This is a genomic window from Nitrospirillum karajorum (genome assembly GCF_036348415.1).
Classification (GTDB): domain Bacteria; phylum Pseudomonadota; class Alphaproteobacteria; order Azospirillales; family Azospirillaceae; genus Nitrospirillum; species Nitrospirillum amazonense_B.
Window position 1 is genome coordinate 111,989 of record NZ_JAZBQB010000003.1, and the last position, 57,671, is coordinate 169,659.

At 66.2% G+C, this 57,671-nt stretch carries 45 protein-coding genes, 1 tRNA gene and 2 pseudogenes (2 of these 48 running past the window's edge); 15 read left to right on the forward strand and 33 right to left on the reverse strand.

The features are described from left to right. A protein-coding gene (folK, locus tag UCD39_RS14205) for a 2-amino-4-hydroxy-6-hydroxymethyldihydropteridine diphosphokinase (RefSeq protein ID WP_330496634.1) crosses the window boundary here: on the reverse strand, positions 1-427 show its 5' portion. The gene continues 65 nt to the left of window position 1, outside the view; only the first 427 of its 492 coding nucleotides appear in the window; it begins with the start codon at positions 425-427; its stop codon lies off the left edge, out of view. A 268-nt stretch (positions 428-695) separates the two neighbouring features. On the opposite strand from folK, the gene UCD39_RS14210 reads away from it, so the two are divergent. Both UCD39_RS14210 and UCD39_RS14215 read left to right on the forward strand, forming a co-directional pair. Next, positions 696-1,280: a LabA-like NYN domain-containing protein gene (locus UCD39_RS14210; RefSeq protein WP_145730372.1), complete on the forward strand. Its 585-nt coding sequence runs from the start codon at positions 696-698 to the stop codon at positions 1,278-1,280. Positions 1,281-1,341: 61 nt separating this feature from the next. After that, positions 1,342-1,986, forward strand: coding sequence for a uracil-DNA glycosylase (locus tag UCD39_RS14215; protein ID WP_330496635.1), 645 nt, complete (start codon positions 1,342-1,344; stop codon positions 1,984-1,986). A 72-nt stretch (positions 1,987-2,058) separates the two neighbouring features. Here the strand turns inward: UCD39_RS14215 and smpB are convergent, their stop codons facing one another. Further along, positions 2,059-2,529: an SsrA-binding protein SmpB gene (smpB, locus tag UCD39_RS14220; protein WP_004272619.1), complete on the reverse strand. Its 471-nt coding sequence runs from the start codon at positions 2,527-2,529 to the stop codon at positions 2,059-2,061. Between the two features lie 22 nt (positions 2,530-2,551). Further along, a complete protein-coding gene (gene dapA, locus UCD39_RS14225; protein WP_330496636.1) occupies positions 2,552-3,445 on the reverse strand; it encodes a 4-hydroxy-tetrahydrodipicolinate synthase in 894 nt (297 codons plus the stop codon). Positions 3,446-3,562: 117 nt separating this feature from the next. Between dapA and UCD39_RS14230 the strand changes: the two genes are divergently transcribed. From UCD39_RS14230 to UCD39_RS14245, 4 genes are all read left to right on the forward strand, one after another. Beyond that, positions 3,563-5,530, forward strand: coding sequence for a lytic transglycosylase domain-containing protein (locus UCD39_RS14230; protein ID WP_330496637.1), 1,968 nt, complete (start codon positions 3,563-3,565; stop codon positions 5,528-5,530). A 138-nt stretch (positions 5,531-5,668) separates the two neighbouring features. Then, positions 5,669-5,938 carry a hypothetical protein gene (locus UCD39_RS14235; RefSeq protein ID WP_330496638.1) on the forward strand — a complete coding sequence of 90 codons (270 nt, stop codon included), beginning with the start codon at positions 5,669-5,671 and terminating at the stop codon, positions 5,936-5,938. Positions 5,939-6,299: 361 nt separating this feature from the next. Then, the gene (locus tag UCD39_RS14240; RefSeq protein ID WP_330496639.1) at positions 6,300-6,947 is read left to right on the forward strand and encodes a helix-turn-helix domain-containing protein; all 648 of its coding nucleotides are present in this window, start codon (positions 6,300-6,302) and stop codon (positions 6,945-6,947) included. Positions 6,948-6,999: 52 nt separating this feature from the next. Then, positions 7,000-9,417, forward strand: a complete 2,418-nt coding sequence (locus UCD39_RS14245) for a hypothetical protein (RefSeq protein ID WP_330496640.1) — start codon at positions 7,000-7,002, stop codon at positions 9,415-9,417. Between the two features lie 36 nt (positions 9,418-9,453). On the opposite strand, the gene UCD39_RS14250 is transcribed toward UCD39_RS14245, so the two are convergent. From UCD39_RS14250 to gatB, 5 genes are all read right to left on the reverse strand, one after another. After that, positions 9,454-9,777: an alkylphosphonate utilization protein gene (locus UCD39_RS14250; protein ID WP_330496641.1), complete on the reverse strand. Its 324-nt coding sequence runs from the start codon at positions 9,775-9,777 to the stop codon at positions 9,454-9,456. A gap of 231 nt (positions 9,778-10,008) precedes the next feature. Next, positions 10,009-11,100 (reverse strand): hypothetical protein, encoded by a 1,092-nt coding sequence (locus UCD39_RS14255; protein WP_330496642.1) that lies wholly within the window; start codon positions 11,098-11,100, stop codon positions 10,009-10,011. Positions 11,101-11,156: 56 nt separating this feature from the next. Then, positions 11,157-11,432: a PadR family transcriptional regulator gene (locus UCD39_RS14260; RefSeq protein WP_330496643.1), complete on the reverse strand. Its 276-nt coding sequence runs from the start codon at positions 11,430-11,432 to the stop codon at positions 11,157-11,159. Between the two features lie 205 nt (positions 11,433-11,637). Further along, a tRNA-Ser gene (locus tag UCD39_RS14265) sits at positions 11,638-11,729 on the reverse strand. A gap of 211 nt (positions 11,730-11,940) precedes the next feature. Then, entirely contained in the window at positions 11,941-13,395 is a 1,455-nt protein-coding gene (gatB, locus tag UCD39_RS14270; RefSeq protein WP_330498467.1) for an Asp-tRNA(Asn)/Glu-tRNA(Gln) amidotransferase subunit GatB, read from the reverse strand. Between the two features lie 287 nt (positions 13,396-13,682). Between gatB and UCD39_RS14275 the strand changes: the two genes are divergently transcribed. Together UCD39_RS14275 and UCD39_RS14280 are read left to right on the forward strand one after the other, a co-directional pair. After that, on the forward strand, positions 13,683-15,929 hold the full coding sequence (locus UCD39_RS14275; RefSeq protein ID WP_330496644.1) for a methyl-accepting chemotaxis protein: 2,247 nt from the start codon (positions 13,683-13,685) through the stop codon (positions 15,927-15,929). A gap of 251 nt (positions 15,930-16,180) precedes the next feature. Continuing rightward, complete coding sequence (locus UCD39_RS14280; protein WP_330496645.1) at positions 16,181-19,921, forward strand: CHASE domain-containing protein; 3,741 nt, start codon at positions 16,181-16,183, stop codon at positions 19,919-19,921. Between the two features lie 13 nt (positions 19,922-19,934). Here UCD39_RS14280 and UCD39_RS14285 read toward each other — a convergent pair whose 3' ends face one another. Continuing rightward, a complete protein-coding gene (locus UCD39_RS14285; protein ID WP_330496646.1) occupies positions 19,935-20,981 on the reverse strand; it encodes a TIM44-like domain-containing protein in 1,047 nt (348 codons plus the stop codon). Between the two features lie 256 nt (positions 20,982-21,237). Between UCD39_RS14285 and UCD39_RS14290 the strand changes: the two genes are divergently transcribed. Further along, positions 21,238-22,833 carry a S10 family peptidase gene (locus UCD39_RS14290; protein WP_330496647.1) on the forward strand — a complete coding sequence of 532 codons (1,596 nt, stop codon included), beginning with the start codon at positions 21,238-21,240 and terminating at the stop codon, positions 22,831-22,833. 54 nt (positions 22,834-22,887) lie between these two features. On the opposite strand, the gene UCD39_RS14295 is transcribed toward UCD39_RS14290, so the two are convergent. After that, entirely contained in the window at positions 22,888-23,310 is a 423-nt protein-coding gene (locus UCD39_RS14295) for a type II toxin-antitoxin system VapC family toxin (protein ID WP_330496648.1), read from the reverse strand. Then, entirely contained in the window at positions 23,307-23,594 is a 288-nt protein-coding gene (locus tag UCD39_RS14300) for a type II toxin-antitoxin system Phd/YefM family antitoxin (protein ID WP_330496649.1), read from the reverse strand. Before UCD39_RS14300 ends, UCD39_RS14295 begins: the two co-directional genes overlap by 4 nt. Positions 23,595-24,010: 416 nt before the next feature. Between UCD39_RS14300 and UCD39_RS14305 the strand changes: the two genes are divergently transcribed. Next, positions 24,011-24,496, forward strand: a complete 486-nt coding sequence (locus tag UCD39_RS14305) for a hypothetical protein (protein ID WP_330496650.1) — start codon at positions 24,011-24,013, stop codon at positions 24,494-24,496. A 136-nt stretch (positions 24,497-24,632) separates the two neighbouring features. Here the strand turns inward: UCD39_RS14305 and UCD39_RS14310 are convergent, their stop codons facing one another. The 5 genes from UCD39_RS14310 to UCD39_RS14330 all read right to left on the reverse strand — a co-directional run bounded on the left by UCD39_RS14310 (position 24,633) and on the right by UCD39_RS14330 (position 30,437). After that, a complete protein-coding gene (locus UCD39_RS14310) occupies positions 24,633-24,830 on the reverse strand; it encodes a hypothetical protein (protein WP_330496651.1) in 198 nt (65 codons plus the stop codon). 220 nt (positions 24,831-25,050) lie between these two features. Beyond that, positions 25,051-27,726, reverse strand: a complete 2,676-nt coding sequence (locus tag UCD39_RS14315; protein WP_330496652.1) for a response regulator — start codon at positions 27,724-27,726, stop codon at positions 25,051-25,053. 35 nt (positions 27,727-27,761) lie between these two features. Next, complete coding sequence (locus UCD39_RS14320; protein WP_330496653.1) at positions 27,762-28,928, reverse strand: response regulator; 1,167 nt, start codon at positions 28,926-28,928, stop codon at positions 27,762-27,764. 283 nt (positions 28,929-29,211) lie between these two features. Beyond that, positions 29,212-30,222, reverse strand: coding sequence for an MFS transporter (locus UCD39_RS14325; protein ID WP_330496654.1), 1,011 nt, complete (start codon positions 30,220-30,222; stop codon positions 29,212-29,214). Further along, positions 30,150-30,437, reverse strand: coding sequence for a hypothetical protein (locus tag UCD39_RS14330; protein ID WP_330496655.1), 288 nt, complete (start codon positions 30,435-30,437; stop codon positions 30,150-30,152). The genes UCD39_RS14325 and UCD39_RS14330 overlap by 73 nt, the downstream gene beginning before the upstream one ends. Before the next feature lie 237 nt (positions 30,438-30,674). On the opposite strand from UCD39_RS14330, the gene UCD39_RS14335 reads away from it, so the two are divergent. Then, positions 30,675-31,562 (forward strand): SMP-30/gluconolactonase/LRE family protein, encoded by an 888-nt coding sequence (locus UCD39_RS14335; protein ID WP_330496656.1) that lies wholly within the window; start codon positions 30,675-30,677, stop codon positions 31,560-31,562. 26 nt (positions 31,563-31,588) lie between these two features. Here the strand turns inward: UCD39_RS14335 and UCD39_RS14340 are convergent, their stop codons facing one another. After that, complete coding sequence (locus UCD39_RS14340) at positions 31,589-32,395, reverse strand: oxidoreductase (RefSeq protein WP_330496657.1); 807 nt, start codon at positions 32,393-32,395, stop codon at positions 31,589-31,591. Positions 32,396-33,210: 815 nt separating this feature from the next. Further along, positions 33,211-34,626, reverse strand: a complete 1,416-nt coding sequence (locus UCD39_RS14345) for a DHA2 family efflux MFS transporter permease subunit (RefSeq protein WP_330496658.1) — start codon at positions 34,624-34,626, stop codon at positions 33,211-33,213. A gap of 290 nt (positions 34,627-34,916) precedes the next feature. Between UCD39_RS14345 and gstA the strand changes: the two genes are divergently transcribed. Continuing rightward, positions 34,917-35,549, forward strand: coding sequence for a glutathione transferase GstA (gstA, locus tag UCD39_RS14350; protein WP_330496659.1), 633 nt, complete (start codon positions 34,917-34,919; stop codon positions 35,547-35,549). 92 nt (positions 35,550-35,641) lie between these two features. Further along, positions 35,642-36,022: pseudogene (locus tag UCD39_RS14355) on the forward strand (DUF2267 domain-containing protein); the annotation flags it as partial. 36 nt (positions 36,023-36,058) lie between these two features. On the opposite strand, the gene UCD39_RS14360 reads toward UCD39_RS14355, so the two are convergent. The 12 genes and pseudogenes from UCD39_RS14360 to kdpF form a co-directional block, all read right to left on the reverse strand. Continuing rightward, the gene (locus UCD39_RS14360; protein ID WP_330496660.1) at positions 36,059-37,156 is read right to left on the reverse strand and encodes a glycoside hydrolase family 31 protein; all 1,098 of its coding nucleotides are present in this window, start codon (positions 37,154-37,156) and stop codon (positions 36,059-36,061) included. 77 nt (positions 37,157-37,233) lie between these two features. Further along, positions 37,234-38,511, reverse strand: a pseudogene (locus UCD39_RS14365) (TIM-barrel domain-containing protein); the annotation flags it as partial. Next, a complete protein-coding gene (locus UCD39_RS14370) occupies positions 38,396-40,825 on the reverse strand; it encodes a glycoside hydrolase family 2 TIM barrel-domain containing protein (protein WP_330496661.1) in 2,430 nt (809 codons plus the stop codon). The pseudogene UCD39_RS14365 and the gene UCD39_RS14370, both read right to left, overlap by 116 nt. A 235-nt stretch (positions 40,826-41,060) precedes the next feature. Continuing rightward, positions 41,061-41,618 (reverse strand): hypothetical protein, encoded by a 558-nt coding sequence (locus tag UCD39_RS14375; RefSeq protein WP_330496662.1) that lies wholly within the window; start codon positions 41,616-41,618, stop codon positions 41,061-41,063. Between the two features lie 161 nt (positions 41,619-41,779). After that, positions 41,780-42,568, reverse strand: coding sequence for a CBS domain-containing protein (locus UCD39_RS14380; protein ID WP_330496663.1), 789 nt, complete (start codon positions 42,566-42,568; stop codon positions 41,780-41,782). Positions 42,569-42,675: 107 nt separating this feature from the next. Then, a complete protein-coding gene (locus UCD39_RS14385; protein WP_330496664.1) occupies positions 42,676-43,239 on the reverse strand; it encodes a PTS sugar transporter subunit IIA in 564 nt (187 codons plus the stop codon). Between the two features lie 143 nt (positions 43,240-43,382). After that, the gene (locus UCD39_RS14390; protein ID WP_145733655.1) at positions 43,383-44,084 is read right to left on the reverse strand and encodes a response regulator; all 702 of its coding nucleotides are present in this window, start codon (positions 44,082-44,084) and stop codon (positions 43,383-43,385) included. 45 nt (positions 44,085-44,129) lie between these two features. Beyond that, complete coding sequence (locus tag UCD39_RS14395) at positions 44,130-46,844, reverse strand: DUF4118 domain-containing protein (RefSeq protein WP_330496665.1); 2,715 nt, start codon at positions 46,842-46,844, stop codon at positions 44,130-44,132. A gap of 108 nt (positions 46,845-46,952) precedes the next feature. Then, positions 46,953-47,564 carry a potassium-transporting ATPase subunit KdpC gene (gene kdpC / locus UCD39_RS14400; protein ID WP_330496666.1) on the reverse strand — a complete coding sequence of 204 codons (612 nt, stop codon included), beginning with the start codon at positions 47,562-47,564 and terminating at the stop codon, positions 46,953-46,955. 16 nt (positions 47,565-47,580) lie between these two features. Continuing rightward, a complete protein-coding gene (kdpB, locus tag UCD39_RS14405; protein WP_330498468.1) occupies positions 47,581-49,722 on the reverse strand; it encodes a potassium-transporting ATPase subunit KdpB in 2,142 nt (713 codons plus the stop codon). A gap of 67 nt (positions 49,723-49,789) precedes the next feature. Next, positions 49,790-51,517, reverse strand: a complete 1,728-nt coding sequence (kdpA, locus tag UCD39_RS14410; RefSeq protein ID WP_330496667.1) for a potassium-transporting ATPase subunit KdpA — start codon at positions 51,515-51,517, stop codon at positions 49,790-49,792. Between the two features lie 47 nt (positions 51,518-51,564). Beyond that, positions 51,565-51,678 (reverse strand): K(+)-transporting ATPase subunit F, encoded by a 114-nt coding sequence (kdpF, locus tag UCD39_RS14415; RefSeq protein ID WP_211102081.1) that lies wholly within the window; start codon positions 51,676-51,678, stop codon positions 51,565-51,567. 340 nt (positions 51,679-52,018) lie between these two features. Here kdpF and UCD39_RS14420 point away from each other — a divergent pair, with 340 nt between their 5' ends. Beyond that, the gene (locus tag UCD39_RS14420; protein ID WP_330496668.1) at positions 52,019-53,020 is read left to right on the forward strand and encodes a glycosyl hydrolase family 18 protein; all 1,002 of its coding nucleotides are present in this window, start codon (positions 52,019-52,021) and stop codon (positions 53,018-53,020) included. A gap of 390 nt (positions 53,021-53,410) precedes the next feature. Here the strand turns inward: UCD39_RS14420 and UCD39_RS14425 are convergent, their stop codons facing one another. Together UCD39_RS14425 and UCD39_RS14430 are read right to left on the reverse strand one after the other, a co-directional pair. Continuing rightward, complete coding sequence (locus tag UCD39_RS14425) at positions 53,411-54,169, reverse strand: hypothetical protein (RefSeq protein ID WP_330496669.1); 759 nt, start codon at positions 54,167-54,169, stop codon at positions 53,411-53,413. A 45-nt stretch (positions 54,170-54,214) separates the two neighbouring features. Beyond that, a complete protein-coding gene (locus tag UCD39_RS14430) occupies positions 54,215-55,303 on the reverse strand; it encodes a pesticin C-terminus-like muramidase (protein WP_330496670.1) in 1,089 nt (362 codons plus the stop codon). 308 nt (positions 55,304-55,611) lie between these two features. Here UCD39_RS14430 and UCD39_RS14435 point away from each other — a divergent pair, with 308 nt between their 5' ends. Then, on the forward strand, positions 55,612-57,216 hold the full coding sequence (locus UCD39_RS14435) for an ankyrin repeat domain-containing protein (protein ID WP_330496671.1): 1,605 nt from the start codon (positions 55,612-55,614) through the stop codon (positions 57,214-57,216). Between the two features lie 69 nt (positions 57,217-57,285). Here the strand turns inward: UCD39_RS14435 and UCD39_RS14440 are convergent, their stop codons facing one another. Next, positions 57,286-57,671, reverse strand: partial view of a septal ring lytic transglycosylase RlpA family protein gene (locus tag UCD39_RS14440; RefSeq protein ID WP_330496672.1) — the 3' portion only. It continues 64 nt past the right edge of the window; 386 of the gene's 450 nt are visible here — the last part of the coding sequence; its start codon lies off the right edge, out of view — the gene reads right to left on this strand; it ends in the stop codon at positions 57,286-57,288.

The following is a 57,671-nucleotide window of genomic DNA, read 5'->3' on the forward strand; positions in this document are numbered from 1 at the left end:
GCCCCAGGAGAGGATGGCGCCAGCTTGGCGCCACGTCCCGCAGCGGCAGCAGGACGAAGGCGCGCTGGTGCATCCGGGGATGGGGCAATTGCGGCCCCTGTTCCCGGACCTGCCCATGATAGGCCAGGAGGTCCAGATCCAGCCCTCGCGCCTCGTTCACTTGGCGGCGGACCCGGCCGAAGCCGGCTTCGACCTTGTGCAGCAGCGCCAGCAGGGCTGGCGCGTCCAGATCCGTCTCCACCCGCAGGACGCCATTGACGTACCACGGCTGATCCGACGCAGGCACGGGCGCACTCCGGTACCAGGGCGACACCGCAGCGACCACCACCCCCTCCTCCTTGAGCGCGCGCACCGCGGCCGCCACCACGTCCGCAGGGCCACCGATCCCGGGAACGGACAGGTTAGAGCCCACGCCCAACAAGATCATTTCGCATCCTCACAACAACCAGGGGCCCCTTGCGGGGCATGGTCCGCACAACTATACCGTTGGGCGAGATATTACGTCGCCGATGTAGGGTAACATCCCCAAAAGACAGAGCCCCACTTTAAAAACAGGGGCCGCGACCATATCTCACTTGAATGCGTTAACCTATTCACCCTATGTAGACGCTTGTCAGTGCGTGACAAAGTGGGCACGCTACCAACCATTGCGTTCGATGCATTACCGCGACAATTAATATTAAAAGGAATTTAAAATGCTCCATTATCCCGAAGAGCGCCTCGCCCTGTTTATCGATGGCGCCAATTTGTTCGCGGCCGCCCGCGCGCTGAATTTCGATATCGACTATAAGCGTTTATTGAATTTCTGCGGTAGAAAGGGGCGCCTGATCCGCGCTTTCTACTATACCGCCTTGGTTGAAGACCAAGAATACTCTCCAATTCGGCCGCTGGTCGACTGGCTGGACTATAACGGCTACACCATGGTCACAAAGCCGACCAAGGAATACACCGACGCGTCGGGCCGGCGTAAGATCAAGGGCAACATGGACATCGAGTTGGCCATCGATGTCATGGAAATGGCGCAGCATCTGGACCACATCATGTTGTTCTCCGGCGATGGGGACTTCCGTCGCTTGGTGGAGGCGGTGCAGCGCAAGGGCGTGCGCGTCTCGGTCATCAGCACCGTACGCTCGACCCCGCCCATGATCGCCGATGAATTGCGCCGCCAGGCCGACAACTTCATCGAATTGATGGATTTGGCGCCCGAAATCGCCCGCGCCCATGCCCCCCGGCCGCCGGTGGAGCACGCGCAACTTATCGACACCACGCCGGTGGAGTGATATCCGGCGCGCTCACGATAGATTGTCCCACAAGACACCTTGTAATGGGCGCCGCATCCTAATGACTGAAATCCTGACGCCTCCAGGGCGAGACTGTCCCCTGTGCCCCCGGCTGGTGGACTATCGCCTGCGCAACCGTGCCGCCTTTCCCGACAAGTATAACGGTCCGGTGCCGTCGTTCGGCGGGCTGGACGCGCGCTTGCTGGTGGTGGGCCTTGCGCCGGGTTTGCGGGGCGCCAACTTCACCGGCCGCCCCTTCACCGGCGATTATGCCGGCGATCTGTTGTACGCCACCCTGCTGAAATTCGGTTTCGCCACCGGCCAATACCTGGAGCGACCGGACGACGGCCTGACCCTGATCGACGCGCGCATCACCAACGCCGTCCGCTGCGTGCCGCCGGAAAACAAGCCCACGCCGGAAGAATCGCACACCTGCCGTCCCTTCCTGGTGGCGGAACTGGCGGCGATGACCAAGCTCAAGGCGGTGGTGGCCTTGGGCTCCGTCTCCCACACCAGCGTCATCCGCACCTTCGGGCTGCGGCAAGCGGCCCACCCCTTCGGGCACGGCGCCCGGCATGACCTGGGCGGCGGGGTGACGTTGTTCGACAGCTATCACTGCTCCCGCTACAACACGAACACCGGCCGCCTGACCGATGCCATGTTCGAGGATGTGTTCCGGGCGGTGCGGCAGTACCTGGGCGCTTAGGGAAAAGCCCCTGTGAAAGTAAAAGACCGGAGTGTGCGCTCCGCCTTTTCAATTTTCCGGCGATTTTCAGACTTAGCCCTTGGCCCGCATCAGGCGCGCCTTGTCGCGCTGCCAGTCGCGTTCCTTCTCCGCCTCGCGCTTATCACCCTTCTTCTTGCCCTTGGCCACGCCGATCTCGACCTTGGCGTAGCCGCGGTCATTGAAATAGATCGACAGGGGAATCAGGGTGACGCCGTCGCGGCGGATGGAGGCGAACAGCTTGTCCATCTCACGCCGGCGGACCAGCAGCTTACGCGCCCGCTTGGGCTCATGCTGAAAAAAACGGCCGGCCAACTGGTATTCCGGGAAATGGGCGTTGATGAGGTAAAGCTCACCATCCCGCTCGCCGGCGTAGGACTCGGCGATGCTGACCCGGCCGGCGCGTAGCGACTTCACCTCCGTCCCGGTCAGCATGATGCCCGCCTCGATCGTTTCGGTAATGAAAAAATCGAAGCGGGCGCGCCGGTTCTGGGCGGCGTATTTATGTTCGTCGGCGCGTGCCATGGCGGCTACCCGGCCCCTTCCCTCAGCTCAACACACCGGCATGGACCAGGGCCGCGCGCACCAGCTCCTGAGTTGCCGGCGTGGTCTCCACCAGCGGCAGGCGCAGTTCCGGACGGCACAGGCCCAGCAGGCTGGCGGCATACTTCACCGGCGCCGGGCTGGTCTCCACGAACATGGCGTGGTGCAGCGGCATCAGCAGGTCGCGGATGCGCGCCATCTCCACCAGATCGCCGCGCACCCAGGCGTTCTGCATCTCCGCGCAAAGGCGCGGCGCCACGTTGGCCGTGACCGAAATGCAGCCGACGCCACCCTGGGCCAGGAAGGCCGTGGCCGTGGCGTCCTCACCCGACAGCTGGATGAAATCGGCGCCCAACTCGACCCGTGTGCGCAACGGCCGCACCAAATCAGCGGTGGCGTCCTTCACGCCAACGATGTTAGGCAACGCCGCGAGGCGGGCCATGGTGGCGATCGACATGTCGATCACGCTGCGGCCGGGAATGTTATAAATGATGATGGGCAGGTCGGCCGCATCATGGATGGCTTTGAAATGCTGGTAGAGACCTTCTTGCGTCGGCTTGTTGTAGTAGGGCGTCACCACCAGGGCGGCGTCGGCGCCAACGGCCTTGGCGTGCTTGGTCAGGCTGATGGCCTCGGCCGTGGAGTTGCTGCCGGTGCCGGCGACCACGGGAACGCGGCGGTCCGCGACCTCGACGCACAGCTCGACCAGGCGGCGGTGCTCCTCATGGCTCAGCGTCGGCGACTCGCCGGTGGTGCCGCAGGGAACCAGGCCGTGCGTGCCCTCTTTGACCTGCCAGTCCACCAGGGCCTGGAAGGCGCGCTCGTCCACTTTGCCGTCGGCGAACGGCGTGATCAGGGCGACGAGGGAACCGGCGAGGGCGGGCGTGGCGGTGGTCATCTTTGCAATCTCCGTGGGCATTCGACCCGAAAGGCGCGAACCTTAGCGGCCCGACACCTGGGTGACAAGCGACGAGAGCGGACCCCCTGGGCCCCGTTCCAGCGGGGGCTGGCGGCCTTGATCCTGCCGGTTTCCCTGATGACCGCCCCGGTGATGGCATCCCTGGCGGCCCCGTCGGCGGCATGGGCGCAATCCTCCGGCGATATCAGCACCTATCGCGCCGCCTTCAAGGCCGCGGACAAGGGCAAATGGGCGGATGCCCACAAGCTGGCCGAGCGCGGGCATGACCCGCTGGCGGACAAGGTCCTGACCTGGATGGACCTGGGGCGCAGCGACACCAGCGCCAGCTTTCAGGAACTCTCTGATTTCATCGACAAGAATCCGGATTGGCCCGGGCTGGCCGCCCTGCGACGCAACGCCGAAATCCGCATGCCCGATTTCGGCGACACCCCGACGCGCGACTGGTTCGACAGGCACCCGCCCCTGACCACCGCCGGCTTCAACCGCTATGCCGACGCCCTGCTGAACTTGGGCGACAGCGAGAAAGCCATCGCGCTGATCCGGGAGCGCTATGTCAAAGGCAACTTCGGCGTGGTGGACGAGCGGACGTTCCGCACCAAGTACGTGGCCATCCTGCGCCCCGCCGACCATTGGGCTCGCCTGGACCGGCTGCTGTGGGAGAATGACGAGGACGGCGCCCGTCGCATGCTGCCCATCGTCGACCCTGGCCACCAGGCAGTGGCGCTGGCCCGGCTGGCCATGGCCGACCTGGACCCGAATGTGGAGCGGCTGCTACAGCAGGTGCCGGCCCCGCTGATGAGCGAGCCCGGCATCACCTATGAACGGCTGCGCTGGCGCAGGCGCAAGGACATGGACGCCGGCGCGCTGGAGATCGTGGAGAACCTGCCCAAGGATGTGGGGAAGGAACTGGGCCATCCCGAGGCGTGGTGGATGGAGCGCCATATCCTGGCCCGCCGCTTGATGGACCAGGGCCAGATGCAGCGCGCCTACCGTCTGGCCGCCAACCATGGCGTGACCGATGGCCTGGGCTTCATCCAGGCGGAGTTCCTGGCCGGCTGGCTATCCTTACAGTTCCTGAACAAGCCGGAGCAGGCGCTGGACCATTTCACCCGCCTGTATGAGGGGGTGTCCTCACCCATCGGGCAATCCCGCGGCGCCTATTGGGCGGGACGGGCCTGCGAGAAGCTGGGCAATCCCGAGCGCGCCCGCCAGTGGTACGAACTGGGCGCGCGGTGGGGAAGCACCTTCTACGGCATGATGGCGCAGGAGAAGCTGGGCCAGGCCGAGGCCATTCCCATCGCCCCCACGCCCTCCGCCGACGCCCGGTCGCGGTTCGAGAAGAAGGAGCTGGTCCGCGCCGCACGCCTGCTGGACAAGGTCCTGAGCGAGGATGACGACCGCGTGGACCTGTTCCTGCGCAAGCTGTCGCAGGACGCCCAGTCACCGGACGATTTCGTGCTGGTGGCCAAGGCCGCGCTGGAAATGCATCGCCGCGACCTGGGCGTGGGCATCAGCCGCCAGTCGCTGAGCAAGGGCATCGTCCTGGCCGACGCCGGCTATCCCATCATCTCCAGCCACCTGCCGGCGCAACCGGAGCCGGCGCTGATCCACGCCCTGATCCGGCAGGAAAGCAGCTTCAAGGTGGACGCAGCCAGTGGTGCCGGCGCCCTGGGCCTGATGCAGTTGATGCCGCCCACGGCCCAGCAATTGGCCAAGCGCGAAGGCATGAAGTACGCGGTGACCAAGCTGACCCACGACGCGGACTTCAACATGCGCCTGGGCAGCGTCTATGTGCAGGATCTGCTGGACCGCTTCGGCGGCTCCTACATCCTCGCCATCGCCGCCTACAACGCGGGGCCCGGCCGTGTTGCCAACTGGCTCCGCGATTATGGCGACCCCCGTATCGAGGCGGTGGACCCGGTGGACTGGGTGGAGACCATCCCCATCTATGAAACACGCACCTACGTTCAGCGGGTGCTGGAAAACCTGCACGTCTACCGCATCCGAATGGGAAGTCACCAACTGCCCATGACCACCGATTTGAGGCGTGGAACGGCCGGATGATGGTTTATTGGCAACACTATTTTGGTTAATACGCGCAAAAGGTTAGGGGGCGACCCGCCAAACCTACTGTTAACTTGCGATTAATGACGCTCGCCATATCCTACATGGGTAAACAGCCTTTCCCCGTAGGAATACGCTATGGCCTCTGTTCCCCTGGCACCGTCGCCGCTTCCGGCCCCCCTTGAGCGGGCCGCCGCCGTTCATCACCGTCTGGTCGAAGCCTTCATCCGGCTGACACGGCACGAATTGGCGCGCCAACCAGACGAATACGCGCGCGACAGCTTGAATGAACTTTTGGATGTGTTGAAAAGCCAGCGGGCGGCATACATTCCTGGATCTCAAAGATTGGCCAAGGATCCGGCCAATGAATCACGGCCCACGGACACGATAGCGGCAAACCAGCCGTGACCAATGCCCGTGATGTTCCGCGTCGGCCTGCGATGTCGCCTGGGATGTACGATGCGAGTCGGCGGCCACACCGCCAAAATCCGCGCATTTCCCCGGCTGAAATCTATCTTTCGTCTAGCTGCCGCCCCTGTTCGCGATTGCCTAACCCACCCAAAAGATGAATACATTTGTATTCTTTCAGCTAAACAGTTCTAAAGAGCCCAGCAGGGGTGGGAACGCCCAGTTCACGAGGTTGATGCCGGTTGTCAGCGTCTGAACATCTTCCTACTCTCGCCGCGAAATTCCCCCTTCCTACCCTTGTAGGTTATACGGCGTTCCATCCATGATCCTCGGTGGCGCCTCATCGACTGGAGTAATGCTTATGCCCCGTAGGACGAAGAACACGGTTGTCGCCGAACTCGAAGGTAAGATTGAGGGCCACGTCGCCAGCCGCATTCGCTTGCGGCGCGGTCTTCTGGGCATGAGCCAGTCTGACCTTGCGCGAGCCTTGGGCATCACCTTCCAGCAGGTGCAGAAGTACGAGCGTGGCTCCAACCGCGTCTCCGTCGGCAAGCTGTATCGACTGGCCGAGATCCTCGACGTGCCGCTGACCTTCTTCTTCGACGATTTGGAAAGTGGCGCCGATCGTCCCGCCCCCACCACCTTCAGCGCGCCGGACGAGGGCTCGCCCCTGCTGTCGCGCCGCGACCTGGACCTGCTGCGCGCCTGGCGCAACGCCCCGGCGGACATCGCCGACTGCGTCGCCGGCCTGCTGCGCGCCGTATCGCAGGATGAGGACGGCTCCACGCCTTCGGCCCCCCCGCCGGCGATACGGACGAGGAAGCCAGCGATGAACCCAAGCCCACCCGCCGCCGCCGGGGTGCCGTGTGGGACCCGGCCGACATGTATAAGGCCGCCAAGACCCCCAAGCGCGGCAAGTCGCCGTCCACGGCACCGTAAGCACGGGGACCCGTTACAGAATTCAAAGGGGCGTGGCGGATATCCGTTGCGCCCTTTTGTTTTTGCCTAATGATGGGTAAGCGGCATAGTCACGAAGGGAACTTAACGAGGACGGGGACCTCATGTGGACGTGGCTGGCTCGGGTGCTGCTGTGCCTGCCTTTAATCGGCCTGTCGTGCGCCGCCGTGGCCCAGGTCCCACCCCCGACCGCGGGACAGTTCCAGGCCTTCAAGCAAGCGGACAAACTCCATAACTATTTTGACTTTGTCACCGTCCAGGATTGGGGTGAGCGGCTTCATGCCGCGCTGACGCTTCGGAGCTTACGCCACTGGTCCCAGCCGCTGGCGCGGGCTTATGCCCTGACACCTGACCAGGCAACCGATCTCCTGCATTTGGTGGTGCTGACCGGCGCTTACGATCATTTTGATCGTGAAGCGCCTCACCAAGCGAAAAGGCTGCGTCTTGTCCTACGGGACGCATCCATCGCGCTGGCGCGAGCAACCGACCACAACCCCGTGGTCCTGGTGGCCGCTGGCCAGGCCATGGGGGCAGCCCGGTTCTGCGACGCCGCGACCTATCAGGCCTTGCTACCTGAATTCGAACCGTGGCGGACCACCGGTGCCTGGCTGCTGGCACACCAAGCGGACTGCGCACAATGGTATGTCGGGTTCGCCCACGAGGCGCCTTGGTATCGGGACGCGATCCTATGGGGTTTGTCCTCAAGTGCCGACAGGCCGGATCAATTGGCCCTCCTGGACTATATGGTCACCAATCGCGCCCTGATGGAGGTCTTCGAAGCGGATCGCACGGTATTTCAGTTGGCGTACGCGCGCCAGTATGCGGCGGCGCTTGCCGATGCGGGCCTGGCTGAACAACTGGTGCTTTTTGTCGATGGTTTGCCGCCGGATATTCGCAAGCAATTAACGGCAGATGACGGCCCCAACGCTGAAACCGCGATGATGGACGGGCTGGAACTGCCGCTGCCACAGACTGACCTCACCGACTTGGCCTTGAATCTCGCCGCGGCCGACATCCTGCAAAAACGGGAAGCCGACGCGGAGGCTCTCCTGGCGCCCTATGCTGTGGCTCTGGAGAAAGCCAAGGCGGACATGGCCTGCGCTTACAATGAGGATCGGCCCCTGACTCAGCCGCACCTCTGGGGAGCGCGCCGCTGCCCCATCATTGCGACTGATCAACGAAAGCTGATCGTGCTGGACCATCTGCTGCACCATGCGGCGGAGGACCCATATCCCCTGGCGGAAACCCTGTACGCCGACCACAACTCGCTAGCAGACGGCGGCGGGGTCTGGGCGGCGATAAGCTGCCGGCTGCTGGCGGAAGGCAGCTTGCATAGCGTGTGCGACCGGGCATTACGCCCTCATCCCCACGAGACCGATCCGGATACGCGGCAGGCGGCTGGTGTCACAACCGACGCGTTGCGCCTGGTTTTGCCGGATTATGGCGCACGGCGTCAGAAGATGGACACCGCCCTGGCGGCCAACTCAACCGGCCGCGACGCCAAGCAAACGGCGGGGAAGGTCGCGGACCAGCCACCCCTGCTTCCGCCCTGGGAGGCCTTGCCCTTGCCATCCATCTGGCGTGGACCGGCGGTGGCATCGAAAAGCGGCGGGACCAGGAGCATGGCCCCCCTGCCCGCCAACTTCCAGCAGGTACGGGTCTGGCAGCAGGGGCGTCGCGTGGCCGTGATCAGCGTCGCGGCGATCTACGACCAAGCCTCCGCCCAGTCCCGGGGCGGCTATTGGCTGCATTTGTCGGACGATGGCGGCAAGAGCTGGCACCCGCCCCTTTACACCGGCCTGGTGGAGCGTTTCCCCTATGTGGTGCGGCGTGACGCCAAACTGCCGCTGCTGGAGGGGGATGACCTGACCCTGGCGGTGGACGCCGACGAACAGGTGGGAACCAGCCCCTTCGGCAAACAGACATTCCGGCGGCGGGCGCGTGACCTTTTCCTCCGCATCCCCTTGGCCGAATTGGCCCGGGACAGCGACGGCGACGGCATGAGCGACGTCGCCGAACGCCATCTCCTGCTGCCTCCCGCCGAGACCACGCCGGCCGACGGCCCCCTGCCCATGAAGATCCGACCGGACCAGCCCCGCCCCTGCCCCGCCGCATCCCGATATGAGGCCATGGCCCTGGCCACGGTTCTGGCGGCAGGGGACCCGTTCCCCAATGACCGTTTCACGGTTTCCCTGGACGATACCGATGAACGTCAAGAGCAGCCCAGAGCGCCGTACCTCGACAGCACGCCGCCGACCATAGTCGTGGCACGCCAGGCGGACTTCGCCTGCCTACGGGCAGACCAGCGCCTGATCGTCTATGATGGGGATGATCCGCGCGTCCAGCGCCTGCGGGCGGGGCCAGGAAATTTCGACCCAACCATCGTGACCCCCATCGTCTTCAACGCCGCCCATGATCGTGGCTTCATTGAAATGGACGGTCGTTGGAGTGGCATCGTCATCCGGCTGCGACGTGTTGAGAACGGCTGGCGGCTGGATGTGATCGACCATCGCATTGTCTGACGGCCGGGCACATCCGTGCGCGCTTCCCTAAACGCCTCAGCCCTTCTTCACGAACTCCGCGCGCAGTACCAGGCCCTTGATGGTGTCGTGGCGGCAGTCGATCTCCTGGGAGTCGCCGGTCAGCCGGATGGAGCGGATGACGGTTCCCCGCTTCAGCACCTGATTGGCGCCCTTCACCTTCAGGTCCTTGATCAGGGTGACGCTGTCGCCGTCGGCCAGCAGGTTCCCCACGGAATCCCGGACCTCGACCACGCCGGCGGCCGCGGCGCCAGCGGCCGCGTTGGCCGCCGCCTGGCTAGCCGGAATCCACTCGCCCGTGGCCTCGTCATACACAAATTCTTCGTCGGCCGAACTGTTCATCAAAAACCTCAATCTCTGCGTATAAGCCGCCGTCGCCCACAGTCACCGGACAGGGGCGGGCGCGATGGCGTTGATATGTCTGTCGCTGCGGCGCCAATAGGCTTCGCCGGTGGCATCGGGGCGCCGGCTGGAAAATAACGGACCGGCGCGCAACCGTCACTCATCAAAGCCCTTCGGCGCCACGACGGCCGACATGCCTGATATCCAGGGAGGGAGGAATTGGACCTGGGATCAGGCGAGCACCACGCACTTCAAACGGTGTGCCGGGGAGTCGTCGGCGGTGCCAACATCCAGCATATCCTTGCCCCTGGAGCGCGCAGGCGCGGCCTTGGGCAGCATCGCCAAGCTCAGCACATAGCCGATCACGGCGCTGCCGCCATAGCCCACGATGGGCGTCGGATAGTTCCCCAGGGCGGCCGCGACCAGGGCGACACCCCAAACGGCGGCGAACACCGCATGGATATCCCGGTTGCCCTGGGCGCGTGCCCCTCCCACCATCGCCGGCACGAGAAGCAGGGCCGCACCGGCCAGCACCAGCATCCCCGCGATGGGATTCAAGCTGAAGGCGGACTGGAAAACCCGTTCAACATACGGGGTCGCGGTCAGCCGGTCCGCCTGGATCAGCGTGGCGGCAAAGCCGGCGATGGCGCCGGCGAGCGCCCGCGAGACATGGTCATCATCAGGACGCCTGATCGCCAGGACCGCAAGGCCGGTGGCCAACATCCCGGCCATGGCCCGGTCGGGCTGCAGGGCCAGGGCCGCCGCCGTGACGATCATCCCCCAGGTCGAGCGCCGGTTGGGCGACCGGGCGAAGTCGAGAATCATCAGCGGAAGAAGCACAAGGCTGGGCTGGATGAACAGGCCGCCCAGGTTCACCCAGCGCGCGGCATCGTCGACCCGTGCGCCACCCAGCGCCGTCGCCAGCAGCAGGACCGACAGCAGCAATGTCATCGTGCCCGGCCGCAGGCGAACCGCCGTCCCGGCCTGCCGGATCGCGGCCAGCACGCAGAGGCCCAGGATCAGCGCGCCGGCATTGACACCCAGGTACCGCGCCGGCGCCCCCGCCATCGCCAGATACCCCAAGCCCAGCCCGACAGCCCCGATGGCGCAGGCGATACCGATGGCGCGAGGATGGAATGTCATGTCGGCGGGTGGAGAGGCCCTATCGGAGAACGTCGCCATTTGGCGCAAGTGGTGGCCTAGAATAAGGGGCAGAAGACCGCACAGGCCACCGGCCGCGAAGCGCAGGGCGGCGGCGTCGCTTTCGATCCCGGCGGTTTCAAGGCGTATGGCCGATCCCCAGTCTTGCAGATGGGCAGGCAAGGCCCTTTCCAGGATATCGCAGGCCAGGACCGCAAGGCCGCGCCACACTCCGCCTCTCATATCGTCACCTCACGCGGGTTCAGGGGCCCCGCCGTCTCCGGCGCCGGCGGGTTGGCCTGGGCGAACCGTATGCCGGTGGCGGTCAGGCGATAGGCATGGCGGGGCGGCCGGCCCGTCTCCACAGGAGGCTGCCACTGCGCCTCCAGATACCCCAGCCGCTCCAGCCGGATGAGCAAGGGGTACAGGGTTCCCGACTTGACGCCGGCCAGTTGGGCCAGCTCGTAGCCATGACGCCAGGCGCCGGAAGCCTCAAGGAGGGTGGCAAGGATCATCCTCGCCTGATTGGATGGGGTTCGCGTGCGGGCCATGCACTATAAATCTACCTATGTAGATTTATTGTCAAGAAGAGGGCGACGGGCGACTCTCCCGCAAAACTCTTGCTGTGCGATTTTCGATAACTGGCCCCGGAAACGACAAAGCCGCCCCGAGGGGCGGCTTGTCCGTTCACTTGCCTCACAATGTGGCCTGGGCAAGTGATGGCGGAGGGGATGGGATTCGAACCCACGGTACCAGTTTCCCGGTACGACGGTTTAGCAAACCGTTGCCTTCAGCCACTCGGCCACCCCTCCGTCCACCGACTGTCGTCGGCGGTTCGCGTATGTACTCGGGCGGCGGCCCCCTTGTCAACGATAACGGTGAGGAAAAATCGCGGGAAAATGAAAAGGGGGACCCGGAGGCCCCCCTGCCCATGCGCCGCCGGCCGACAGGCCTGGCAAAGCGCTACTTTTCCCAGTCGAACCAAGGCGCAAGGCCCCGGTCCTCACCTTAGACCTTCGGGCCTCAGCCCTTCAGCTTGGCGGTCAGGATCTCGTTCACCAAGGCCGGGTTCGCCTTGCCCTGGGTGGCCTTCATGACCTGGCCGACGAAGAAGCCGAACAGCTTGTCCTTGCCGCTGCGGAACTCCGCCACCTTGTCGGCGTTGGCCGCCATCACGGCCGCGATGGCCTGGTCGATGGCGCCCGTGTCCGTCACCTGGCGCAGGCCCTTCTCCTCCACGATCTGGGCGGCGGGCTTGCCCGTCTCCAGCATGTCGGCGAACACCTCCTTGGCGATGCGGCCGGAGATGGTGTTGTCGGCGATCAGGTCGATCAGCCCGCCCAGCGCCGCGGCGCTGATGGGGGAGCTGTCGATGTCGGCACCGGTCTTGTTCAGGGCGCCCAGCAGGTCGCCGATGACGAAGTTGGCGGCCATCTTGGGATCGCGGCCCCGGGCCACCTCTTCATAAAAGTCGGCGCGCGAGCGTTCGGCCACCAGCACGCCGGCGTCATAGACCGGCAGCTTGTAGTCGGCCATGAAACGGGCCTTCTTCTCATCCGGCAGTTCCGGCAGGGTGCGCTTGATCTCCTCCACCCAGGCGGGGTCCAGGTCCAGCGGCAGCAGGTCCGGATCGGGGAAGTAGCGGTAATCCTGCGCATCTTCCTTGGAGCGCATGGACCGCGTTTCCCCCTTGTTGGGGTCCCACAGGCGGGTTTCCTGCACCACCACGCCGCCGTCCTCGATCACCTGGACCTGGCGCTGGGCCTCATACTCGATGGCCTGCTGGACATAGCGGATGGAGTTGACGTTCTTCGTCTCCGTCCGGGTGCCATAGGCCTCGCCCGGCTTGCGCACCGACACGTTGATGTCACAGCGCATGGAGCCTTCCTCCATGTTGCCGTCGCAGGTGCCAAGATAGCGCAGGATGGTGCGCAGCTTGCGCAGGTAGGCGGCGGCCTCCTCCGGCGTGCGCATGTCGGGCTCCGACACGATCTCCATCAGGGCCACGCCCGACCGGTTCAGGTCGACGTAGGTCTTGGTCGGGTTCTGGTCATGCAGGCTCTTGCCCGCGTCAATTTCCAGGTGCAGGCGGGTGATGCCCACCTCGCGCGTGGAACCGTCCGCCAGGTCGAGCACGATGGTGCCGTGGCCGACGATGGGCTGCAGGTACTGGCTGATCTGATAGCCGGCCGGGTTGTCGGCATAAAAGTAGTTCTTGCGGTCGAAGACCGAGCGCAGGTTGATCCGCGCCTTCAGGCCCAGGCCCGTGCGCACCGCCTGTTCCACGCAGACCTCGTTGATCACCGGCAGCATGCCGGGGAAACCCGCGTCCACGAAGCTGACTTGGCTATTCGGCGCGGCGCCGAAGGCGGTCGCCGCCCCGCTGAACAACTTGGCATTGGAAACGACCTGGGCATGGACCTCCAGCCCGATCACCACTTCCCATTCGCCCGTCTCGCCTGCAATCCGATAAGCCATCGTCTTCGCCATCAAGTCCAATCATGGAGTGAGGGGTGTTTTCTGGCCGGAATCGCGCGAAAACGCAACCGGCTTGGGCGGGAGGCTGCCTGGACGGGGACGTTGGACCGGCGGGATGGGCGAGCCCCCTTCCCCGTATTCAGGCTAAGGTTGGAAAACATGGTTAAAGAATTTGATATTTTATTTTGCATATGACAAAGCCTCAAAAATTAAGACATCATTAAAGAATGAGACCATATGCAGTGGTCATTAACAGATTAACCACTTCCCTCATAAAGAAGGCCGTGATGCTTCGGTCCCTGAAAATCGCCCACAAGTTGGGCTTGGCGGTTCTGCTCTTCCTCATTCCGGTGGGTTACCTGCTGTACGCGCTGATCGCGCAACAGCAGATCGCCATCGACTTCGCCCAGAAGGAATTGGCCGGCACCGCCTACCTGCGCGGCCTGCAGACCATCCAGGCCCGGCTGGCGGCCGCGGAGACGGGCGGCGCCACGCCGGACGCGACGGCAACCGCGGCAACGGTGCGCCAGTTGCAGGCGGACTGGGGCCAGGAGATGGAAACGGCCGACAAGGTGAACGACCTGCTGGCCGCCCTAGGCAAGAAGGATGGGGACAAGAAGGATGGGGCCGGCAGCCCGGCCACCCGCGCGGCGCTGCGGGCGCTGATCGCCCAGATCGGCGACAAGTCCAACCTGATCCTGGACCCGGACCTGGACAGCTTCTACGTCATGGACATCGTGCTGGTGAAGCTGCCCGACCTGCAGGACCAGACCACGGGCCTGCGCGCCGTGACGCGTCAGGCTGGCGACAACAAGGTCGACCTGTTCGTTGCCCTGGGCGGAGTGAAGTCCCTGCTGACCGGCCTCAATTCCTCCGCCACCTCGGCCTATGGCGGCAACGCCGACGGCAGCGTGAAGAAGGCGCTGACGGCGCCGGTCGCCGCCACGCAGAAGGCCGCCGCCGTGGTGACGGCGGGTGCGGAGAAAGGTGCTGTCACCGACACCGATGCAGCGGCGGCGCTGAAAGCCCAGGATGCGCTGTACAACGCCGCGTCAACGGAACTGGAGCGTCTGCTGAAGGCGCGTATCGATGGGTTCAAGGCGACGCAGTTGCGGGTGCTGCTGATCTCGCTGGCACTGTTCGCGGCGGGCGGCGTCGGGGTCTACCTGGTGGTGCGCCGCTTCGTCATCACACCGCTCAGCGACCTGACCGGCGCCATGTCGAGTTTGGCCGAGGGCCGCCTGGACACCGCCATCGACCATGCCGACAGCGGGGATGAGGTGGGGGCCATGGCCCGCGCCCTGGTCGTCTTCAAGGAAAACGCCCTGCGCAACCGCGAGCTGGAGGCGGCGCAGGCCCAGGAACAGGAAAAGCGGCTGCGCCGTCAGCAGGCGCTGGAAACCCTGACGCGGGACTTCCAGGCCGCCATCAGCGCCGAGTTGCGCGGCATGGCCGCCGCCGCGACGGAGCTGGAGGCCACCGCCGGTTCACTGGCCAGCCAGGCGGACAATACCGCCGGCCGCACCCAGGTTGCCGACGACAGCGCCGCCCGTGCCACCGACAACACCGAAACGGTGGCGGTGGCGACGGAGCAGCTGGCCGCCAGCAGCAACGAGATCGGCGCCCAGGCGGAGCAGACCGCCGTCACCACCAAGACGGCGGTGCAGGAGGCGGAGCACGCGCGCGACGTGGTGGGGGAATTGGCCACGGTGGCGGACAGCGTGAACGAGGTCGTGCGCTTCATCCAGACCATCGCGGCCCAAACCAACCTCCTGGCCCTGAACGCCACCATCGAGGCGGCCCGCGCCGGCGAGGCGGGCAAGGGCTTCGCCGTGGTGGCGACCGAGGTCAAGACCCTGGCCAACCAGACGGCGCAGGCGACGGACGATATCCAGGCCCGCGTCAGTGGCGTGAAGGCTGCCGCCGAGAACGCCATCGGCATCATCAACCGCATCGCCACCACCATCGCCATCGTCGACGGCAACACCGGCGCCATCGCCGCCGCCGTCAGCCAGCAGAGCGCCGCCACCGCCGAGATCAGCCGCAACGTGACGGAGGCCGCCAGCCGCACGCGCGAGGTGACCCACTCCCTGGCACTGGTGCGGGACAGCGCGGAATTCACCAAGGAGGCGTCCGACCAACTGCTGGGGGCGGCCAACGAACTGTCACGGCAGTCGGAACAGCTGCGCACGGACGTGGAGCATTTCCTGACGGCCATGCAGACGGCGGATGATCGGCGCCAATTCGAACGCTACGACCTGGACCTCCCTGTCCATGTTGGCGCGCCGGGTGTCCTGTCCGCCGGGGCCGCTACGCATCGGCTGCTCAACATCGGACGCGGTGGCTGCGCCCTCCAGGGCCCGGCGATCGGCACCCCGGGCCGTGAGGTCGAGGTGCTGGTTGACGGCAGCCGCTTCCGGGGCCGGGTCACCAGCCACGAAGGCGACACCACCCGCATCCAGTTCCGCATGAGCGACGACGTCGCCCAGGCGGTGGACGCGCTGGTGGCGCGGTATGGGGCGAAGGCGGCCTGAGGGCCGCCCGTCCCGATCCGTCGCATAGCCAAGCCCACAACACATCCGGGAAATACCTTTAAGCATAGATTTGCCGCAGGCGACGGCGGTGATAACGATTCCTAAAGGCCGACGATGCAAGCTGGACGCCGGAGAATCGTGAGGTCGGGATGTTTTTGCGGAATTCGCCGTCATTGCCCAGCGGTGTCGGCGTCCACCCCGCCGCCCCGCCTGGGCGACAGAAGATGATCGCGTCGTGGGCGGGCCGGCCCATGCGGATGACCATCCTTATTCCCGTGCTTCTCATGGTGCTCAGCGTCGTGGGGGGGCTGGTCGCCGCCCGCCTGATGGCCACCCACAACCAGACCCTGGCGACCGCCAGCCTGACCGCGCGGGCCGGCGAGATGGCGGAGGATCTGCGTCAACAGGTCATGCTGTACCAATATGGCCTGCGCGGTGCTCGCGGCGCCGCCGTCGTGGCCGGCGGACCCGAGGCGTTGACCCTGGCCCAGTTCCGCAGCTACGCGGCGACGCGGTCCCTGGCGACGGAGTTCCGTGGCGCCATGGGCTTCGGTATCATCCGGCGGGTGCCCGTAGCGGACGAGGCGTCCTTCATCGCACGGCAACACCGCGATGGGCGCCCCGATTTCCGCATCCGCGAGCTGCGCCCCCATGATGCGGAGCATGCCGTCATCCAGTTCATCGAGCCCGAGGCGGCGAACATCAACGCCGTGGGCCTGGACATCGCCTCCGAACCCGCGCGCCATGCCGCGGCCGTCGCCGCGATGCGGTCGGGGGAACCCCGGCTGACCGCCCCGATTGCCCTGGTGCAGGCACCCGGCGAGACGGGCGGGTTCCTGCTGCTGCTGCCGATCTATCGGCAAGGCGCCGACCTCGGCGACGCCGACGCCCGCCAGGCCGCGACGCTGGGCTGGTCCTATACGCCCTTCCTCATCAGCCGGATGATCGCCGGGTCGGAACTCATGCGCGCCGACGTTGGATTCAGCGTGAGCGACATCACCGAGGATCCGCACACCGCCCCCTTCTACCAGACCCCCGCCCTGCCCGGCGGCGTGGTCGATGGGTTGGTCCATGAAGAGAGGCTGAACATCTTCGGCCGCGACTGGCTGATCCGCTTCCAGGCGACACCGATGCTGTTGCGCGCCCTGAACCTCACCCCGCCCCTGCTGGCGGCGGCGCAGGTCACGACGGGCGGCATCCTGCTGGCCCTGCTGCTGCACTTCTACCTGGTCAACCTGACGCGCCGCCACGCCGCCGCCCGGGAAGCGGCCCGCCAGACCGAACTGCTGGAGCGGGAGGTCGGCCTCCGCACAGCGGAGTTGGCCCAGCGGGAGGAGCGTTTCAAGACGCTGACGGAACTGTCGACCGACTGGTACTGGGAAACCGACCGGGACGGCCGCTTCACCGCCATGTCGCAAGGTGTTTCGCGCATCGGGCAGGACCATCGCGGGCTGATCGGCAAGACACGCCGTGACCTGTCCTCCGACCCCCGGCTGGACCAATACGAAGACTGCGTGCGGCGCGGCGTGCCGTTTCGCGACCTGGCCTATGATCTGGTGGGCGAGGACGGGGCCCTGCGCCACATCGTCATCAGCGGCACCCCCATCCTAGACGCGGCCGGCGCCTGTATCGGATATCGCGGGTCGGGCCGGGACGTGACGGAGCAGTTGCGCGCGGAAGAGGCCCTGCGCGCCAGCCAGCGCTTCATCCGCGCCATCGCGGACAACATCCCCGGCATGGTCGGCTATTGGGACAAGGACCTGCGCTGCCGCTTCGCCAACGACCGCTATCGCAAATGGCTGGGCAAGACGTCGGAGGAAATCCTGGGCCAAAGCGCCAGGACCCTGCTGGATGCCGAGCTTTTCGCCGCCAACAAGCCGTATATGGACGGGGCGCTGCGCGGCGAAACCCAACGGTTCGAGCGGACGCTGACGCGGCGGGACGGTCGTCCCACCGACAGCTGGATCCACTATATGCCCGACGTGGATCACCAGGGCGCGGTCCAGGGCTTCTATGTCCTGGTAACCGATGTCACGCCGCTGAAGCGGGCCGAGCGGGAATTGCGCGCGACATCCTCGCGGCTGGCGCTGGCGACCAAGGCCAGCGGCATCGCCATCTGGGAATATGACGTCGCCAGCGGACAGTTGGACTGGGACGAGCAGATGTTCCAGTTGTACGGCAGGCCCCCTACCCAGGGCCACGGCCCCACCGTCTGGCGCGAGCAGTGCCACCCGGACGATATCGCCAGGGTAGAAACCGAGTTCCGGCGTGTCGTGCAGGGGAACGCCGATCTGGATATCGAGTTCCGCATCCGGCGGCCCGGCGGCGGCCTGCGTCACGTCAAGGCCGCGTCGATCACCGAAAAGAGCGCCGAGGGCCGGCCGGTGCGCATCATCGGCGTCAACTGGGACATCACCGAGATGCGGGACCGCGAAGCGGCCCTGGTGGCGGCGCAAACGGCGGCGGAGGCGGCAAGCCGCGCCAAAACCGACTTCCTGGCCAACATGAGCCACGAGATCCGCACGCCCATGAACGCCATCCTGGGCCTGACCCATCTGCTGGGTGATCTGGACCTGGGCCCCCAGCAACGGGACTTCGTGACCAAGATCGCCGCCGCCGGTCGCAGCCTGCTGGACCTCATCAACGACATCCTGGACTTCTCCAAGGTCGAGGCCGGCCGCCTCGACCTGGAGCACGCGGCGTTCCGGCTGCCGGATTGGGTGGACGGGCTGATGTCCCTGGTGTCGGTCAGCGCGAATGAACGCAAGCTCGCCCTGTCGGCCAAGATCGCGCCGGATGTGCCAACGGCGGTGGTGGGCGACCGCCTGCGGCTGCAACAGGTGGCGCTGAACCTTTTGGGCAACGCCATCAAGTTCACCCATGCGGGCAGCGTGGCGATGACCATCGACCTCATCGGCCGGCCTGCCCCGGATCAGGCCGTCCTGCGCTTCGCCGTCACCGATACCGGCATCGGCATTCCCCGCGAGATCATCCCCACCCTGTTCAGCGCCTTCACCCAGGCGGACACCTCGACCACCCGCCGCTATGGCGGCAGCGGCCTGGGCCTGGCCATCTGCAAGCGGCTGGTGGACCTGATGGGTGGGGAAATCGGCGTGGACAGCCAGCCCGGCGCGGGCAGCACCTTCTGGTTCACGGTGCCGGTGCGGGTGGCGGAACCAGCCGCGCCGCAACCACCGGCGCGCCCGACGACGCCGGCTGAAGCTGGCGGGCGCCAACGACCCAAGCGCCTGGACGGCATGCGCCTGCTGATGGTGGAGGACAACGCCATCAACCAGGACGTCGGCCGCCTGCTGCTGCAGTCGGAGGGGGCGACCGTCACCATCGCCGGCGATGGGCAGCAGGCCGTCGACTGGCTGCGTGCCACGCCTCGGGACTTCGACCTGGTGCTGATGGACATGCAGATGCCGGTGATGGACGGCTATGAGGCGACCCGCTTGATTCGAGCGGAGCTGGGATTGACGGCCCTGCCCATCATCGCTCTGACCGCCGGCGTGCTGGATGCGGAGCGCGCCCGCGCGTACGAGGCCGGCATCAACGACTTCCTGACCAAGCCCTTCGATCTGGAGGGATTGGCGGCCACCATCCGCCGTCACCTGTCAGACGCCCACGGCACCGCCGAGGAGATCGCCAGCCGCCTGCGCGCGCTGGTGCCCGATATCGACCAGCGTCTGGCCCAGCTGGGCCTGGCCGACGACTGGGACCTTTACATCACCCTGCTGCGACGCCTGATCGGCCAGTTTGGGGAAACGGTGTCGGCGATCTTCGAAGCGGTGAACCGCCAGGATTGGCAGGCCGCGTCCGCCCACCTCCTCGCCTTGAACGCGGCGGCGGAACAGGTGGCCGTCCCCCCTGTGGCCGCAGCCGCGGCGGAGGCGGAGACGGCCCTGCGGCGCCAGGACGAGAGCGCGTGCCGGTCCGCCCTGGGCACCCTGACCGGGGCGCTGGCCGCCCTGGCGGCGGCCGTACGCTGAACGGCTTGCGGCTTCAGACCTGCTGGATCGCCGACAGGAGCCAGCGGCCACCATCCGCCCGGACGAAGGTCCACAGCTCCTGAACCTCTTCGGGACGTTGATCGTCGCCCGCCACCACGCGGCCGGTGGTCTCATCCACCGTCCAGTCGCGGGCGCGCCAGCGCAGCAAGGCGGTGCAGTAGGTGCGACCGTCCTCATGCCAGCTTTCCACCACGTCGCCCTTCACCAGGTGCACATCGGCCACCAGATTGCGCACACCGCGGCTCTGGTTCTCGGTCATCTCCTCGCCGTAGTAGGACAGCATTTCCGGTGTCAGGTGGCGGCGCAGGGCCGTCAGGTCGCCCTTGCTCCAGCTGTCCATGATGCCGGTCAGGATCTGTTCGAACGCCGAGAGGTCCTGGCCCTGCATCTGCACGCCGATGGCGGGGACGGGCGGCGGCGGCGGAACGGACGCGCCCCCTTGATTATTGTAGCCACCGCCGAAGGGAGTCGCGTTGTAGGGGGCGTCCTGCGGGGGGAACATCTCATATGTCATGCCCGAGGCTGAGGCCGGGCGCGGGCCGCTGATGGCCATGCGGATCAGGCGATAGATCAGATAGACGATGCCCGCCATGATCAGCAGCCGCAGGAGGCCCCCCAGCGCGCCGCCGGAGCCGCTGCCATAATCGCCACCGGCGCCATAACCGTGGTGACCGAACAGCGAGTTGTACAGGCTGGCGCCCAGGAAGCCGCCCATCATGCCCGACAGGAAGGGGTGGCGCTGGGTGAAGCTGGGCTGGGCGAATCCCGGTTGGGCGAATCCCGGCTGGCCAAACGGCTGTTGGAAGCCTGGGCGCGGCTGATAGGTCGGGGCCGCGGGAGCGGCGGCCGGCGGCGGGGTGATGCTGCGCTGGATGGGCTGGCCCGTCACCGATGGGTTGGCGGGCGTGGTGTAGGTCCGGCTGCCCCGGCTGCCGGAACTGGAACTGCGGCCCGGGCGGGCATCGGCAGCCAAGGGCGCCAAGGCCAGGGACACCGCCAGGACTGCGGCGACCGCACGCGAACCAAACCGACCGAACATCTTCTCTCCCCCAGGATCACGGACCCTAAATCATGGGGCCGGCTTCCCGCCCCACCCTAATGTGGGCCCCGCTTGCAAAATTGCCAGGGCCAGTCATCGCCTTACCAAGCGGACCGCTTTTCGGCCCCGCGACAGACGGGACCTTTGCCCGCAAGCCTCGCTCATGTCTAGACTGCACCCAAGCCCGGGCCGGTACTGCGGGGAAGCACCGGACGCCGGGCAACAATGAAACCAGGGGTTATGGGGGTTCCGACATATGCCCACACCGAAGTGGAAGCTGGCGGCCTTGCTGACCGGCACGGCCTTGATTTTGCTCACCACCCACATGGCCATCACCAGCACGCCGGCCAACGCCGGCGACAAGCCGGCGGCCGATCAAGCCAAGGGCGATGACAAGGCGGGGGGCGACAAGTCCGGTGCCGATAAAGACTGGACCCCCAAGCACTTCACCATCGACCGCAGCGGCACCTTCAACGGCAAGCGCGTGGACTACCAGGTGCTGGCCGGCGAAACCCACCTGGTGAACGACAAGGAGGAGGACGCGGCCACCGTCTTCTCCACCGCCTATGTGAAGAAGGGGGTGAAGGACGCGACGCAACGCCCCCTCATCTTCCTGTTCAACGGCGGCCCCGGCTCGGCCAGCCTGTGGCTGCACATGGGCGCCTGGGGCCCCAAGCGCGTGGACGTGCCCAGCGACGCGACCAACGCCGGCAGCCCGCCCTACCCCCTGAAGGACAACCCGCAAAGCCTGCTGGACGTGGCCGACCTGGTGTTCATCGACCCGGTGGGCACCGGCTACAGCCGCATCCTGCCCAAGGGGGATGAGAAGGACTATTACGGCGTGAAGCAGGACGCCCATTCCATCGCGCAGTTCATGCGGCGCTGGCTGACCGACCACAAGCGCTGGAACTCCCCTGTCTTCATCGGCGGAGAAAGCTACGGCGGCATGCGCATCGGCGCCCTGCTGCCAGAATTGCTGGAGAATGGCGCGCCCGTGGGCCTGAACGGCCTGATCGTCGTTTCCGGCGCCGTCGATTATGGCGCGTTCGAGTTCAACCGCGGCAACGACGTGCCCTACCCGGCCTTCCTGCCGACCTATGCCGCCGTGGCCTGGTACCACAAGAAGATCGCCGACACCTCCATGGGGTTCGACGCCTTCATGAACCAGGTGCGCAAGTTCGCGGTGGAGGAATATCCGGTGGCCCTGCTGAAGGGCAACCGCATGAGCCCGGCCGAGCGCAAGGGCGTGATCGACAAGTTGTCGCGCTTCACCGGCCTGTCGCCGGCCTATCTCGACCGCACCAACCTGCGCGTCCGCGACGTGCGCTTCGCCAAGGAACTGCTGCGCGACCAGGGCAAGGTCGTCGGCATCTATGACGGCCGCTACACCGGGCAGGAATATGACTCGGCGGGCGATACGGTGGACAGTGACCCTTCGGGCTACGGCGTCGGCGCCGCCTTCGCCACCACGCTGCAGAGCTATCTGCTGAGCGACCTGAACATCAAGATGGACCGGGAGTACCGGACCAGCGGCGACGTAGGCAAGACCTGGGACTGGAAGACCTGGGGGGACGAGGGCGGCGGCTACGCCAACGTGGCGCCCTGGTACGGCGACGCCATGCGTCAGAACCCCAAGCTGAAGGTGTTCATGGCCGGCGGCTGGTACGACATCTGCGTGCCCTTCTTCTCCAACGAAAACGCCATGAACGCCAACGGCGTGCCCACCGATCGCGTGACCTTCAGCTATTACGAGGCCGGGCACATGATGTACCTGAACCGCGCCGCCCTCGATAAGCTGACCGACGACGTCCGCCACTTCGTCAGGGCGGCGGCGCCAGGGGCGGCGGAGTAAGACCGAAATCGGCGGGGCGGCCAGCGCCGCCCCGCCAGATTGCCGGCAGCAACGTCAGAGCCAGGCATTCAAGACTGGGACGCCCGTGCGGACATAATCCGTCACGTCGCGTGTCACCACCGTCAAATCATAGTGAAGCCCTGTCGCGGCAATGATCAAATCAGGCTGCGTATAGGTATGCCGGGCTTGTCGGCCCGCTTCCACCAAAAGCCGCCACTTCAACATCACATCTTCACTGACAGGCAGGACGCGGCCATCGAACATCGGACGCAGCTTGTGCGTCAGCCAATCGGTCAGGTCCGACCTTTTGCCGGCATCCGCCGCCTGCTCAATGCCAAACCGGATCTCCGCCAGCGTCACCGTGCTGATGAAAAGAGTATCAAGCGGCTGGGCAGCCACAAAAGCGACGACCTTCCTGTCCGGCTTGGGTCGGCGGAGTTCGGACAAGACATTGGTATCCAGCAACCAGCCCGTCATAGAGCGACATCACGCACTGGCATCACCATGCGCTCAACGTCGAACTCCACATCCGGATGTGGGCACACCTGGAGTGCATCCACCAGGGCCTGTCCGGAAAGGCCCCCCTTCAGGCGACGGAACTCCTCCGCCGAAATGACCACCACTTCGTCACGACCATGCACCGTGACATGCTGTGGACCATCGCTTTTGACCCGTCGCACCAACTCGCTGAAGCGTGCTTTGGCATCCTGTAAGGGCCAGCGGTCATCAGGCTTTGGCGCCCCACGTTTTTCTCGCGTCATGTCCGCCCCCGAAACTGGTCTGTCTGACCAGTATATCAAAGGGGACAAAATCAAGCCAGTTACGGCTCCATCAACTCCAGCGCCCGGCTGAAGTCGAAGCCGCGCACCGACTGGATGAAGTCATCGGCGCGAGGGGCGGGCATGGCCGTGCGCAGCAGATGCAGGTTGCTCTCGGCCAGTTCCTCGGCCTCGGGGTCGTTGTCGGCCAGCAGGTCGCGCAGGGGGACACGACCGATATGTCCGTCATGTTCAATATCGCACCTATGAGAAAGCCCATCCAGTAAACCATTGAAATACGCAGATAAAATATTGGCACGAATAATGCTTTATGACTTCTGCCAAACGGCGGACTGACCTCGGTATGAGAGAAAATCATATCCGGCAGCGTCAGGAAAACCAAACATGTGGAGATGAAAATGACGACGCAAGCTACGTTGACAGTTCCGAGTGCTTATCCCGTTTACAAGTTTGTCGCCCCCTCCATTAACAATTCGCAGGAGCGGGTATATTTTAGCCTTAATTTAAATGACCCCGTCGCCTCTTCAGGTTTCGTTTTTGCTGGAATCGCTTTCCTTGCCTTTCCATCCCCGGATGAAAATCTTGTTCCGGTTTATCAGTTCACGATTCCCTCACCGAGTGACCAGAATCCCTTGCGCTTCTACTACAGCCCTAATTCCAGTCCGTCTGCGGGCTGGGTTCTCAGCACTACGGCGAATAATAAGTCGGGCATTGCCTTCTATACGCCAGCCTCAACAGTTCAAGGCACCGTCCCTGTTTACAACTTTCATTATGTGTTTGGTGCGCTATCGCTATGGAACAACAGGTATCAATTGTCGCCGAATGCAGCTGAACCCTGGACAGCTTCCAATCCCGCAATCGGTTTCTATGCACTGCCACTATGATGCCAACGGTCAGAAAATCTGATCGTTAGCGTTAGCCCTAGGCGGCGGGGTCGCCACCCGGCGCCTGAGGGCCCTTGAATCCTGACGCTCGGTCAGGTTTCAAGGGCGATGGTAGGACTGGTGACCAGCGGGGCGGTCAGCGCCGCCCCGCCGGTTCGTCCCTCTTCCGCCCCGCCGCCTCGCGGGTGGACTTCAATCGCATCGGGTGGTCCGGGTTGCGCCGCAGGAAGCCGGGTACCTCCTTGGGCATGGCCGGCAGCGGCTCCGCCCCTGGCCGGGAGCGATAGCTCGAGAACCGATACCCCTGCCGCCACAGCGCTTCCACTTCTGCCATTGGGCAACGTCGGTGCGCTTGGGCGCCTTGAACGAGCGCCCCATCAGGCGCAGTCGCCCACCGCAGGCGGGACAGGACCGCTCCTCCCCCACATCATCAAACCGCACCGGCGATTTCCAGCTGCGCCGGCAGGCGAAACAGGCGTGAGCGATCAGATAGTTGCTGGTGAAGAGTGCCTTACCGGCGCTCGCGTTTCTTCGCATCATGGTCAACCGCCCGCCTACGGCTCCATCAACTCCAGCGCCCGGCTGAAGTCGAAGCCGCGCACCGACTGGATGAAGTCATCGGCGCGGGGGGCGGGCATGGCCGCGCGCAGCAGATGCAGGTTGCTCTCGGCCAATTCCTCGGCCTCGGGGTCGTTGTCGGCCAGCAGGTCGCGCAGGCGTGCCATCAGGGCCGCCGCCTGGGCAGGGTCGGAGTCCGGGACGGCCGCCGGCGCTGGCGCATCCTCGGCCAGCCAGCGTTCGATGCCCGCCGCCACATCCTCCAGCAGCGGGGTCAGGATGGCCACTGTCCGCTCCGGCGCGGCACCGCCGCGCAGGGCGGCCTCCACCGCCGCCGCCGCGCGCTGCACGTCGCCGGCGCCGATGGTGCCGGCCACGCCCTTGAGGGTGTGGGCCAGCCGCTCCGCCGTGGCCGTGTCGCCACTGCGCCAGCGGTCCAGGATGGCGGCGGGGGTGGCGCGCTGGTTGGCGGCGAACTTCCTCAGGATGTCGGCATAGAGAGCGCGCTTGCCGCGCACCCGCCGCAACCCATCCTCCGCGTCGATGCCGGGGATGGCGATGGCGCGCTCCGGCACCGGGTCGGGCGCCTTTTCCAGGGGCGGCGGCGTCACCCGCGCCCCCGCCGCCTCGGTGCCGCCCCGCCCCCAGCGCGCCAGCACGGCGAACAACTGGTCGGGGTCGATGGGCTTGGAAACGTAGTCGTTCATGCCCGCCGCCAGACAGCGGTCGCGGTCCGAGGCCATGGCGTTGGCGGTCATGGCGATGATGGGCAACGCCCCTTCCCCCATCTCCCGGATGCGGCGCGAGGCGGTCAGGCCATCCATGACGGGCATCTGCACATCCATGAGCACGGCGTCGTAGCGCCGCTCGGCGATCTTCTCCAGCGCGATGGCGCCATTCTCCGCCAGGTCGACGCCGACGCCCACATCGGTCAACAGCTCGATGGCCACCTGCTGGTTGAAGTCGTTGTCCTCCACCAGCAGCACGGACAGCCCCTGCAAGGATTGGAAATCAGGGGAGGCGCCGGCGGGGGCCCTGGGCGGTGCGTCTTCGGCCCCGGCGATGGCGCGGATGACGGCATCAAACAGCACGGAGGAGTTCACCGGCTTGATCAGCACATCCTCGAGCCCGCTCTGCTCCGCCGCCCGCCGGACATCCTCGCGGCTGTAGGCCGTTACCATGATCAGGTGCGGCGGACGGGCCAAGCCCAGCGCGCCGATGGCCCGCGCCGTCTCCATGCCGTCCATATCCGGCATCTGCCAGTCCAGGAAGGCCACGTCGTAGGGGGACCCGGCGGCGGCCGCCTCCTGGATGGCGGCGATGGCGGCGTGGCCGTCGGCCGCCCCATCGACCCGGAAGGACATGGCGGCCAGCATGGCCGACATCACCCGCCGGGCGTTGCGGCTGTCATCCACCACCAGCACCCGGCGCCCCCGCAGGTCGGGCCGGGGCAACAGCGGCTGGCTGGTGGGCACCCGTCCCAACTTGGCCGTGAACCAGAAGCAAGAGCCCCGGCCATAGGTGCTGTCCACACCGACCGAGCCGCCCATAAGTTCCGCCAGGCGCTTGGAGATGGCCAAGCCCAGCCCCGTGCCCCCGAAGCGGCGGGTGGTGGTGGCGTCGGCCTGCTCGAAACTGCGGAAAAGGCGCCCCTGCTGCTCAGCCGTCATGCCAATGCCGGTGTCCGCCACCTGGAACAGCAGGGTCACCGACATCTCATCCTCATCGACCGCCCGGATGTGGATGGAAATGCGCCCCGTCTCGGTGAACTTCACGGCGTTGCCGGCGAAGTTGATCAGGATCTGGGCCAAACGCAGCGGGTCGCCCATCAGGTTCCCCGGCACCCCGGCATCCACGTCGAAAACGAAGTCCAATCCCTTGGCCGCCGCTCGTTCCGACACCAGGTTGGCGACGCCGTCCAGCACCTCATCCAGCCGGATCTCCACCCGCTCGATGGTCAGCTTGCCGGCGTCGATCTTGGAGAAGTCCAGGATGTCGTTGATGATCCCCAGCAGATGCTGGCTGGAGCGCTGGATCTTGCTGATATAATCCCGCTGGCGGGGATTGAGGTCGGTTTTCAGCGCCAGATGGCTCATGCCGATGATGGCGTTCATGGGCGTGCGGATTTCGTGGCTCATGTTGGCCAGGAAATCCGCCTTGGCCTGGGACGCCGCCTCCGCCGTGTGGCGGGCGGCCTCCAGTTCCAGCGCGCGGGCCCGGGTCATGGCGACGATGCGGCTCAACAGCGCGACACCCGTGCCGACGCCGGCATACAGGCCCTGGTCGGTGATCAGGAAGCCTTCCGTCAGCGCCTTGGGGTGGTCGCTGGCGATCATGGCGCTGACGTCGTCCAGGGGGGTGTCGACATCGACGCACAGGTAGGGCCGGCCCAGCATGAAGGCCACCGGCCGCCGCCGGTACAGTTCCGACTTGATCTGGTGGGCGAAGGTCGACAGCAGGAACTCGCGGGCGATCAAACCCAGCACGCCGCCCCAGTCATCCACGACGGCGACGCAGGGCAGAAGGGGGGCGCTGAGGAACATCTGCACGACATCGCCGCAGGGTGTGCGTTCCGCGATACCCTGCGCCGGCAGCAGGATGTCGCGCGCGCGGTAAACCACCGGCGCCGCCCCGCCCCCCTGCGTCAGATCATCCCCGCCGGCGAGTTGCATATCGACTTCCGACCGACGGCCGGCCCCTTCCCGGGCTAACGCCTGTCCGCCGCCAACAGGTAGTCCCGCTTCTCATCCAGGAAGCCATCCTTGTCGGCGAAGCGCGCGGCGATGGCCCGGAACTCGTCCTCGATCTCCAGGAAAGCCTGGACAATATCGGGATCGAAATGACCGCCCGAGCCATCGGCGATGATGGCGGCGGCCTGCTCATGCGGCATGGGTTCCTTATAGACCCGACGGCTGATCAGGGCGTCATAGACGTCCGCCACGGCCATCAACCGGGCGGAAATGGGAATCTCATCCCCCGAGAGACCCTCGGGATAACCGCTGCCGTCCCACTTCTCATGGTGGGAGTAGACGATCTCCTTGATGCAGGTGAGGAATTCGACCGGAGCGCCCAGCGCGTCCTCCGCCGCCTCGATGGCATCGCGGCCCAGGGTGGTGTGCCGCTTCATGATCTCAAATTCCTCGGGCTGGTAACGGCCCGGCTTCAGCAGGATGCGGTCGGGAATGCCGACCTTGCCGATGTCGTGCAGCGGCGCCGACTTGAACAGGGTGTCGATGCGGCTGTCGGTGATGTAGCCGGCGAAGCGGGGGTGACGGCGCAGGCGCAGCGCCAGGGCGCGCACGTAGAATTGCGTCCGGCGGATGTGGTTGCCGGTGTCCGTGTCGCGCGTTTCCGCCAGCGAGGCCAGGGTCATGACCGTGACGTCCTGGATGGCCATGATCTCCCGCGTGCGGCGGGCCACCTCAGCCTCCAGAAAATCCGCCTTGTCACGCAGCAGGTCGGCCACCGCCTTCAGTCGCAGGTGGGTGCCGACCCGAGCCAGCACGATGGGCGGGCTGATGGGCTTGGTGATGTAGTCGACCGCGCCCATGGACAGGCCCTGTTCCTCATCCGCCACCTCGTTGCGGGCGGTGAGGAAGATGACGGGGATGTCGCGGGTGGCGGGGTCGGCCTTCAGGCGACGGCAGACCTCGTACCCGTCCATGCCGGGCATGACGATGTCCAGCAGGATCAGGTCCAGCCGGGGATGGGCGGCGGCGACCGCCAAGGCCCGCTCACCGGAATTGGCGACGCGGACGTGGTAATTGTCCTTGAGCAGGCCGCTCATGATCTTGAGGTTGTCGGGCGTATCGTCGACCACCAATATTTGCGGCCGCGTCTTCTCCGCAAAACCGGAGCCCGTTTCTTCCCACATCGCCGTCGCCCACGCCAGAGGTGCCGGCCCTGCCCCTGCCGGAGCTGCCGTCGGAGAAAGTCACGTCACACCAGGGGCTTGCGCGCACGGTTCAGGCGGGCAGCCCCTTGAAGGGGGCCGGGGCCCGACCGGGGCGCGCCTCTAGCCCAGGTTGTCTTCCTCTTTTGTATAGGCTGATTATTTCGATGAGATGACGGTTTGCGAAAAATTACACTTTAGTTATGGAGCATCCGCCCAGTTTTTATTCAATCATCACCGTTCACGGCTTGAAACGGCCCCTTTTTCAGGCCACCGCCTCTTGCGGCCGGGTGACCAGGAACGACAGGCCCAGCGCCGCCATCAGCAACACGGCGGCCAGCAGGAAGGGCGACCCATGGGGCAGCATGGCGAAGGGACCCACGCTGTCGGCCAGCACGGTGGTGAACAGCAGGGGCCCCACCATGCCGGTGACGCCGCGGATGCTGACCAGCGTGCCTTGCAGCAACCCCTGCTCCGTCGCCGACACTCGGGCGGACATGAGGCTTTGGGCGGAAGGACCGACCATGCCCCAGAGGGCCACCAGGGGGATGCCGCAGAGCAAGCCGATACCCGCGGATGAGGCGCCGAAGACGGCGAAACCGGCGGTGCCCGCGACCAACCCCACCATCATGGTGCGACGGGCCCCCAGGCGCTTGACCACGCGGCCCACCAGACCGCCCTGCACGATAGTGCTGCACACGCCCACGCCGGCCAGGGTCAGGCCCACGGACTCCGGCCCCCAGCCATAGCGGTCGTTGACGTAGATGACGAAGGTGTTGTTCAGCACCTCATGCGCCAGATAGTAGAGCCAGACGATGCCGCCCAGGCCCAGCAGACCCGGCGCGCCGCGCAGCAGGGCGAACGCGCCCAGCGGGTTGGCACGCCGCCAGGAGAAAACGCCGCGGCGGTCGGCCGGCAGCGATTCCGGCAGGACGAACAGGCCATAGCAGGCGTTAAGCAGGCTGAGGCCGCCCGCCACCCAGAATGGAAGGCGCGGGCTGACGGCCCCCAGCAGCCCCCCCGCCGCCGGGCCGACGATGAAGCCCAGGCCGAAAGCGGCGCCCAGCATGCCGAAGGCGCCGGCGCGCTTTTCCGCCGGGGTCACGTCGGCGATGTAGGCCGAAGCGGTGGTGAAGCTGGCGGCGGTGATGCCGGAGAGGATGCGCCCCACCACCAGCCAACTCAAGGTCGGCGCCAGGGCCATCAGCATATAGTCCGCGCCCAGGCCGAAGCAGGACACCAGCAGGATGGGGCGTCGGCCGAACCGGTCGGACAACGCGCCGATGAGGGGGAGAACAGGAACTGCATGGCGGCGAACAGGGTGCCGAACAGGCCCACCATGTGCGCGGCCCGGGCGTTGTCGCCACCGACGAAGCCCTTCAACAGGTCCGGCAGCACCGGAATGACGATACCCAGCGCCAAGACGTCCAGCAACGCGGTGACGAAGACAAAGGCCAGCGCGGCGCGGCGCGGCGTGGGGGATGCGGTCATTGTCAGGCCCAGACTGGAAACCCGGCGTTGCGGGCGCCGGGCGGGATCATCGTTCTTTGCGGGCCTACCCTTAATCCTTTTGCGCGCTGGCGGGGAGTCCTGAAAACAGGGGCGGTCACTATGTCCGGGTCATGACGATCCCTCAAACACCTCCGGCCGCGAACCCCTGGCCTTGGCCGGTCACCTGCCGCTATATGGTGCCAACCTATCCAGCCAATCGGTTAACGAGGATGAACGATGCGTGAAGTCAGCTGTGTTCTGGACGCCCAGGCCCAGTTGGGCGAATGCCCGCGCTGGGTTTACGGCGCCGATGGCCAGGATGGCGCGCTGTACTGGGTGGACATTCCGGCCAAGACGCTCCATCGCTTCGATCCCGCCACCGGCCAGGACGTGCAGCGCGGCTTCGACCAGCCGGCGGCCTGCCTGGCGCGCCAAGGCGCCCACGGCCTGGTTCTGGGCATGAAGGACGGCTTCGCCCTCCTGTCCGATTTCGCGGCGGAGCCCATGCCCCTGGGCGCCCAGGTGGAAGAGTCGCGGCCCGACAACCGCTTCAACGACGGCCGCTGCGACCGGCTGGGCCGCTTCTGGTCCGGCACCCTGGATGGCACCAAGCAGCACCGCAACGGTACGCTGTACCGCCTGGGCGTGGACGGGCAGGTGACCGACATCGCCACCGGCTTCCTCACCAGCAACGGCATCGCGTTCTCCCCCGACGACCGCACCTTCTATCTGGCGGACACGCCCAACCACGTCATCTACGCCTATGACTTCGACCTGGCGGGCGGCCATCTGTCCAACCAGCGCGTCTTCCACCAGTTTCCGCATGGCCTGGGCCGGCCGGACGGCGCCTCGGTGGATGCGGAGGGCTGCTACTGGACGGCGCTGTACGACGGCGGCCGGGTGGTGCGCCTGTCACCCCAGGGCGAAATCCTGGAGGAGGTGGCCATCCCCGCCCGCCTGTGCACCATGATCGCCTTCGGCGGCCCAGACCTGAAGACCGCCTACGTCACCACCGCCCGGCAGAAGCTGGACGAGGCCGAACTGGCCCGCCATCCACAATCCGGCGGCATCTTCAGCTTCCGCGTCGATGTCCCCGGCCTGCCGGAGCACGCCTACGGGGGATGAGGTCGGGCCGCGGCGCCTTCATCCCGTCACCTCAGGCCGAATGTCTTCCTTAAGCTGGCATCGACAGGGCCGGAAGGCATGAAGCGCCGTAATATCCTGAGCAGAGAGGCCTCGCCTTTCGGGGTGCGCCGCATTCTCCAGGTGCCCAAGGCCGCGTCGACAATGGTGGCGGCCACGCGATCGGGCCCCGGCGCATTACCGAGGCTCTGCTGGATGGTACGGAAGACCGTATCCCGCTCGGCGTCGTAAGCCGTCAGTTGGGACGCCGCTTGCGGCGCGTTAACGTCAAGGCTGGTCTTGGTGTACGACGGCTCGACCAGGACCACCCGTATCCCGAAGCTGCGGACCTCGTGATCCAAGGTTTCGGACAATCCCTCGACGGCGTGCTTGGACGCCGAATAAAGGCCCATATACGGCGCGGGAAGAAAGCCGAGCACAGAACTGACGTTGACAATTCTTCCGGCGCGCTGCGCCCGCATATGCGGCAGCACGGCTTTTACCGTCCGCAATATGCCAAACACATTGGTATCAAAGAGGGCCTGAGCCTCGGCGATCGATGTTTCCTCGGTGGCGCCGAGCAGGCTGACGCCGGCACTGTTCACCAGGACGTCGATCCTTTTCGCCTTCGCCACGATGTTCTCAATGCCGCGTCGAACGGAGTCATCACTGCGGACATCCAACTCAATCAAAACGACGCCGGGTATTGGATTTGCCTTAGCGATGTCGCGCACGGTGCCGAATACCTGGCAGCCCCGCCTGGCGAAATTTTCGGCGGCGGCACGCCCGATGCCCGATGAAACGCCGGTGATGACGACGACTGGAGAGTTGGACATGGCGGTCCCTGTGAGTGGTGGGCGGTTCCATGGCGAGAAGGCTTCAAAAGCACTTCCCGGATCGGCCCCTTGTTGGCCTGACGAGACGTTAAGGAAAATACCGGCTCGGTCGCGTTCTAGGACGCCCTGCCCCCCAAGCGGTTGATAAAGTCCTGATCGGGGCGGGAATCCGTGGCCGACGCGGCCGGGCGGAAAAGGCCGTCGTGCTTGCCCTGCAGGCCATCGATGAACCGCCGCGCCGGATCGGTCTCAGGCGACGAGACGGGGGGACGACGCTGCGCGCCACTGGTTCCCGCTTGCCCATCAGCGACGCGACGAAGACTTTCGCCGGGTCCTGGTCCTGCGCGGCAAAGGCCGTGCCCGACATAACGCTGAATAGGATCAGCGCTTTGGCCGACCTCCGCGAAATTCTGTTGATCGAGGCGAGCATCATCTTTCTCCGGGAGCGCCGACGCAACCCGACCAGGGCTGGACCAGGGATCGGCTATGAAACGAACCCGCGCCATCAGGGGGCGGGAGCACCATCGTGCTACCCAGTAAAGATATATGATGAGTAACGTTTCTTCTATATCGTCACTCATCACTTTTATATATGCCTGCCATGCCGGCTGGCCATCGCAACACGGGCGGCGCGATGCAGAGCGCCGCCCGCCAAAGCGGCATGAACCGTTCCCTCTCGCAGCCCCCTGCCGGCGCTGGCGAGTTATGGGCCTATCGCTGGATTGAAAGACGTCCGCCGAACACCTTACACACGCCAAGGGCTGGCCCCCGCCCAAGGGCGGCGTAGAGCCCCATTCCAATGGCAGGCAACGGCTTTAATCGTCGCCGGCGGCGCTTTCGGTCGCGGGCTTCAGCGGATGGGTATGGTGGCCACTGACCTCCGCGCCGGCGTCGGGGTCCAGGCGGACGAAGTGGAAGACCGAGGTCAGGCCGATGGCCATGATCGTCAGGAAAGCGACCATGAAGTCATGGGGCTGCAGGGCGTCGCCGCCATGCGCGGCCAGGGTGACGTGCAGCAGCAGCGCGCCGGCGGCGACGCCCATGCCCAGCGACACCTGCTGCACCATGGAGGAGAGGCTGGTAGCGGCACTCATGCGGGCGGCGGGCACGTCCGCGAAGGCCAGGGTGTTCAGGCCGGTGAACTGCAGGGAGCGGAAGAAGCCGCCCACCAGCAGCACGACCAGGATCAGCGCCACTGGCGTATCGGGCCGGAACAGGCCGATGGCGCCGGTCAGCAGGGCGGACAGCACACTGTTGATCACCAGCGCCTGGCGGAAACCATAGCGGCGCAGGATAGGGCCGGCCGTCATCTTCATGACCAGCGCCCCCGCCGCCGTGGCGAAGGTCAGCAGACCGGAAATGAAGGCCGTCATGCCGAACCCCACCTGCAGCATCAGTGGCAACAGGAAGGGGATGGCGCCCATGCAGATGCGGAACAGCGACCCGCCCAGCACGCTGATGCGGAAGGTGGCGGTCTTCAGCAGATCCAGGTCGATCAGGGGATGGGGATGGCGCCGCGAGTGGCGGACCGCCACGATGCCGACCAGCAGCCCGAACAGCAACAGCGCCGGCGCCACGCGCCAATCCACCCCGTCGCGTCCGATGGACTCGAAACCGGCCATGAGGGCGGCCAGCGCCACGCCGGAGCTGACGAAGCCCCAGCCGTCCAGCTTGGCCACCGACTCCTCGCGATGATCGGCGATGTAGCGCCAGGACAGGTAAAGTCCCAGCAGGCCGATGGGAATGTTGATGAAGAAAATCCAGCGCCAGGACAGATAGGTGGTCAGCAGGCCGCCAATGGGCGGGCCGATCAGCGGCCCCACCATGGCCGGCGTGGTCAGGTAGTTCATGGCCCGGACCAGCTGGTCCTTGGGCACGGTGCGCAACAGCACCAGCCGGCCCACCGGCACCATCATGGCACCCCCCACGCCCTGCAGCAGGCGCGCCACCGCCAGCTGCGGCAGCGACTGGCTGAGCCCACAGGCGATGGAACCCAGGGTGAACAGCACGATGGCGGCGCGGAAGACTCGGCTGGAGCCGAAGCGGTCGGCGACCCAGCCACTGATGGGGATGAACACGGCCAGGCTGAGGATGTAAGCGGTGATGGCCAGGCTGAGATGAATGGGACTGACGCCCAGGCTGGTGCCCATGGCCGGCAGGGCCGTGGCCAGCACGGTGGCGTCCAGGTTCTCCATGAACAAGGCGCACGATATGATGAGCGCGACGAGCATGGGCCGTAACACTGCCTTTCATCCGGGGCTTTGACGCGGGAACAGGGCGACGAAAACGCTACCCGCCGTTTGAGAATTTGGGCAAAGCCGTTGCGTGGAACAAGTGTGTGCCCAGCATGGCTGACAGTCGGCCCACCCAACCATGCGGTGCGGGACACTCGATCAAGCCGTTCCCCCTGCGACCCCGCGTCCGCGATATGGTCGTGCGGGATTTCGCCCCTTGGCACCGGAACGCAGCCCCCTTAGGAATGGTTCCCCCATCCGCTTCCCGGTAAGGAAGCAGCTGAAGAATGGCAGAGGATCGTTCCATGAAGCTCTACTACAAGGCCGGCGCCTGCTCGCTTTCCCCGCACATCGTGGCCCTGGAGGCCGGTCTGGACATCGCCATCGAGGCGGTGGACCTGAAGACCAAGGTGACGGAGACGGGCGCCAACTTCCTGGAGGCCAATCCCAAGGGCTCCGTCCCCGCGCTGACGCTGGATGACGGCACCGTGCTGACCGAGGGCGCGGTCATCGCGCAGTATCTGGCCGACCTGGCCCCCGCCAGCGGTCTGATCCCCGCCGCCGGCAGCCTCGGCCGCTACAAGGTGCAGGAGTGGCTGAACTTCATCGCCACCGAGCTGCACAAAGGCTTCAGCCCCCTGTTCAACCCGGCGACGCCGGACGACTACAAGACGGTTGCCAAGCAGAACCTGGATCGCCGCTTCACGTATCTGGAAACCGTGCTGGCTGACGGCCGCTCCTATCTGACCGGCGAGACCTTCACCGTGGCCGACGCCTATGCCTATGTCGTGCTGACCTGGGCGGGCAAGGTCGGGATCGACCTCGCCGCCTATCCCAAGGTCTCCGCCTTCTTCACCCGCGTGGGCCAGCGGCCCAAGGTGCAGGCGGCGCTGAAGGCCGAGGGGCTGCTGGCCGCCTGAGCGACCATCCCCGTAAGGAGGGCCGTCCCCACCCGGATGGCCCTTCCTGACGGTACCCGCGCAGAAAGGAGGCCGGCCCCATGCCCATCCCCATGGAATTGCAGCACGCGTCCCAGGACTTCGAGCGCTTCCTGGCCGACGCCCGCGACCTCGCCGGCCTGGCCACCCGCAACCAGACCTACACCATGGTGCAGGGGGTGTTGCAGACCTTCCGCCGCCGGCTTGGCCCCGCCGACGCCATCCGCTTCGCTGGCGTGCTGCCGCCCCTGCTGCGCGCCATCTTCGTGACTGACTGGCCGATCGATGAGCCCCCGGTGCCCTTCACCGACCGCGCCACCATGACGCGCGAGGTGCAGGCGCTGCGCCGCGATCACAACTTCGCGCCCGACACCGCGATCCGCGACGTGGCGGAGGCCCTGCGCCGCCACGTCTACCTGGATGACTTCGACCGCGTGCTGGCCTCCTTGCCGGCGGGGGCGGCGGCGTTCTGGAGCGTCCCCCAAGCGCCGTCACTGACAGCGCGGCAGCGCAACGGTGACGGCCGCGCCCGTGTAGGCGATGATCTTGGCGTCCTCCGCCCCTGGCGCCGCACCACAGACGACGCGGAAGCGCACCGTGGCGGGCATTCCCGGAAAGGCGCCGTCGCGCGCCTGGATCGTCAGCCGGCGCTGCTTGTCCGACCAGGCCAGGGGAATGACCGCGCGCTTGCCCGCCTGGTAGCCATAACCGTCGCCCTGATCGTCATACAGCTCATACGCGGCGTCGCGGCCGGGGTAGACCCGCAGTTCCAGCGGCTCATCGCTGGGGGCGTCGGCATAGGCCTTGACGGGGCCCAGCGGCACGATGCTGCCCGCCCGCACGAACAGCGGCAGCGTCGCCAGGTCCGCCTTCGCGTCCACCCGCCGGCCGCCCGCCTGGGCGGCGCCCGTCCAGAAATCGAACCACCGGCCGTCGCCCGGCAGATAGACACTGCGCGTCGTGGCGCCCGCCTGCAACACGGGCGACACCAGGAACGCTTTGCCGAACATGTACTGGTCGGTGACGCGCAGGGCGGCGGCGTCCTCGGGGAAATCGAAGGCCAGCGCCCGCATCATCGTCCCGCGATGGCTCAGCACATCCCAGGACAGGGAATAGACATAGGGCAACAGGCGGTAGCGCAGTTTGACGTCGTCGATCAGGATTTTCTGGATCGCCGGGTCGAAGTTCCAGATCTCCTTGCCCTGCCCCGCCCCGTGGATGCGGAACATCGGGTTGAAGACGCCGAACTGGTGCCAGCGCACGAACAGTTCGGCATAGGTCTTGTCCTTCACCGGGTCGGGACTGAAGAAGCCACCGATATCCGCCGACCAATAGGGCTCCCCGCTCAGCGAAAAATTGAGTGCCGCCGGGATCTGCTTGGCCAGCGTCTCCCAACTGGCGTGGGTGTCGCCCGACCAGGTGATGACGCCGTTGCGCTGCTGGCCAGCGTAGGCGGAACGGGACAGGATGAACACCCGCTTGTCCTGCTGGTCCCGCCGCATGCCGTCATGGACGCCGCTGGTGTGCAGCAAGGGGAAGCTGTTGTTGACGACGATGCCGGGGCCGGCGGCGGTCGATTGCTCCCGCATCTCGCCGGTCTTCCCCCCAGCTCCGCCTCGTCCCCATCCAGCCACCAGCCGTCGAAGCCGAGGACGCCCAGGTTCCGCATGATCTGGGACCAATAGATCTCCCGTCCCTTGGGGCTCCAGGCGTCGTACCAGCGGCCGAAGCCGACGGGGTAGACATTGTTGAAGGCGTCCGGGAAGGCCGCGCCGGCCTGATCCAACTCCGCCAGGTTGGCGGTGCCGAGGTCGAAGCGCGGCCATACCGAGATGATGGTGTGGACGTGCAGATCATGGATCGCCGACACCATGGATTTGGGGTCGGGGTAGCGTGACTCCTCGAACCGGTGGCTGCCCCACTGGCCGCCCGCCCAATACTGCCAATCCTGCACCACGACATCGATGGGCACGCCCATGTCCCGGTAGCGCCGTGGGATGGCGACCAGTTCATCCTGGGTGCTGTAGTGTTCCTTGGACTGCCACATGCCCCAGGTCCAGCGGGCCATCAACGGCACGTCGCCGGTGAGCGCGCGATAGCCGGCGATCACCTCATCCAGCTTGGGTCCCAGGATGAAGTGATAATCGATGCCCGGCCCCGCCTCCGACCGGATGCCCAGCGGCAACGCGCCGGTGGCGACGTCGACATCGGTGACGGAGGCGTTGTTCCACAACAGGCCGAAGCCCGTGGGCGACACCAGCATGGGAATGCCCACGTCGGTGTTGGCCTGCTGCAGGTGGATGGTATGGCCGCTGTAGTCCAGAACGCCATTCTGGTGCTGGCCCAATCCATAAATCGGTGTCGCGGTCTTGAACCACTGGGTGGCCCCCACCCCGGCGTCACGCTCCCCCTCCTCCAGGATCACATGGTCCTTGGCGTCCAGGAAGGTTACGGCCGCCGTCCGCTTGGCGACGCGGACATGCAGCCGCGCGGTGGTCAGCACATAGGCGTCAGGCGTCTCCTCGACCTGGAAGGCGACAGTGCCGGGTTGGGCGATGACGGCCGGATTGTAGTTGCCGCGATAGCCCGGCGTCCCGAACCGGACGTGGATGATGCCATCCTGCCAGGGCTCGATGGTGAGAACGCCGCGCTCGGTGCGCAAGGCCAGCGAGCCGGCACCGTCCAACCTTTCCACCACGGTATCGGCCCGGGCCGTCACAGTGAGCGCCAGCAGCATGCCGATGGTTGGCAGGAGAGACTTGGACATGAAGTCCTTCAATGATGAGCGCATGGCCGTCCCTGTCGTCTTTTGTTTTATGAGGCTTGGATCAAGGGGAGATGGCATCGAGCGTGACCCGGCGCGTGGGCAGCCCCGCGACGTCGATGTCGACCGTGAGGGGCCCCGCCCGGGTACCGGCCCGGATGGCCAGGACCGCGCGGCCATGGAAGGTGCGCCGCTGGCCGGACTGTAAACTGCCGGCATCGCGGGGATCGCCATTCCCCATGCCGGCCAGCACGCCGGCGCCCGCAACCCGCGCGGTCACCAGGCGATCGGCATCCCGCGCGTAAACGGGCGTGCCGTCGGCGTCAGCCAATTCCACCGTCAGATAGGCCAAATCCTCGCCATTGGCCCGCATCGCCGTCCGGTCCAGCGATAGCCGGGCCTGGGCCGGCACGCCAGCCGTGCGCAATTCCCACCGCCCTGCCGGCTGGCCATCGCGATAGCCGACGGCGACCAGACGGCCGGGCGCATAGGGAACCTGGAAGGTCACCTTGTATTCGCTGGCCACGCCCACCGCGCGGCGGCCCAGGCTGTGGTCGTTCAGGAACAGCTCCACCTCCGGGAATTCGGAGTAGACCACCACCTCCAGCGGCTTGCCCTCCTGCCCAGGCCAGGTCCAGCTGGGATGGACATCATCCAGCGACCAGTCCAGATGCGGCGGCTGGATGGGGAAGTAATGCCGGTCGGGCAAATCCTCCGTCCCCGCCGGCTGGCGCACGAAGGCGGAAATGGGGTCGATGCCCGTCTTCCACAGCACCTCGCGGTAATAGGCGGCCGGCCGCTTGCGGCCCGTGGCGTCGATCTCGCCGCAATAGGCCAGGGTCCAGGGATAGGGCGCCAGCTTCTGCCAATCCTGGCTGTAGCCCATCCAGCCGATGCCGGCCTCACCGATATAGTCGACCGCCGTCCAGACGAAATCGCCGATCACCCAGGGCATGGTTTCGACCGGCCGCCAATACTGGAAGGCATCCTGGGGCGTGGACTCGGTGGTCAGCATGACCCGGTTGGGGAACTGAACATGGTCGGGGCCGAAGAGATGGGCGCGGTAGTTATAGCCGGCCACGTCCAGCACGGCGAACTGACGGGCGTTGTCCGGCCCGTCGATGCTGACCGCCTGGATAACCGGACGGGTGGGGTCCAGGCGGCGCACCCGCTCCGCCAGGCGCCTGCCCGTCTCCGCCCCCTGCGGCGTTCCTTGCTCCGGTATCTCGTTGCCGATGCTCCAGAACAGCACGCTGGGATGGTTGCGACCGCTGACCACCAGACTGTCCAGGTCGGCCACCCAATCCTGCGCGAAGAAGCGGGCGTAGTCCTGGGCGCGCTTGGGCTTATCCCAGGCGTCGAAGGCCTCGTCGATGACCAGCATGCCCAGCGCGTCGGCGGCATCCAGAGTCGCCTGGCTGGCCGGGTTGTGGGCGCTGCGGATGGCGTTGTAGCCGGCGGCCTTCATCAGCGCGACCTTACGCGCGTCCGCATCGGGCAGGCCGGCGGCCCCGATCATGTAATTGTCGTGGTGAATGTTGCCGCCCTTCAGCACCACCTTTTGGCCGTTGATGCGCAAGCCCTGCCGCGCGTCGACGGTGATGGTGCGGATGCCGAAACGGGTGCGCCGCTCATCCTTCAGCACACCTCTCACGCGCACCTGCTGCACCAGGGTGTAGAGGTTGGGCGCATCCGGCGACCACAGCGCCGGCCGGTCCACCCCCAGCGACTGGGCCCCCTCCACCCGGCCGTTGGCCGCCGCCGGCAGCACCTGCCGCGCCTGGGCCACCACAGTGCCATCGGCCGCCACCACCTGGGACAGCAGATCGACCGTCGCCGCGCGGGGCGAACGGTTTACCACCGCCGACCGCACCGCGACTTGTCCGCTTTGCACCGTGGCCACCGGGGTGGTGACGGCCGTGCCCTCCGGATCGAGATGCACGGGGTCCAGGACATCCAGGCTGACCGGGCGGATGAGGCCAGTGCCGGCATACCAGCGCGACGAGGGGTCGGGATGATTGACCCGCACGGCAATGACATTATCACCAGACCTCACCTTGCCCGTGAGGTCCAGGCTGAAAGCCGTATAGCCGTAGCGATGGCGGGCCAGCCGCTGGCCGTTCAGCCAGATGTCGGCATCCATGTAGACGGCTTCGAAATTCAGACGGACGACGCGGGCCGCCTGAGCCGCGTCCAGCACCAGATGCCGACGGTACCAAGCCTGTCCCCCCGGCAGGTAACCGGAGTCCTGGCCGGCGACCGCCTGCGCGTCGAACGGCGGCGTCCCATCGGCATGATCATCAATGGACGCGTCATGGGGAACGGTGACCTGGCGCCAGTCCTTGTCATCGAAAGCCACGGCCTCGGCGCCCGCCGCCTCGCCGCGATGAACCCGCCAGCCGGACGCCAGGGGCAATTGCTCCGCCCCGGCGCTAGTGGACAGCACGGCAAGGATCACCGTCAGCGCCAGCAGTCGGTCGCAGCTTCGTGGCATAACGCTGTTCTCCCTGGGGCCCGTCCCGCACCTGCCGCTGCGGACCCTCATTTATTCTGCGCGCGTCAGACTGCCGTGGCCGCTGCCCGCCCCATGGCGATGCCCCATGGCGATGAGCGCGGTCGCGCCTGTGATAACGCTAACATCCGCACTCATTTGTCGGAGTAATCAGATTAATGTCAACAGGGCATAGGCGGACGGGGCGCCTCGGAACCACGACGCCCCGTCCCATGGGTCACGGCAGGAACGCCTGGTTGTCCCGCATCTGTTTCAGCATGTCCTTGCCGGCGTCGTTCACCACCTGGCCGAAAGCGCCGTACATCATGTCCAGGGTGGCGCGGGCGACAGGGCTGCCGGGGTCGGTCTTCTCTGGCGGAATCCAGGGGTATTCGCCGCCGTCCTCCTCCCCCGTCTCGGGATTGACCAAGGACACCAGGTGCCGCGTCTCGACATAGCCGTGGTCGCTCATGTCCTTGGTCTGGGCCAGGAGGTACAGGGTGGGGCCGGTCAGGCTGCCGCCCGGGAAGCTGGACATGAAGCGTTGGCGGTCCACCGTCTTGGTGCCATCCGCGCTCAACTTTCCATACAGCGCGTCGGCATCGGCCGTGCCGCCTTCGCCGGACGCGACGGCGGCCTCCACCTCTTTCGCGCTGAGGACGCCATCCTTGTCGGTGTCGCTGACGGCGAAAATCTGGTCCAGCGCCGACTGCTTGGCGGCGGTGTCGTCGCTCGGCGGCCCCAGGTGGCTGACACCCGTGCTGACCCCGCAATTGATGACCGGCATCATTTTCATCGTTCCCCTCCCCCAAAATCTATCGGTGAGCGATGAACGACAAACATGCAACTTTCAAGCCATGGCCAAGCCCTTGATTCCCGGCACATCGCCGGACGGCGACACCGGAAGGAAAGGGTGCCGCCGGTCAAAACCTGCCGAGTTGGGCGGCCAAAGCTGCCTCACGCCACGAAGGCGTTATCGACGCCGGCCCAGCCGGGCAGGCCCTCAGCCACCACCAACTGATCGCGCACCTCGCGCACGCCGGGGCCGTTTTCCGCCACCACGCGGAAGGCCTGGGCCACACGGGCGTCATACACGACGCCGGTCAGGGTGACGATGCCGTTGGCGACCGTCACATCCACGCGGCTGTCGGCCCACCAGCGCTTGTCCGCCAATTCCACCAGCAGGCGATAACGGATTTCGCTGTCCAGCAAGGGCGGCTCCTCCACCGGCGTCACGCCCAGGTCCAGGGTGTGCAGCAGGGCGCGCACCACGTCGGCGCGGCTGATCACCCCCGCCAAATGGCCATGGGCCAGCACCGGCAGGCGCTTCACCTTGTGGCGGTCCATCAGGGCGACGGCGGTGGCGATGTCGTCGTCCACGTCCACGGTCAGGACGCTGCGGGTCATGACCTCATCCACCCGGCGGCCGTGGACCTTGCTGTATTGGTCGGCCTGGTCGCCCGGGGTGATGAAAAGGCGCTGCCACCAGTGGCTTGGGGCCTCCGTCCCCGTCTCGGCGCGGCGCATCAGGTCGCCCTCGGTCAGGACGCCGACGACGCGGCAGCCGCCGCCATCCGCCGCCGGATCATCCTCCACCACCGGCAGGCCGCTGATGCGGTTGCGCACCATCAGGCGCAGGGCATCCACCAGCGGCGTCTCCGGCCGCACGGTCAGGACGCCGGGCGTCATGATCTGGCGGACGGCGGTGGGCTTGAAAATCTCGAAATTCGGGGCGGGCGCGGTCATGGCGGCATCCTCCGGTTGGGATGCCGCCATAGTGGGCCCGGGGCCGGTGGGCGTCCTTGATGCGGGTCAATTCAGCGCCCGCATCAATTCGGCCCCGCCCCTTCACTTCAGCATGCGGCGCCCGCGTCCAGGATGGGGGCGACCAGGGCGTGCAGGGACAGCGCGTCCGGCGCGGCGCGCAGGGTGGCGGCCAGACCAGGCGTGCGCAGGGCGCGGCTGATGCGCGCCAGGGCCTGAAGGTGGGCATTACCGCAATGGACGGGCGTCAACAGGCCGAACACCAGATCCACGGGGGCGCCGTCGATGGCCTCGAACTCCACCGGCTTGGCCAAGCGGATGAAGGCGCCGATGGGCCGGGTGATGCTGGCGAACCGGGCATGGGGAATGGCGATGCCGGCCCCCACGCCGGTGGAGCCCAGCGCCTCACGGGCGCGCAAATCGTCCAGGACCGCGCCGGCGTCCAGGGCGCCGGCCGCGGCGATGCGCAGCGCGATCTCCTTCAGGACGGCGTCCTTGGTCGACACCGTCAGGCCCAGCCCGACGGAGGACGGGGCCAGCGCGGAAGGAGTGCCGGAGGGATTGGCCGACGGATCGGATGCGATCGACGCCATGACGTCAGCGACCTTGGGGGCGGCGAAGGCCGACCGGGGCGCAACGCTGGAGCGGAGCATGGAAACAACCGTGCTGGTTACCGATCGCCGTCACATAAGCGATCTTGACCCCTTTGGGAAGCCCCAACTGCGGCAGCATAACGCAGATGCCGGCAGGGTATGGATGCCCGTCCATGATTCGTTTCCGTTAAAAGTCCGTGGAATCAGAGGGATTCGTCACTAATGACCAAGCGGTAGCCGATGCCGGGTTCGGTCTGAATGATTCCCGGCGCGTTGGGGTCACTTTCAATCTTTTGGCGCAGCATGCGGATATAGACGCGCAAGTACTGCACCTCGTCTTCCTTCGCGGGGCCCCAGACTTCCTTGAGGATTTGCCGGTGGGTCAAAATCTTGCCGGCGTGCGCCGCCAGGAAACGCAACAGGTCGAATTCCGTGGGCGACAAATGCAGCTTCTCCGGCCCCCGCGTCACCTGCCGGTTGATGAGGTCGATGGCCAGCCCGCCGGCGTTCACCACCGACCGGCCGCCCTGTTGCTGCACGGCGTGGCGCAGGGCCGCCCGGATGCGGGCCATCAGCTCCGCCGTGCCGAAGGGCTTGGTGACATAGTCGTCGGCGCCCAGGTCCAACGCCGCCACCTTGTCCTCCTCCTGATCGCGGCTGGACAGGATGATGACGGGCGTGGGCCGCTCCGCCTTCAGCTTGCCCACCAGGTCCAGGCCGTCGCCATCGGGCAGGCCCAGGTCCAGCAAGACCAGGTCCACGCCCGGCAGGCGGGCCTGCACCAGCCCCTCCTGCGCCGTCGCCGCCTCCACCAAGGTCCAGCCCTGGGGGGCCAGCACGGCGCGCAGCAGGCGCCTGATGGCGACTTCATCCTCGATGACCAGGATGCGATGGGGTTTGCTCATGATCTCAACTCTAGTCCAGCATGCTCTTTACCCGAGAACCCGGGGTTACCCGAGAACCCAGGCATCTAGCGCGTCGTCGGTGGGCAAGGTCAATTCGAACACGGCGCCGGTCCGGTCGGTGCGATTGGTGGCCTTGATGGTGCCACCCAGGGCGGTCATGAAACCACGGCAGATGGCCAGGCCCAGGCCGGTGCCGGCCTGGCGGTGGTCCCGCGCCTCCACCCGGTAGAACTTGTCGAAGATGCGTTCCAGGCTGTCGGGCGGAATGCCCACGCCCTCATCCGTCACGCGGATGACGACGTGGTTGTGCCGCCGCGCGGCGCTCACGCCCACCCTGCCCTCCGGCCCGGAATATTTGGCGGCGTTGTCCAGCAGGTTGAACAGCACCTGTTCCAGCAGCAGGTAGTCGGTGCGCACCAGCGGCAGGTCGGGCGCCAGATCCAGGTCCAGCGGGCGGCCAGCAAGCACGGGCTTGGCCCGCTGGGTGGCGGTGTGCACCACGTCCACCAGGTCCGTCGGCTCGCGGCGGATGTCCAGCCCGGCCTCCAGCCGCGTCATGTCCAGCAGGTTGCGCACGAAGCGGCCCATGCGCTCCGCCTCCACCAGCAGATCGCCGGTGAGCTGGGCGCGGGTGGCGGGTTCCAGCCCCTCCCCCTCCGACGCCAAGGCATCGGTTTTCAGGGTGGTGGCGGTGCCGATGATGGCGGCCAGCGGCGTGCGCAGGTCATGCGACAGCGAGGTCAGCATGGCGGAGCGCAGGCGCTCCGTCTCCCCCTCCAGCCGCGCCTTATCGATGTCCTGCACCAGCTTCACCCGCTCGATGGCCACGGCGGCCTGGTCCATGATGGCGTCCAGCAGGCGACGCTGGTCGGGCGTCAGGATGGGGCCGGGGTCGTCGGTATCCACGCCCACCACCGCCACCACGCCCCGTTCCGTCCGCACGGGCAGGAACAGGCGCTGGGTGCCGGGCAGCGTGGGGGCGCCGCGACCGGCGGGCTTGGCGTTGTCATAGGCCCAGCGGGCGGCGGCCAGGTCCATCTCCCCCACCTGGTCCTCGGGTGGATAGCCGGCCTTGACCTCCAAGGTGCCCTGGTCGTCGGGCATCAGCAGCACGACCCGCACCTTCAGCAGCAGCGCCACCTGGTGGGTGGTGGCCCACAGCAAATCCTCCATCTCGCCGATGCCGGCCAGCTTGCGCGCGAAGGAGAACATCTGCGCGGTGATGCGGGCACGGTTGGCGGCGATGGTCGCCTGCTCCCTCACCCGCGCCGTCAGGCGGCTGGTGAAGACGGCGACGATGGTGAAGAACACCAGCGCCACCACGTTGGACGGGTCGCGGATGGTGAAGGTGTACAGTGGCGGCAGGAAGAAGAAGTTGTAGGCCAGGACGCTGAGGCAGGAGGCGAACAGCGACGGGCCATAGCCGTGCAGGATGGCGCTGGCGAGCACCGCCGCGATGTAGACCAGCGACAGGTTGCGCACATCCATGGCGTTGCCCAGCAGGCTGCCCGCCACGGTGGCCAGCGCCACCATCAGCGTCGCCACGCCATAGGGCTGCCACGCCAGGCCGCTGGATTCGGGGCGGGTCCGCACCATCTTGGGCGGGATCGTGTCCGCCTCCACCGCGTCGCCGGCGATGACGTGGACGGAAATGGTGCCAGCCTTGCGCACCAGTTCATGCACGACGGAGCCGTGGACGATCTCGAACCAGCGCGGGCGTTCGGATTTGCCGATGATGATGTGGGTGAAGTTGTTGGCGCGGGCATAGGCCAGCAGGTCGGCGGCGATGGTGCGGCCGGGCACGGTGATGGCCTCGCCCCCCAGCTGCTCCGCCAGGCGCAATGTGTCGGCGATGCGGTCGCGCGCCGCCTCACCCAGGCGCTGGGTGCGCGCGGTCTCGACATATAGGGCGGTGAAGCGGGTTTTCAGCCGGTCGGCCAGGCGCTTGGCGTAGCGCACCAGGCCGCCGGCGGTCTTGTCCTCCGACACACAGACCAGCACCCGGTCGCCCGCCGCCCAAGGGCCCTGGATGGCGTGGCGCTGCATGTAGGACAGCATCTGGTCGTCCACCCGCTGCGCCGTCCGCCGCAGCGCCAGTTCGCGCAGGGCGGTCAGGTTGCCAGGGGAGAAATAGTGCTTCAGCGCCCGCTGCGCCTGCTCGCGGATATAAACCTTGCCCTCGTTCAGGCGCTTGATCAGATCCTGCGGCGGCAGGTCGATGACCTCGATCTCATCCGCCATCTCCAGCACGCTGTCGGGCACGGTCTCGCGCACGCGGATGCGGGTGATCTGCGCCACCACGTCGTTCAGGCTTTCCACATGCTGGATGTTCAGCGTGGTCAGCACATCGATGCCGGCGGCCAGCAACTCCTCCACATCGGAATAGCGCTTGGCGTGGCGGCTGCCCGCCGCGTTGGTGTGGGCCAGTTCGTCCACCAGGGCCAGGCGGGGACGGCGGCGCAGCAGGGCGTCGATGTCCATCTCCTCCAGGGTGCGGCCCTTGTACTCCAGCAGCTGGCGGGGCACGACCTCCAGCCCCGCCACCATGGCCTCGGTCTCGCGCCGGCCATGGGTTTCCACCACGCCGACCACCACGTCCACACCCTCCGCCTTCAGCTGCCGCGCCGTTTCCAGCATCTGATAGGTCTTGCCCACGCCGGGGGCGGCCCCCAGGTAGATGCGCAGCTTGCCCCGGCGCTCCTGCATGGCCTGGCTCAGCAAGGCGTCCGGCGACGGGCGGGTGGTGTGGTCGTGGCTCAAGGGTGGTCTTTCAAAGACGATGCAAACGGCAAAGGTCGTCGCCCGGCATCATGGGCGACAATAGCGCCCATGATGCCAGGACAGCGAGCCCTCAACCTTTCGAGACAATCAGTTACCCGAGGGGTGCGCCGCGTCCAGGGCGCGGTTCAGCGCCAGGACGTTGACATGTGGCTCCCCGATCAGGCCCAGCAGGCGGCCTTCGACGTGGGCGTCCACCAGGCTGCGCACGGCGGCCTCGGTCATGCCCCGCGCCTTGGCCACGCGCGCCACCTGGTAATAGGCGCCGGCGGCCGAGATGTCGGGGTCCAGGCCGCTGGCCGAGGTGGTCACCAGGTCCACCGGCACCGGATGCTCCTTGGTGGCACCATACTTCTCCGCATCCCCCTGGATGCGGTCCACCAGCGCCTTGGAGGTGGGCCCCAGGTTGGAGCCCATGGAGTTGGCGGCGTTGTAGGGGGCGGCTATGGTCTTGGTGCTGTCGTTGGGATCGGTGTCGGTTGTCGCCGACGGACGGCCCCAGAAATACTTCTCCGACGTGAAGTTCTGCCCGATGAGGGTGGAGCCCACCACCGTGCCGTCCTGGTTGGTGATCAGGCTGCCGGCGGCCTGGCGCGGGAACAGGACGTGGGCGATGCGGGTCATGGCCAGCGGATAGACCAGGCCGCAGAGGACGGTGAAGAACAGGGCCAGCGAGATGGCCGGACGGATTTGCTTGAGCATGGCTCTGAGGCCTCCTTTAGGCCAGGCCGACGGCGGTCACGACCATGTCGATGGCCTTGATGCCGATGAAGGGGATGATGATGCCGCCCAGGCCATAGACCAGCATGTTGCGCGACAGCAGGCTGGCGGCCGGCAGGGCGCGGTACCGCACGCCCTTCAGGGCCAGCGGGATCAGCGCGATGATGACCAGGGCGTTGAAGATGATGGCCGACAGGATGGCCGACTGCGGCGTGCCTAAGTGCATGATGTTCAGCGCGTTCAGCGCCGGGTACAGCCCCGCGAACATCGCCGGGATGATGGCGAAGTACTTGGCCACGTCGTTGGCGATGGAGAAGGTGGTCAAGGCGCCGCGGGTCATCAGCAGCTGTTTGCCGATGCCCACGATCTCGATCAGCTTGGTGGGGTCGCTGTCCAAATCCACCATGTTGCCGGCCTCGCGGGCGGCCTGGGTGCCGGTGTTCATGGCGACACCCACGTCCGCCTGGGCCAGGGCCGGGGCGTCGTTGGTGCCGTCGCCGCACATGGCGACCAGGCGGCCCTCGGCCTGTTCCTTGCGGATCAGGGCCAGCTTGTCCTCCGGCGTCGCCTGGGCCAGGAAGTCGTCCACGCCCGCCTCAGCCGCGATGGCGGCGGCGGTCAGCGGGTTGTCGCCGGTGATCATCACCGTGCGGATGCCCATGCGGCGCAGCTCGGCGAAGCGGTCGCGGATGCCGCCCTTGATGATGTCCTTCAGGTAGATGACGCCCAGCACCCGGTCGTTGCGCACCACCGCCAGGGGGGTGCCGCCGGCCTTGGCGATGCGCTCGGTGATGGCCTCCAGCTCCGGATGGCGCACCGGCTGGCTGCCGCGCAGGGCCGCCACATGGCGCAGCACGGCGTCCACGGCGCCCTTGCGGATCTGGATGCCGCCCTCCCCGTTTTCACTGGCGAGGTCAACGCCGCTCATGCGCGTCTGGGCGGCGAAGGGGACGAAGCGGGCGTTCAGGCCGCCCATGTCCTTGCCCCGCAGGCCGTACTTCTCCTTGGCCAGGACGACGATGGAGCGGCCCTCCGGCGTCTCATCGCTGAGCGAGGACAGCTGTGCCGCCTCCGCCAGTTCCTTGTCGCTGACACCCGACACCGGGATGAACTCCGCCGCGTGGCGGTTGCCCAGGGTGATGGTGCCGGTCTTGTCCAGCAGCAGGGTGTCGACGTCGCCAGCCGCCTCCACCGCGCGGCCGGACATGGCCAACACGTTGAAGCGCACCAGGCGGTCCATGCCGGCGATGCCGATGGCGGACAACAGCGCGCCGATGGTGGTGGGGATCAGGGTGACGAACAGCGCCACCAGCACCACCACCGACACCGACCCGCCGGCATAGGCGGCGAAGCCCGGGATGGTGACGACCGCCAGGATGAAGATCAGGCTCATACCCACCAGCAGGATGTTGAGCGCGATCTCGTTGGGGGTCTTCTGCCGCTCCGCCCCCTCGACCAGCGCGATCATGCGGTCGAGGAAGGTGGAGCCCTGGGCGGCGGTGATGCGGACGATGATGCGATCCGACAGCACGCGGGTGCCGCCGGTGACGGCCGAGCGGTCGCCGCCGCTCTCCCGGATCACCGGGGCGGATTCACCGGTGATGGCGGACTCGTCCACCGTGGCGATGCCGTCGACGATCTCGCCATCGCTGGGGATGATGTCGCCGGCGTCGACCACGACATGGTCGCCCACCTTCAGGTCGGCGGCCCCCACCGTCTGAAAGCTGGTAACGGCCGCCCCCCTGGCGACCATGGGACCGGTCAGGCGCTTGGCCACCGTCTCGGTGCGGGTCTTGCGCAGGCTATCGGCCTGGGCCTTGCCCCGGCCCTCGGCCACCGCCTCGGCGAAGTTGGCGAACAGCACCGTGAACCACAGCCACAGCACGATCTGGAAGGAGAAGCCAGCGCCCGGGGCGCCGGTCACCAGGTCGCGCGCCAGCAGCACGGTGGTCAGCAGGGCCACCGCCGCCACCAGGAACATGACCGGGTTACGCACCAGGGTGGCGGGGTTCAGCTTGGTGAAGCTGGCCTTGACCGCCGGGCCCAGGATGGCGGGGTCCAGCAGCGCCGACTTGGCCGACCGGCGGGCGGACGGGGCTGGCGCCGGCTGGGGGGCCGGCTGCTGCCCCGGGTGGAACATGGAAGGGGATGACATCTTAAAATCTCCGAAGAACGGATGACGCCAATGCGGGGCTTCTACCCGGGGGTCAGTAGGTGGTGCCGGCCATCATCTGCAGGTGCTCGACCACCGGCCCCAGCGCCACGGCGGGGAAGTAGGTCAGGCCGCCCACGATCAGGATCACGCCCACCAGCAGGCTGACGAACAGCGGGCCGGTGGTGGGAAAGGTGCCGCCGGACGCGGGCACGGTCTTCTTCGCCGCCAGGGCGCCGGCGATGGCCAGGGCCGGGATGATGATGAAGAAGCGGCCGACGAACATGGTCACGCCCAGGGTGGTGTTGTACCAGAGCGTGTTCGCCGACAGCCCGCCGAAGGCGCTGCCGTTGTTCGCGGCACCCGAGGCATAGGCGTAGAAGATTTCCGAGAAGCCGTGCGGGCCGTTGTTGGCCACCCCGGCCGTGCCCAGGGGAATGGCCGAGGAAATGGCGGTGAACAGCAGGATGACCAGCGGCATGGCCAGGATGGCCAGCACCGTCATCTTCACCTCCTTCGCCTCCAGCTTCTTGCCGATGTATTCCGGCGTGCGGCCCACCATCAGGCCGGCCACGAACATGGCGATGATGGCCATCAGCAGGATGCCGTAGAGGCCGGCGCCCACGCCGCCGACGATGACCTCGCCCAGCAGCATGTTGACAAGGGGGACCAGGCCGCCCAGGGGCATGAAGCTGTCATGCCAGCCGATGACGGCGCCGCACGAGGCGTCGGTGGTGATGGTGGCGAACAGGGCGGTGTTGGCGATGCCGAACCGCACCTCCTTGCCCTCCATGTTGCCGCCGGGCGACAGGGCGCTCGCCACCTGGTCGACCGGCAGGCCGGCCAGCAGCGGGTTGGCCTGGGCCTCCGCCCAATAGCAGACGCCGACGCCCACCAGGAACATCACGCCCATGGCGGCCAGGATGGCCCAGCCCTGGCGCTCGTTGCCGACCATGCGGCCGAACACGTTGGTCAGGCCGGCGCCGATGGCGAAGATGGCGACCATCTGCACCAGGTTGACCAGGGCGTTGGGGTTCTCGAACGGGTGGGCGGAGTTGGCGTTGAAGAAGCCGCCGCCGTTGGTGCCCAGCATCTTGATGGCCAGCTGCGAGGCCACGGGGCCCTGCGCGATCAGCTGCTTGGCGCCTTCCAGCGTGGTGGCCTCGGTATAGGCCCCCAGGTTCTGCGGCACGCCCTGCCAGACGAAGAACAGGGTCATGACGATGCAGGCGGGCAGCAGCACATAGAGGGTGCAGCGGGTGAGATCCACCCAGAAATTGCCGATGGTGCGCGCACCCCGGCGGGAGAAGCCGCGCACCAGCGCCAGGGCCAGCGCGATGCCGGTCGCGGCGGACATGAAGTTCTGCACCGTCAGGCCGGCCATCTGCACCAGATAGCCCATCGTGGTCTCACCGCCATAGGACTGCCAGTTGGTGTTGGTGACGAAGCTGATGGCGGTGTTGAACGACAGGTCCGGCGTCACCGCCACCTGCCCCTGCGGGTTGAAGGGCAGCAGGGCCTGCAGGCGCATCAGCGCGTACAGCACCAAAGCGCCCATCATGTTGAACAGCAGCAGGGCGACGGCGTAGGTCAGCCAATGCTGCTCCGTCGTCTCATCGACGCCGCAGAGGCGATAGATGGCGCGCTCCACCGGGCCCAGCGCCCGGCCGATGAGCGTGCGCTCACCGGAAAAGACACGGGTCATGAAGCCGCCGAGGGGCCGCGTCAGGACCACGATGATCGCGGCGAACAGCGCGATCTGAAGAATGCCGTTGAAGGTCACGGGAAAAATCTCCGCATGCGCGACGGGCGCCTAAAAAGCGTCCGTCTTCAGAACCGTTCTGGCCGGATCAGGACATAGACGAGGTAAAGGGTCAGGCCGACCGAGACGGCGGCGCCCAGGATCAGATCGAACATGGGCGCCTCACAGCCTCTCGCAGGCATAGGCGTAGGCCACGCCCAGCCCGAAAAGCCCCACCAGGAGGGCGACAAGGATGACGTCGAGCATGCGGTTGTTCCTCACGAACGAAGCCCGGAAGCCTTTCGGGGAAGGCGCTTCCGGGCGGAATGGGTCGACGCTGAGGAAACCGCCGATGGCCATCAAAATTCGATGGCAAAGCCGGGGGGCGGAAATAAAAGGATTTTAATGGGACGGTCAAGTCCGAGGACCGCGAAGATCGCGACCAGACATGTCCGACACGTCCGACGTGCCCTCGTTGAGGCGAATTGTTCGATATTTAGGGCATCATCATCAATTGGCAGATGAAAAAATCTGGCACATCTCATGCTTGAAACCCATCCAGGCGACAGGGTCACCAAATTTCGCCCAATGTTTCATCAAATAGCAATGAGGAGAATTGCCATGAGTTCATTCCCAATAAAAACTGTGAATGCTTGGATTTTGCTTAGTGAAGATGACCCTGCCGGGACAACGTACCCGGATTCAAACAGTGCCTACCAAGCGCTTATCACAAATAAAACTTACCTGAGCATGGACATGATTTTCTTGTGCTTTGGTGAAATAGTTCAGGCCAGCACGTTACCGGATGCGAACATGTACCCTTATCCAGGGGCATATACGCTCGTAATACAATCAGCAAATCATGTAGACTCCACTACAGGCAACACTTACACGAATCAGCAATATATGAAGTTTGTCATAGATGAGGCTAATTCACAAAATAGTAATATAAAAATTGCAATAACACTTGATTTCGGAAATTCCGGAGCGATAAATCAAATATTTGACGGTCTTAGCGGAGATGAAATAACAACCGCCGCTGATCAATTCGCCGCAAACTTGCTATTTTATATGCAAGGAAGCGGGCTGATTGGGTTTGACATCGACTGGGAACCATCCCTCTCCAGCGAAACAACCACATCAAATTTTATTGCATTCATAACAGCAATTGGAACCTTATTCCAAAAACAGGCGACAAAATACTACCTCACAATGTCACCATCGGAGGCGGGAAACCTGGATCCAAGCACGGTCAATTCATATGTCGATTTCTTAAACCTTCAACTATATGGCGGCGCAAATCCCAACGATTTCCCAAATATAAATCAGAATCTATTCGCGTATGGAGCAAAATTTGAATGCGACTTCAGCAATGGGCAGTCAAATCAAACCGGCAAGCAAACTGCACAGGAGGCATTTAACGACAACCTTAATAATTACAAATATGCAATAATGACAAATTGGCGCATCAACTCAAGTAATTTTCAATATGAACAAAGCCAACAGGCCGCGCTTTTCGCTATGGTACTCAACGGAAATCTCTAATGAACACGTGCGACGCTCGACGCTATCCCTATTATAATTAATAACAGACACCGGCATGGGAGAGTTTCGAGCGTCTGTCTACAAAGGTCGGTCCCTCGACAATTAAACGCGTTGAAAATATGGACAAATTTTGGCTGGATCCCAGGCGAAAATAGATGCCAGAGCACTCTCCTGAAGAAAACTAGAGCATGACGACACTAACCAAATTCCAGCGGAAATCTGGTTGGCGTAATCATCTAAATCTGCTCCTTGTGCGGATGTGCTGATCATTGAGGCCTCACTAATCGAGGTTCGTTTAACGGCACATCCACTTCCTGCCCCGCTGTCAACCAGTTGAGACGCCAAGCCTGATAGGCGCCCGCCGGAACAAAAGACCAGCGCGCGCCCAATTCACCCCCCCTGCCTCTCATAAGCATCCCCCGTCCAGCGATAAACCGTGGACTTGGCGCCCGTCTTCAGCAGCAGGTCATAAAAGCCCTGGGTCTTCTTCTGGCTGATGACCAGCGTGCCCTTGGGCGCCGCCTTGCCGTCCGCGTCCTCGTACGCCACCGGGGCGGAGAAGATGACCGCCGGTTCGGCGTCTTTGAGCGGGCGCAGCAGGTACAGCGTTTCGCCCCCGACATGGGCGCCGGCCCCGGCGGCGTCATAGGCGGACTGCACCCGCACGCCGAACGCCGTCTCCCCCTCCCGGATGCGATAGGGGGCAAGGTCCAGCGTCGCCCCCACCAGGTGCGCGCCCTGGTCCGTCACCATGTCCGGATCGTCCAGCTTCGCACTGGTCAGCAGGGCCAAGGTGCCGCCCTTGACGGTGAACAGCCCAACCTCCACCGCGAAGCTCAGGCCGCCGTCGGCCTCATCGCGCTCGGCCAAGGCCAGGATGCGCAGGTCGGCTGGCAACAGCGGGCTTTCCGCCGGTGTCCAGCTCTTGAACGCCGGCACGCCCAGCAGGAACAGATGATCCTCCAGCGGCACGGGGCCCAGCGCCGGGTTGGCCGCCGTGTAGTGGGGATGCAGCAGGCGGATCGCCTGGGTCACGAGATCACCGCCAGCCCCCCCGCCGGCAGGCTGTTCCGCCGCCCGCCCCCCTGCGGCCAGGAGGAGGGTCAGCATCAAGACGGCGGCGGAGCACAGACGACTGAGGGCGATCATGATTTCCCGTTCATTTCATCATCGAAGGCGGGTGAAGAGGCCGGCTCAACCACGCCGGCCCGGGGGCGTGACCGGCGGCGGCTTCTGGGTATCCAGATAGGCCGCCTCGCTGGTCACCCGTTGCTTATACCAATCCTGGGAGACCGCGTAATTCCGCAGCGCCGTCACCGCCTCGTCCCACTTGCCGGCGAAAGCGGCGTTGAAGAAGGGCTGCGCCACGCTGGTGCTGGCGACACCATTGCCCTGGTGGAAGGCGCGGGAGAACAAGACCGTCTGCCAGGGCGTCGGCAGTTCGGTGAACGTCGGAACGCCCTCCTCCCGGCCCTGGTCCCAGGCGTTCTTGATGGCGTTCAGCACATCGCCGTGCACGGCCTTGTCCACCGCGTCGGCCTGCGCCTTGGTCAGGATGGGCAGCGGGGCCGTGTCCTTCACCCATTTCGCCACCTGGATCTTGGTCATGCCTTTGAATTTATGGTGGGCGAACGGCGAAACCAGGCTGATCACATCCTGTGGCAATCCCATGGCCTTCAATTCCGCCTCGTTCTTCTGGCCAACGTCGAAGCCCGTGGCCACCGTCATGCCGCTGGAACCGGCGACCAGGCCGTCATTGCCAAAGGGAACATAGCCGCGCAGCTGCTGACCGCCTTCGAATTGGCTGAGGAAGGTGAAGTTGATGTTGGTGCCATACTGGCCGTTCAGCGCCTGATACACGGCGGGATCGGTCCGGGTGACCACGACGGGCATGCGGCGCGGCACATCCAGGAACCAGAGGCGGCCGGCCAGGATGGCGGCGGCGGTCATGGTGATGACCTCCGCGTTGTTGTGCGGTGTGTCGCCGATACCCGTCAGCAACCGGGTCAGTGTTCCCAGGGCGACGGTGTCGGGATGGCGACCGGCCAGGGGCGCCAGCAGATGCTTGATCTCATCGGCGCTGCCGAACTTCTTGAACCGGGCCTGCCAGAACAGGGTCAGAAGCTCCGATCCGATGACGAAATGCCGGGCACCCTTGCGGTTGATCAGGGCGTGGTGCCCCAGCCAATGGAAGATGGCCAGGTTCTCCAGATCATCCGGGTCGTCCAGGACGGTGCCTGATGTCCGGGCAGCGGAGCGGATCGTGCTGAGATCATCTGTCATTCAGGGGGGTCCGGATAGGCCAGGCGTCGCGAGGCAACCGGGAAGAAGAATTTGGCGGCGGCCCGGGATTTCCACCTGCCCACTGGAAATATGCCCAAGGCTGTTGATCGGACCGCCCCGCCGCCCTATCGTGCCGGGGCGCGGTCGCCATGCCGCCTCCGGACCCGCGGGAAGGGCTGAGCCCCCTGGCACCATCACCATCGGTCACATTCGACCTTTGTGCAGTCGGATTTGCGGGTCGTCGGCGCTTCACGCACGGAGGTTCGCTTTATGGCCCGACCGCTTCCCCCCATCCCCACCTCGACCAATTGAAACGCCAGGCCAAGGAGCTGCTGGCGGCCTATCGGCGCGGCGATGCCGACGCCCTCGCCCGTTTCCGCGCCAGCCTGCCGGCGGCGCAAGGGCGGGACGACGCAAGCCTGGCGGCGCAGCGGCTGCGGCTGCACGATGCCCAGTCCTGCTTGGCACGGGAATACGGCTTCCCCTCCTGGGCGGATCTGGACGCCTTCGTCGCCAGCCGCCGTGCCACCGCGAACGAGGCGGAGGCCCGGCTGGAATGGCTGCGCCTGGTCTATGCCGGCGACATCAGCGGCAGCATGCGCCGCCCCCGCCCGGCCGCCGCCGTCCGCCTGCTGGCGGAGACCCCGGACGTCGCGGTGGGCGACCCCATCCTGGCCTGCGCCATGGGCGATGCGACGCGCGTGCGCCAGGCAATCGCCCGGGACCCCACCTGGGTGGACCGCCCCGGCGGCCCGCTGAACCTGCCGCCCCTGGTGGCCGTCACCCATTCCAGCCTGGTGCGGGTGCCCGGCTTTACCGAACGCTTGCGGGATTGCGCCGGCGCGCTACTGGCCGCCGGCGCCGACCCCAACCAGGCGGTGGGCAACCGCTGGCCGCCCGCCAGCGTGGCGCAGCCGTCGGAGACGGAACGCCTGTCCGCCCTCTATGGCGCTGCCGGGCAGAACCACGACCCCGGCCTCACGGCCCTGCTGCTGCAGGCCGGCGCCGATCCCAACGATGGGGAATCGCTGTACCATGCCCTGGAAAGTCCGGCCTGCGTGGACCTGCTGCTGAAGGCCGGTGCCCGAGTTAGCGGGTCCAACGCCCTGTACCGGGCGCTGGACATGGACAACCTGCCGGTGCTCCAGCTATTGCTGGCCCACGGCGGCGACGCCAACGAACAGGCGCGCAACCGCCCGCTGTCCGACTGGGGATCGCCGCTGCTGTGGGCCATCCACCGCCGCCGCTCGCCCGCCCACATCGCGGCCTTGCTGGCGGCCGGGGCTGACCCGAGCGCCAGCACGCCGGACGGCATCGCCGCCTACACGGTCGCCCTGCGCTATGGCATGACGGAGGTCGCGGACCTGCTGCGCCAGGCTGGCGGCGACGCGCCGCTGTCGGTGGAAGACCGGTTCATGGCCGCCTGTGCCGCCGGGGACGAGGCCGCGGCCCGCACCCTCCAGGCCCAGCGGGCGGACCTGCCGGTCGGCCTGTCGGAGGCGCGGTTGCGCCTGCTGCCGGACCTGGCGGCGCAAGGGGGCTGCGACGCCGCCATCGCCGTCATGGTCCGCCTGGGCTGGCCCCTGGATGTCCAGGCGGGGGACTGGAACGCCACCGCCCTGAACCACGCCGTGTTCCGCGGCGACGCCGCCCTCGCCCGCTTCCTGCTGGACCACGGCGCCCGCTGGACGGAGCGCCACGGCTATGGCGACGACGTCAGCGGCACCCTGTCCTGGGCCTCGCTGAACCTGCCGGAGGAAAGCGGCGACTGGCCGGCGTGCGCCCAGGCCCTGCTGGACCACGGCCTGCCGGTGGCAAGGGCGCCCGCTGACGGCAAGGGCGGCGTGCTGGTCGATGGCCAGCGCAAGTGGTTCTCGGAGGAGGTGACGGAGGTCTTGCTGGGCGTCGCCTAAAGAAAAGAGGGGCCGGCACTCGCCGGCGCCGGCCCCTCCCGAGGAAGGGCTTTTCCGTTTCGTGGGACCTCAGGGCGATCCCGCCTCCGCCACCGTTTCCGGCGGTGTGTCGCAGGCCCGGTTGGCGGGGCAGACGGCGCCGGTGGGGCGGATGCTGACCACGGCGGTGCCGGTACGATCCAGGCCCAGGACGCGGGCGGCGGCGGCCGAGAGGTCCAACACCCGGCCCTGGACATAAGGGCCGCGATCGTTCACCCGCACCTTCACCATCTGGCCGTGGGCCGACACCTCGATCACCGTGCCCAGCGGCAGGGTGCGGTGCGCGGCGGTCAGGCCCTCGGGGTCGTAGGCCTCGCCGCTGGCGGTGCGGTGGCCCGCATGCTCCCGCCCATACCAGCTGGCTTTACCGACCTGGTGGCCAGCCGGGGCGCTGTCGCCGTTGGCACTCCCCTGGG

Excerpts from the sequence above, each read along its gene's own strand:
- UCD39_RS14210 (WP_145730372.1), top strand. The coding sequence starts at position 696 with ATGCTCCATTATCCCGAAGAGCGCCTCGCCCTGTTTATCGATGGCGCC.
- UCD39_RS14215 (WP_330496635.1), top strand. The coding sequence starts at position 1,342 with ATGACTGAAATCCTGACGCCTCCAGGGCGAGACTGTCCCCTGTGCCCC.
- smpB (WP_004272619.1), bottom strand. The coding sequence starts at position 2,529 with ATGGCACGCGCCGACGAACATAAATACGCCGCCCAGAACCGGCGCGCC.
- dapA (WP_330496636.1), bottom strand. The coding sequence starts at position 3,445 with ATGACCACCGCCACGCCCGCCCTCGCCGGTTCCCTCGTCGCCCTGATC.
- UCD39_RS14235 (WP_330496638.1), top strand. The coding sequence starts at position 5,669 with ATGGCCTCTGTTCCCCTGGCACCGTCGCCGCTTCCGGCCCCCCTTGAG.
- UCD39_RS14240 (WP_330496639.1), top strand. The coding sequence starts at position 6,300 with ATGCCCCGTAGGACGAAGAACACGGTTGTCGCCGAACTCGAAGGTAAG.
- UCD39_RS14245 (WP_330496640.1), top strand. The coding sequence starts at position 7,000 with ATGTGGACGTGGCTGGCTCGGGTGCTGCTGTGCCTGCCTTTAATCGGC.
- UCD39_RS14250 (WP_330496641.1), bottom strand. The coding sequence starts at position 9,777 with ATGAACAGTTCGGCCGACGAAGAATTTGTGTATGACGAGGCCACGGGC.
- UCD39_RS14260 (WP_330496643.1), bottom strand. The coding sequence starts at position 11,432 with ATGATCCTTGCCACCCTCCTTGAGGCTTCCGGCGCCTGGCGTCATGGC.
- gatB (WP_330498467.1), bottom strand. The coding sequence starts at position 13,395 with ATGGCTTATCGGATTGCAGGCGAGACGGGCGAATGGGAAGTGGTGATC.
- UCD39_RS14275 (WP_330496644.1), top strand. The coding sequence starts at position 13,683 with ATGCTTCGGTCCCTGAAAATCGCCCACAAGTTGGGCTTGGCGGTTCTG.
- UCD39_RS14280 (WP_330496645.1), top strand. The coding sequence starts at position 16,181 with ATGCGGATGACCATCCTTATTCCCGTGCTTCTCATGGTGCTCAGCGTC.
- UCD39_RS14285 (WP_330496646.1), bottom strand. The coding sequence starts at position 20,981 with ATGTTCGGTCGGTTTGGTTCGCGTGCGGTCGCCGCAGTCCTGGCGGTG.
- UCD39_RS14290 (WP_330496647.1), top strand. The coding sequence starts at position 21,238 with ATGCCCACACCGAAGTGGAAGCTGGCGGCCTTGCTGACCGGCACGGCC.
- UCD39_RS14295 (WP_330496648.1), bottom strand. The coding sequence starts at position 23,310 with ATGACGGGCTGGTTGCTGGATACCAATGTCTTGTCCGAACTCCGCCGA.
- UCD39_RS14300 (WP_330496649.1), bottom strand. The coding sequence starts at position 23,594 with ATGACGCGAGAAAAACGTGGGGCGCCAAAGCCTGATGACCGCTGGCCC.
- UCD39_RS14305 (WP_330496650.1), top strand. The coding sequence starts at position 24,011 with ATGACGACGCAAGCTACGTTGACAGTTCCGAGTGCTTATCCCGTTTAC.
- UCD39_RS14310 (WP_330496651.1), bottom strand. The coding sequence starts at position 24,830 with ATGGCAGAAGTGGAAGCGCTGTGGCGGCAGGGGTATCGGTTCTCGAGC.
- UCD39_RS14315 (WP_330496652.1), bottom strand. The coding sequence starts at position 27,726 with ATGCAACTCGCCGGCGGGGATGATCTGACGCAGGGGGGCGGGGCGGCG.
- UCD39_RS14320 (WP_330496653.1), bottom strand. The coding sequence starts at position 28,928 with ATGTGGGAAGAAACGGGCTCCGGTTTTGCGGAGAAGACGCGGCCGCAA.
- UCD39_RS14330 (WP_330496655.1), bottom strand. The coding sequence starts at position 30,437 with ATGACCGCATCCCCCACGCCGCGCCGCGCCGCGCTGGCCTTTGTCTTC.
- UCD39_RS14335 (WP_330496656.1), top strand. The coding sequence starts at position 30,675 with ATGCGTGAAGTCAGCTGTGTTCTGGACGCCCAGGCCCAGTTGGGCGAA.
- UCD39_RS14340 (WP_330496657.1), bottom strand. The coding sequence starts at position 32,395 with ATGTCCAACTCTCCAGTCGTCGTCATCACCGGCGTTTCATCGGGCATC.
- UCD39_RS14345 (WP_330496658.1), bottom strand. The coding sequence starts at position 34,626 with ATGCTCGTCGCGCTCATCATATCGTGCGCCTTGTTCATGGAGAACCTG.
- gstA (WP_330496659.1), top strand. The coding sequence starts at position 34,917 with ATGGCAGAGGATCGTTCCATGAAGCTCTACTACAAGGCCGGCGCCTGC.
- UCD39_RS14360 (WP_330496660.1), bottom strand. The coding sequence starts at position 37,156 with ATGCGGGAGCAATCGACCGCCGCCGGCCCCGGCATCGTCGTCAACAAC.
- UCD39_RS14370 (WP_330496661.1), bottom strand. The coding sequence starts at position 40,825 with ATGCCACGAAGCTGCGACCGACTGCTGGCGCTGACGGTGATCCTTGCC.
- UCD39_RS14375 (WP_330496662.1), bottom strand. The coding sequence starts at position 41,618 with ATGAAAATGATGCCGGTCATCAATTGCGGGGTCAGCACGGGTGTCAGC.
- UCD39_RS14380 (WP_330496663.1), bottom strand. The coding sequence starts at position 42,568 with ATGACCGCGCCCGCCCCGAATTTCGAGATTTTCAAGCCCACCGCCGTC.
- UCD39_RS14385 (WP_330496664.1), bottom strand. The coding sequence starts at position 43,239 with ATGCTCCGCTCCAGCGTTGCGCCCCGGTCGGCCTTCGCCGCCCCCAAG.
- UCD39_RS14390 (WP_145733655.1), bottom strand. The coding sequence starts at position 44,084 with ATGAGCAAACCCCATCGCATCCTGGTCATCGAGGATGAAGTCGCCATC.
- kdpC (WP_330496666.1), bottom strand. The coding sequence starts at position 47,564 with ATGCTCAAGCAAATCCGTCCGGCCATCTCGCTGGCCCTGTTCTTCACC.
- kdpB (WP_330498468.1), bottom strand. The coding sequence starts at position 49,722 with ATGTTCCACCCGGGGCAGCAGCCGGCCCCCCAGCCGGCGCCAGCCCCG.
- kdpF (WP_211102081.1), bottom strand. The coding sequence starts at position 51,678 with ATGCCTGCGAGAGGCTGTGAGGCGCCCATGTTCGATCTGATCCTGGGC.
- UCD39_RS14420 (WP_330496668.1), top strand. The coding sequence starts at position 52,019 with ATGCTTGAAACCCATCCAGGCGACAGGGTCACCAAATTTCGCCCAATG.
- UCD39_RS14425 (WP_330496669.1), bottom strand. The coding sequence starts at position 54,169 with ATGATCGCCCTCAGTCGTCTGTGCTCCGCCGCCGTCTTGATGCTGACC.
- UCD39_RS14430 (WP_330496670.1), bottom strand. The coding sequence starts at position 55,303 with ATGACAGATGATCTCAGCACGATCCGCTCCGCTGCCCGGACATCAGGC.